36 protein-coding genes and 1 pseudogene (1 of these 37 only partly in view) are annotated in these 51,463 nt (G+C 72.4%); 18 read left to right on the top strand and 19 right to left on the bottom strand.

Features of this window, described 5'->3' with window-relative positions; all coding sequences use genetic code 11:
- Nucleotides 1–243: 243 nt before the first annotated feature.
- Nucleotides 244–1,110, top strand: coding sequence for a dihydrodipicolinate synthase family protein (locus tag Mam01_RS29440; RefSeq protein WP_204288457.1), 867 nt, complete (start codon nucleotides 244–246; stop codon nucleotides 1,108–1,110).
- Between the two features lie 196 nt (nucleotides 1,111–1,306).
- On the opposite strand, the gene Mam01_RS29435 is transcribed toward Mam01_RS29440, so the two are convergent.
- The 4 genes and pseudogenes from Mam01_RS29435 to Mam01_RS29425 form a co-directional block, all read right to left on the bottom strand.
- A complete protein-coding gene (locus Mam01_RS29435) occupies nucleotides 1,307–2,956 on the bottom strand; it encodes a hypothetical protein (RefSeq protein ID WP_204288456.1) in 1,650 nt (549 codons plus the stop codon).
- A 738-nt stretch (nucleotides 2,957–3,694) separates the two neighbouring features.
- Nucleotides 3,695–3,944 (bottom strand): annotated as a pseudogene (locus Mam01_RS36995) (IS701 family transposase); the annotation flags it as partial.
- 130 nt (nucleotides 3,945–4,074) lie between these two features.
- Nucleotides 4,075–5,328, bottom strand: coding sequence for a DUF6716 putative glycosyltransferase (locus Mam01_RS29430; protein WP_204288455.1), 1,254 nt, complete (start codon nucleotides 5,326–5,328; stop codon nucleotides 4,075–4,077).
- Entirely contained in the window at nucleotides 5,325–6,377 is a 1,053-nt protein-coding gene (locus Mam01_RS29425; protein WP_239101719.1) for a hypothetical protein, read from the bottom strand. The genes Mam01_RS29430 and Mam01_RS29425 overlap by 4 nt, the downstream gene beginning before the upstream one ends.
- Nucleotides 6,378–6,476: 99 nt before the next feature.
- Here Mam01_RS29425 and Mam01_RS29420 point away from each other — a divergent pair, with 99 nt between their 5' ends.
- The 7 genes from Mam01_RS29420 (at nucleotide 6,477) to Mam01_RS29390 (ending at nucleotide 15,207) form a co-directional block, all read left to right on the top strand.
- Complete coding sequence (locus tag Mam01_RS29420) at nucleotides 6,477–7,295, top strand: aldo/keto reductase (protein ID WP_204288454.1); 819 nt, start codon at nucleotides 6,477–6,479, stop codon at nucleotides 7,293–7,295.
- 373 nt (nucleotides 7,296–7,668) lie between these two features.
- Complete coding sequence (locus Mam01_RS29415) at nucleotides 7,669–9,120, top strand: sulfatase family protein (protein WP_239101718.1); 1,452 nt, start codon at nucleotides 7,669–7,671, stop codon at nucleotides 9,118–9,120.
- Nucleotides 9,121–9,424: 304 nt separating this feature from the next.
- Nucleotides 9,425–10,777, top strand: coding sequence for an ABC transporter substrate-binding protein (locus tag Mam01_RS29410; RefSeq protein WP_204288452.1), 1,353 nt, complete (start codon nucleotides 9,425–9,427; stop codon nucleotides 10,775–10,777).
- Between the two features lie 84 nt (nucleotides 10,778–10,861).
- Nucleotides 10,862–11,836 carry a carbohydrate ABC transporter permease gene (locus Mam01_RS29405; RefSeq protein ID WP_204288451.1) on the top strand — a complete coding sequence of 325 codons (975 nt, stop codon included), beginning with the start codon at nucleotides 10,862–10,864 and terminating at the stop codon, nucleotides 11,834–11,836.
- Nucleotides 11,833–12,726, top strand: a complete 894-nt coding sequence (locus tag Mam01_RS29400) for a carbohydrate ABC transporter permease (RefSeq protein ID WP_239101717.1) — start codon at nucleotides 11,833–11,835, stop codon at nucleotides 12,724–12,726. The genes Mam01_RS29405 and Mam01_RS29400 overlap by 4 nt, the downstream gene beginning before the upstream one ends.
- A 41-nt stretch (nucleotides 12,727–12,767) precedes the next feature.
- Nucleotides 12,768–14,159 carry a GH1 family beta-glucosidase gene (locus Mam01_RS29395; RefSeq protein ID WP_204288467.1) on the top strand — a complete coding sequence of 464 codons (1,392 nt, stop codon included), beginning with the start codon at nucleotides 12,768–12,770 and terminating at the stop codon, nucleotides 14,157–14,159.
- Nucleotides 14,160–14,187: 28 nt separating this feature from the next.
- Nucleotides 14,188–15,207 carry a LacI family DNA-binding transcriptional regulator gene (locus Mam01_RS29390; protein ID WP_150934899.1) on the top strand — a complete coding sequence of 340 codons (1,020 nt, stop codon included), beginning with the start codon at nucleotides 14,188–14,190 and terminating at the stop codon, nucleotides 15,205–15,207.
- Nucleotides 15,208–15,304: 97 nt separating this feature from the next.
- Here Mam01_RS29390 and Mam01_RS29385 read toward each other — a convergent pair whose 3' ends face one another.
- Genes Mam01_RS29385 through Mam01_RS29345 form a run of 9 tightly spaced genes read right to left on the bottom strand, consistent with a single transcriptional unit; the run spans nucleotide 15,305 to nucleotide 33,719 of the window.
- Nucleotides 15,305–18,547, bottom strand: coding sequence for a non-ribosomal peptide synthetase (locus tag Mam01_RS29385; RefSeq protein WP_204288450.1), 3,243 nt, complete (start codon nucleotides 18,545–18,547; stop codon nucleotides 15,305–15,307).
- Nucleotides 18,544–20,556, bottom strand: coding sequence for a non-ribosomal peptide synthetase (locus Mam01_RS29380; RefSeq protein ID WP_204288449.1), 2,013 nt, complete (start codon nucleotides 20,554–20,556; stop codon nucleotides 18,544–18,546). Before Mam01_RS29380 ends, Mam01_RS29385 begins: the two co-directional genes overlap by 4 nt.
- A 13-nt stretch (nucleotides 20,557–20,569) precedes the next feature.
- Nucleotides 20,570–22,072, bottom strand: coding sequence for a condensation domain-containing protein (locus Mam01_RS29375; RefSeq protein ID WP_204288448.1), 1,503 nt, complete (start codon nucleotides 22,070–22,072; stop codon nucleotides 20,570–20,572).
- An 8-nt stretch (nucleotides 22,073–22,080) separates the two neighbouring features.
- Nucleotides 22,081–22,263, bottom strand: a complete 183-nt coding sequence (locus Mam01_RS29370; RefSeq protein ID WP_150934895.1) for an MbtH family protein — start codon at nucleotides 22,261–22,263, stop codon at nucleotides 22,081–22,083.
- Between the two features lies 1 nt (nucleotide 22,264).
- Nucleotides 22,265–24,265, bottom strand: coding sequence for a condensation domain-containing protein (locus tag Mam01_RS29365; protein WP_204288447.1), 2,001 nt, complete (start codon nucleotides 24,263–24,265; stop codon nucleotides 22,265–22,267).
- A complete protein-coding gene (locus tag Mam01_RS29360; protein WP_204288446.1) occupies nucleotides 24,262–24,549 on the bottom strand; it encodes a phosphopantetheine-binding protein in 288 nt (95 codons plus the stop codon). Before Mam01_RS29360 ends, Mam01_RS29365 begins: the two co-directional genes overlap by 4 nt.
- Complete coding sequence (locus tag Mam01_RS29355; RefSeq protein ID WP_204288445.1) at nucleotides 24,543–26,117, bottom strand: condensation domain-containing protein; 1,575 nt, start codon at nucleotides 26,115–26,117, stop codon at nucleotides 24,543–24,545. The genes Mam01_RS29360 and Mam01_RS29355 overlap by 7 nt, the downstream gene beginning before the upstream one ends.
- A gap of 1 nt (nucleotide 26,118) precedes the next feature.
- The gene (locus tag Mam01_RS29350) at nucleotides 26,119–27,741 is read right to left on the bottom strand and encodes a class I adenylate-forming enzyme family protein (RefSeq protein ID WP_239101716.1); all 1,623 of its coding nucleotides are present in this window, start codon (nucleotides 27,739–27,741) and stop codon (nucleotides 26,119–26,121) included.
- Complete coding sequence (locus Mam01_RS29345) at nucleotides 27,738–33,719, bottom strand: non-ribosomal peptide synthetase/MFS transporter (protein ID WP_239101715.1); 5,982 nt, start codon at nucleotides 33,717–33,719, stop codon at nucleotides 27,738–27,740. Before Mam01_RS29345 ends, Mam01_RS29350 begins: the two co-directional genes overlap by 4 nt.
- 517 nt (nucleotides 33,720–34,236) lie before the next feature.
- Between Mam01_RS29345 and Mam01_RS29340 the strand changes: the two genes are divergently transcribed.
- The 6 genes from Mam01_RS29340 to Mam01_RS29315 all read left to right on the top strand — a co-directional run bounded on the left by Mam01_RS29340 (nucleotide 34,237) and on the right by Mam01_RS29315 (nucleotide 41,190).
- Complete coding sequence (locus Mam01_RS29340) at nucleotides 34,237–35,190, top strand: thiamine pyrophosphate-dependent dehydrogenase E1 component subunit alpha (RefSeq protein WP_204288443.1); 954 nt, start codon at nucleotides 34,237–34,239, stop codon at nucleotides 35,188–35,190.
- Nucleotides 35,187–36,164: an alpha-ketoacid dehydrogenase subunit beta gene (locus Mam01_RS29335; protein WP_204288442.1), complete on the top strand. Its 978-nt coding sequence runs from the start codon at nucleotides 35,187–35,189 to the stop codon at nucleotides 36,162–36,164. The genes Mam01_RS29340 and Mam01_RS29335 overlap by 4 nt, the downstream gene beginning before the upstream one ends.
- The gene (locus tag Mam01_RS29330; RefSeq protein ID WP_204288441.1) at nucleotides 36,161–37,585 is read left to right on the top strand and encodes a 2-oxo acid dehydrogenase subunit E2; all 1,425 of its coding nucleotides are present in this window, start codon (nucleotides 36,161–36,163) and stop codon (nucleotides 37,583–37,585) included. The genes Mam01_RS29335 and Mam01_RS29330 overlap by 4 nt, the downstream gene beginning before the upstream one ends.
- A 5-nt stretch (nucleotides 37,586–37,590) precedes the next feature.
- Entirely contained in the window at nucleotides 37,591–38,913 is a 1,323-nt protein-coding gene (locus tag Mam01_RS29325) for a GH1 family beta-glucosidase (protein ID WP_204288440.1), read from the top strand.
- Between the two features lie 371 nt (nucleotides 38,914–39,284).
- Entirely contained in the window at nucleotides 39,285–40,175 is an 891-nt protein-coding gene (locus Mam01_RS29320; protein WP_204288439.1) for an aldose 1-epimerase family protein, read from the top strand.
- A 1-nt stretch (nucleotide 40,176) separates the two neighbouring features.
- Nucleotides 40,177–41,190, top strand: coding sequence for a phosphotransferase family protein (locus tag Mam01_RS29315; RefSeq protein WP_204288438.1), 1,014 nt, complete (start codon nucleotides 40,177–40,179; stop codon nucleotides 41,188–41,190).
- A 92-nt stretch (nucleotides 41,191–41,282) separates the two neighbouring features.
- On the opposite strand, the gene Mam01_RS29310 is transcribed toward Mam01_RS29315, so the two are convergent.
- Nucleotides 41,283–41,450 carry a hypothetical protein gene (locus Mam01_RS29310; protein WP_191910203.1) on the bottom strand — a complete coding sequence of 56 codons (168 nt, stop codon included), beginning with the start codon at nucleotides 41,448–41,450 and terminating at the stop codon, nucleotides 41,283–41,285.
- A 170-nt stretch (nucleotides 41,451–41,620) separates the two neighbouring features.
- Here Mam01_RS29310 and Mam01_RS29305 point away from each other — a divergent pair, with 170 nt between their 5' ends.
- Together Mam01_RS29305 and Mam01_RS29300 are read left to right on the top strand one after the other, a co-directional pair.
- On the top strand, nucleotides 41,621–42,871 hold the full coding sequence (locus Mam01_RS29305) for an FAD-dependent oxidoreductase (RefSeq protein WP_204288437.1): 1,251 nt from the start codon (nucleotides 41,621–41,623) through the stop codon (nucleotides 42,869–42,871).
- 11 nt (nucleotides 42,872–42,882) lie between these two features.
- Nucleotides 42,883–44,217, top strand: a complete 1,335-nt coding sequence (locus Mam01_RS29300; protein ID WP_373868731.1) for a class II 3-deoxy-7-phosphoheptulonate synthase — start codon at nucleotides 42,883–42,885, stop codon at nucleotides 44,215–44,217.
- Between the two features lie 130 nt (nucleotides 44,218–44,347).
- Here Mam01_RS29300 and trxA read toward each other — a convergent pair whose 3' ends face one another.
- On the bottom strand, nucleotides 44,348–44,713 hold the full coding sequence (trxA, locus tag Mam01_RS29295; RefSeq protein ID WP_111701033.1) for a thioredoxin: 366 nt from the start codon (nucleotides 44,711–44,713) through the stop codon (nucleotides 44,348–44,350).
- 127 nt (nucleotides 44,714–44,840) lie between these two features.
- Between trxA and ctaD the strand changes: the two genes are divergently transcribed.
- Nucleotides 44,841–46,526 carry an aa3-type cytochrome oxidase subunit I gene (ctaD, locus tag Mam01_RS29290; RefSeq protein WP_204288435.1) on the top strand — a complete coding sequence of 562 codons (1,686 nt, stop codon included), beginning with the start codon at nucleotides 44,841–44,843 and terminating at the stop codon, nucleotides 46,524–46,526.
- Between the two features lie 3 nt (nucleotides 46,527–46,529).
- Here the strand turns inward: ctaD and Mam01_RS29285 are convergent, their stop codons facing one another.
- From Mam01_RS29285 to Mam01_RS29275, 3 genes are all read right to left on the bottom strand, one after another.
- Nucleotides 46,530–48,338: an ExeM/NucH family extracellular endonuclease gene (locus tag Mam01_RS29285; protein ID WP_204288434.1), complete on the bottom strand. Its 1,809-nt coding sequence runs from the start codon at nucleotides 48,336–48,338 to the stop codon at nucleotides 46,530–46,532.
- A gap of 235 nt (nucleotides 48,339–48,573) precedes the next feature.
- Nucleotides 48,574–49,470, bottom strand: a complete 897-nt coding sequence (locus Mam01_RS29280) for a universal stress protein (RefSeq protein WP_204288433.1) — start codon at nucleotides 49,468–49,470, stop codon at nucleotides 48,574–48,576.
- A gap of 92 nt (nucleotides 49,471–49,562) precedes the next feature.
- Nucleotides 49,563–50,033 (bottom strand): universal stress protein, encoded by a 471-nt coding sequence (locus Mam01_RS29275; RefSeq protein WP_150934880.1) that lies wholly within the window; start codon nucleotides 50,031–50,033, stop codon nucleotides 49,563–49,565.
- A gap of 435 nt (nucleotides 50,034–50,468) precedes the next feature.
- On the opposite strand from Mam01_RS29275, the gene Mam01_RS29270 reads away from it, so the two are divergent.
- Nucleotides 50,469–51,212, top strand: coding sequence for a permease prefix domain 1-containing protein (locus Mam01_RS29270; protein WP_204288432.1), 744 nt, complete (start codon nucleotides 50,469–50,471; stop codon nucleotides 51,210–51,212).
- Here the strand turns inward: Mam01_RS29270 and Mam01_RS29265 are convergent.
- A protein-coding gene (locus tag Mam01_RS29265; RefSeq protein WP_150934878.1) for a PadR family transcriptional regulator crosses the window boundary here: on the bottom strand, nucleotides 51,172–51,463 show its 3' portion. 32 nt of this gene lie beyond the right edge of the window; only the last 292 of its 324 coding nucleotides appear in the window; its start codon lies off the right edge, out of view; its stop codon occupies nucleotides 51,172–51,174. The two genes, Mam01_RS29270 and Mam01_RS29265, sit on opposite strands and share 41 nt — an antisense overlap.

The raw sequence follows: 51,463 nt of genomic DNA, 5'->3' as shown, positions 1-51,463 counted from the left end.
AGCACACTACCGTTTGGCCCCTGCCACCTCGATGGGAACCGAACCCTGACGTCCGGACAGAAAACCCAAGTCAGGGAAGCGATTCCTCCCAGGCGTAAACGCCCGGGGTTCCTCGCTAGATGAGGCTGAACGGCCGGCACGCGAGAACCGGCGGGACAGAGCCGACGGTGGATTAGAATTACTAATTCCTGAATTCAGGACATTTTAATTGTCCTTATAAACTGCGTGCCGGACGCTACCGGCATGACACCGACCGGTTTGTACGTCCCACTGATCACGCCCTTCGACGCCGAGGGCGCCGTCGCCCTGACAGCGCTGGAGGCCCTGGCGCACGACGTACTGGACGCCGGCGCGACGGGCGTCGTCGCGCTGGGCACCACGGCGGAGCCGGCCTCGCTGACGGACGGCGAGCGACGCGCCGTCGTCGACGTGGTCGCCGGGGTGTGCCGGGCCCGCTCGGCGGAGCTTCTGGTCGGCGCCAACACGGCGGAGGCGCTGACGGCGCTGCGCCGCCGTCCCGAGGTGACCGCGGCCCTCACGCTCGTGCCGCCGTTCGTACGGCCCGGCGAGGCCGGGGTGGTCGCGCACTTCGCCGCGCTCACCGCGGCGAGTCCGGTGCCGCTGGTCGTGTACCACGTGCCGTACCGGACGGGCCAGCACCTGTCCGCCGACGCCATCCGGCGGCTGGCCGGGCTGCCCGGCGTGGCCGGGGTGAAGTACGCCGCCGGAGGGATCGACGCGGAGACCGTCGAGCTTCTGGCGGACCCTCCGGCGGGCTTCGCGGTGCTGGGTGGTGACGACGTCGTCATCTCGCCCCTGCTGGCGCTCGGCGCGCACGGCGGGATCCTCGCCTCGGCGCATCTCGGCACCGCGCGGTTCGCCGAACTGATCACCTTGTGGCGGTCGGGCGAGGCCGCCGGGGCCCGGGCGCTCGGCCACCGCCTGGCGGCCCTGTCGGCGGCCCTGTTCGCCGAGCCCAACCCCGCCGTCGTCAAGGCCGTCCTGCACGCGCGGGGCCGCATCCCGTCCCCCGGCGTACGGCTGCCGCTGCTGCCGGCCGGCCGCGAGGCGCTGCGACGGGCGCTCCGGCTCGCGGACGCGGTCGTCTAGCACTCCAGTGACACTTCGGGATCTTGAGGGGTCGAGGTCACATGGCGACGGCCACCGCGTGATCACTCCAAAAGATCGTGCGGTGGCCGCGAGCGTGGACCCTGATGGCTCCTGGAACACGTCGGCGGGGCCTGGTGAGTCACCACCGGATGCCGACGACCGGTGCCCGGCCCGGCGCCGGGCACCGGTCGTCGGGTCACTTGACGATGATCTGATGGGTGGCCTGGGCCGGTCCGGTCCCGCCATCCCCCGCATAGCTCGCGAGGTAGCTGTACCTGCCGGCGTTGGCGGGCGTGTCGGTGAACGTGTACGTTCCGTCGGCGTTCACCCTCACCGGCGGGAGCTTGACGGTCTTACCGCTGGTGCCCTTGACGTACAGGGTGCGCTGCACGGTGAGCGTGGACCCCGGAGAGGGCGGCCTGTCGCCCGCCGTCAGGACGCCGCTCAGCTCCACGGCCGTGCCGGCGACGACGGACTGCGGCCCTGTCAGGGTGAGCGTGGCTTCGCGCTTGACCGTCACGGTGACGGAGGCGCTGCTGCGGCGGTGGCCGTCGTCGCCGTCCCAGAACACCCAGTAGATCACCTCGCCGATGTACGGCGGCAGCTCGAAGACGGGCGTGTCCTGGAAGGTGAACGTGCCGTCCTGCCGCGTCGTCACGCCGGTGATCGGCAGTTTCGTCCAGCCGGGCAGGTACTGGATCACCGTGAGCGGCTTGAGCCCGAGCGCCTCGCCGTCGGCGCGGGTGAGCCGCCCCTCGACGGTGATCGGCGAGCCGGCGTACGCGTCCGCGGGGGCCGTCACCGTGAGCTTGGTGGCCGGTAGCGCGACGCCCGTCACCCGCCACAGCAGCAGCCGGTCCGTGGAGCTGCGCAGCAGTGCGAAGACGTCCGTGCCGGAGAACGCGACGCCGTCCGGGAGCAGTTCGGCGTCCGGCTGGTCGGCCGCGAACAGCTCCGCGCCCGTCGCCGCGTCGTAGAGGGTGAGGTCGGTGCTGCCCCACTGGCGTCCGGCCGCGAAGTACGCGCCGTCCGAGCCGAGCGCCACGGCGGACGGGTACCCGTCCCAGCCGTCGCCGTAGGTGCCGGTCGCCGCCAGGGTCCTGGTGTCGTATCTGGTGAAGTGACCGGGGGTGTCGGCCGCGCTGAACAGGGTGCCGCCGTCGGAGCTCAGGGTGAGGTCGCGCAGGTTGTCGAGGCGCCACTCCTCGCCGTCGATCGTGCCGCGCAGCGCGGGGGCGCCGTCGCCGAGGTCGTAGACCAGTATGTCGGCGTGGTGCAGGGCGGTCTGGCCGACCACGAGCGTGTCGCCGGCGGCCGCGATCACGGGAGGCCACAGGTACTCGCCCTCGACCGCCACGGGCGCCGGGGCGCTCGCGCTGAGATCCAGGCCGACGAGGCCGCCGGGGCCGTTGTCGCATCCGTGCCCCACCCACAGCCGCTCGCCCGACAATGCCAGGGTGGACGGGCAAGGGTGGGCCGACAGGTCGATCCGGCGGGTGACGGCGAGGCTCGCGGTGTCGATCTCGGCGACCTCGTTCGAGCCGGCGAGAGCCGCGTACAGGCGGGTGCCGTCCGCGTTCACGGCCAGCTCTTGGACGCCGGGCAGGCCGGTGAGGACGTCTCCGGTGAGGTTTCCGTCAGTGCCGGCCACGATGATGCGGTCGCCGGCGGCAACGAACACCCGGCCGCCGCCGACGGCAAGGTCGGCGGTGTAGGAGCCGGTGACCCCGAGGTCGGTGGTGGCGCCGGCCGCCGAGGCGGCGGGGGCCGTGACGGTGAGCAGGCCGGTGATCAGGCCGGCGGCGCCGCAGTAAGCGGCTAATCGGCGAACCAGGTATGGGGACACGAGAGCCTCCTGCCGGGATGGGAACGTATGTTCTAATAACGTCTCATGGGTGCTCCCGCGTCAAGATCATTCGGTCGCGCGACACCAAACCGTGATCAAGCACCCTCCGGGGTTCGAGACCGGGACGATTGTCGGTGCCCGCCGACATAGTCGTCGCCATGACGATTCCCCTCACGTGAGTCCGCGCCGTCCGCGGCCACGAGCCGGCGCTGGACGGGATGACCCTGCGCTGCAGGAAGACCGGCGGCCAGATGCCGGCGTCCGGGCCCAGGGCCGTGCGGTCCAGCCCGGTCGGTGAGCAGTTCGCGGCGCTGCTTGAGCACCTGGACGGGCACGAAAAGGAATGCCGCGCCACCGTGGAGTCATGGATGCCGAACGGGCTGCCGGTGCCTGCCGGGCTCCTCGCCGGGTGTGGCCCGCCCCCTGGTGGCGGGCCTGCCTGCGGCACCTGGTGGTTCCGCGTGGAGGGGCGGGCCGGGCTGCTGGAGGAGGTGTCCGAGGACGGGCGGGTGAGCGTCAGGACGGCAGACGGTCGGCGGTTCAGGGGCACCAGGCCCTCGGCCCCGGCGAGCGGCGGGTCGGCCCGGACGGCCACAGGTTCCACGACGGCCGGGACTTCTGGTGGCACACCGGCACAACGACTGGGAGCCGCAGGGGCACCGCGTCGACCTGGCGACGGGGGAGCTCGCCGAGGAAGGGCTGCCGGAGTTCTTCGACCCGTCTCTGCTGGGCCAGGGCCGCCAGGAAGACCCTGACCTGGCAGTTCTCGAACCGGCCGCACGTCCTCGCACACGGCGTCGGCGTCCCACCGGGCGGTACGCAGCAACCGCTGCGGCCCGGCCAGCCCGGCATGCTCGGCCAGGGTCCAGCAGTTCTTACGGTCGAGGTCGGCCAGCAGACCGCGCACGTACGCGGTCGCGGCCCGGCGGGGCTCGACGCGGCCGAACCGGCCCCCGATCCGGGTCATCAGCTCGTTGAAGGCGACCATCCAGCCATCAGGATCTACGCTGTGGCTCGCGGCCACCGCACATTTTGTTGTCTTCACCATCCACGAGTGATCACGCGGTGGCCGTCGCCATGTGACCTCGACCCCTCAAGATCCCGAAGTGTCTGGAGTACTAGAGGGCCTTGAGGTAGCGGCGCATGCGGCGCTTGGCGCGGTAGCCGTACCGGAGGACCTTGGGCGGCACCTCCAGGCGCAGCCGGGCGCGGCGGCGGGCGGCGGCGTGCTCGGGGCCGTCGAGGAGCGAGCGGGCCGGCTCCAGCGTGCCGGCGCGGGCCGCGGCGACCAGCGCCGTCACCCGGCCCGCCCAGTCGGTGGCCGAGGCGTCGTGGAAGTAGTTGGCCCGGCACCACTCCGCGTCGGGGGTGCGGAAGTCGGCCTTCGCCAGGTCGTCGAGCGTGCCGAGGCAGCCGCTACCCTCGAACACCAGGTTGATCATCTCGGCGCTCACTCCGAAGTCCGACAGCACGAGCAGCGGCACATGCCCGGCGATCGCCTCCAGCGCGGCCGTCGAGCTGACCGTGACGAACCCGGCGGCGCGCGACAGGTGCTCGTGCATCGGCCCGGCGGCGAAGCGCACCAGGTCGCGGTTGACCCGGCCCTCGTCCGCCAGCGCGTTCCACAGCCGCTCGTAGTGGTGGCGTTCGTTGTGCGTCTGCCGCTCGTCGTCGCGGGCCCGCAGCTTGACCACCACGTCGAGGTCCGGCCGGGCCCGCGCGAGCGCGGCCAGGGCGAGCAGGACGTCCTCGCGCTCCTCGCGGCGGCGGGGCACCTTCGCCTGCGTGGCGAACACCACCCGGTCGCGGACGCCCCCGCCGGCCCCCGTGCTGGTCCCTGTGCCGGCCCCCGTGCCGAGGCCCGCGCCGAGGTCCAGGTAGGGCAGCCGGGCGAGCGCCACCGCCCCTCCCCCGCCCAGCTCACGGCCGATGGCCGAGAACTCGGCGACCTCCCGGCCGCTGTGCACCACGAACAGATCGCAGCCGCTGCGGAACAGCCAGGCCTTCTCCGTCGCGGGCACGGAGATGCCGGGCAGCCCCGACACCAGCACAGGGCGGGGCCGCAGCCCGGCCAGCGTCTCCGCCGCCAGCGCGTCCACCACGGGCCCGGTGCAGGCCAGCAGCACGACATCGGGCCGGAACCGCTCGGCGGTCCGCCGCAACTGCCGCGCCGACAGCACCGCGGGCAGTTCCCGCCCCGCGGCGCCGGCCCGGGTGCCGCTCACCGCGGCCGCGATCTGCGCCGCCGAGGGCGTGATGGGGGTACGGACGACGACCAGGTCCGTGGTCCAGTCCTCCGGAAGCGCGTCGAGCAGGCCCGCGGCCCACTTGAGGTACGAATCGGAGTCGGCCACGGCGAGCAGACGGGTCAAGGAGCGACCTTTCCTTCACTTGTTCGGGGAGAGTCCGGCGGCGCCCCGCTCGTCTGCTGGGGCTGGTGCGCGAACAACTGGAGATGGGAACGGAGCGACGGGGCGGCCGAGGAGGTCCACCAGTCGTCCGGCACGTCCACGGCCTCCACCGGCACGCCCCGGGCCGACAGCAGCACGCGCAGCGAGGTCACGGCGGTGGACGGCAGGCTCAGCACCCGCTGGCCCGGCCGCAGGTCGCGCAGCGTCATCTCGGCCGGGGCTCCGGCGTCGTACACGGTCAGGCCGGCGATGCGGCGCACCCGGTCGAGATCGCGGGGGTCCTCCCGCCGGTGGGGGAAGTACGCGACGGGCTCCTCGATCCGCTCCAGCCAGCGCAGGTAGCGGTCGCGGTGGATGAGCCCGTTGCGTACGAGCGAGGTGCCGAGCACGACCGTGCGCTCCGGCGGCGGCCGGTCGGCGGGCTGGGCGCGCAGCCAGGCGAAGTCGTGCCGGACCAGCCGGACCCCCGCGCCCTCCACCTCCTCGGCGAGGCCGGCGGGCACGGGGAGCGCGGTGAAGACCGACGGCCGGCGCGTGCGCAGGCGGAGCCCCGCCGCCGCGCCCAGGACCTTGCGGCCCAGGCTCGCCGTCGCACGGGCGCGCAGCAGGGGGCGCCGCGCGACCAGTAACTCCAGGAGACGGATCGTGGCGAGCCCGTCGTCCACGAGCACCGTGTGCCCGGGAACGGCCGTCACGAGGGCGAGCTGGACCCGCCCGGAAAAGGCGTCGCCCACCGCCCAGGTGCGGCTCGGCCGGGGAATCCGCTCGGACGGCTCGGCGAACTCCAGCCCCTCGGGCAGCCCGAGCCGCCCCAGCTCACGCCGGGTGAGCCGGAGCGCGGGCAGCCCTGCCCGCGGCACCACACGGGTGGTGCGGCCGAGGAGCCCCGCATGGTGCGCCTCGACGACGCACAGAAGCTGCAGGGGGGACTCCACCCATGCGACGGCCTGCCCCTGCCCGGCGGCGTGGCGCCGTCCCTCGTCATCCACGCCGCGTGAGGATTCGTTCACGACGCGCTCACCCTAGCCACCCCATGCGACATACGCGGGAACTCGGGGTGAACGGACCCCGAAGGGATCATGCCGGGGCGTTCGGGCAGCATGGGGGCCATGGAAGTCATCGACTTGAACAACGGCGTTCCCATGCCCCGGCTCGGCTTCGGCGTCTGGCAGGTGGCCGACGACGAGGCGGAGAGGGCCGTGACGACGGCGCTCGAATGCGGATACCGGAGCATCGACACGGCCAGGCTCTACCAGAACGAGGAGGGCGTCGGCCGGGCCCTGCGCTCCTCCGGCATCCCCCGCGAGGAGCTGTTCGTCACCACGAAGCTGTGGAACGACCAGCAGGGTTACGACGAGGCGCTGCGCGCCTTCGACGACAGCACGCGGCGGCTCGGCCTGGAGACCGTCGACCTCTATCTGATCCACTGGCCGTCCCCGAAGCAGGACCGGTACGTCGAGACGTGGCAGGCCCTGGAGAAGCTGTACGCCGACGGCCGGGTCCGGGCGATCGGGGTGTCCAACTTCACGGTGGAGACGCTGGAGCGGCTGCTCGCCGAGACCGGCGTGGTCCCCGTGCTCAACCAGATCGAGCTGCACCCGCAGCTCGCCCAGCGGGAGCTGCGCGAGTTCCACGCGCGGCACGACGTCGCCACCGAGGCGTGGAGCCCGCTCGGGCAGGGCCGGGGCCTGCTCGACCTGCCGGTCCTCGCCGAGATCGGCGCCAGGCACGGCAAGACCGCCGCGCAGGTGGTGCTGCGCTGGCACCTCCAGCTCGGCAACGTGGTGATCCCGAAGTCGGTGACGCCCTCCCGCATCAGGGAGAACATCGAGGTCTTCGACTTCGAGCTGAGCGCGGACGACATGGCCGCGATCGACGCCCTCGACGCCGGCCGCCGCCTCGGGCCCGACCCCGCCACCTTCGGATAGGAACCGGCCCGCCGACAGGAACGCCGGCTTTCCTATAGATAAGGGCACGCGTCCTGCAGACCCGGACCCTGGAGAACGGCGCCCTATAGAAGCGCGCCCTATAGAAGACGGTCACTCCGCCCTCCCCGTGGCCCGCCCGCCGCGCGGAGGGCGGAAGGCGCGGGGCGGGCACAGGCCCGGCGTGAGGGTGCAAGCCCGGCGTGAGGGTGCAAGCCCGGCGCAGGGCAGGCTGGAGCGAGCGCGATGAGAGCGGACAGGCACGGCCGGGCCCAAGGCGCATGTCGCGGCGAAGCTCCCCGAACCGGACGCGGCGCGTCCGCACGGTCACCCTCCGTGCGTTTCCCCAGGCGGGCGGAGGGATATGGTTGCTGCCGTGCCGCAACCGCGACGATCGACGAAACTGTGGGCAGGGCTCGCCGCGGCGCTCCTGCTGGCTCTCGGACTCACCGGCGCCGCCCGGGTCGAGCCCGCTCCGGCGGAGCACCGGCCCAACATCGTGCTGATCCTGACCGACGACCTCGACGCGGCGGATCTCAGCCGGTTCCCCAACATCTCCAATCTGCTGGTGAGCCAGGGCACCACCCTGTCGCGGTTCTTCGTCACCAATCCCTGGTGCTGTCCCTCCCGCTCCTCGATCCTCCGGTCGCAGTACATGCACAGCCATCAGGTCGAGAGCAACCGGGCGCCGACCGGCGGGTTCACGAGATTCAGGCCGCTGGAGACGTCCACGCTCGGGACGTGGATGCACGACGCGGGCTACCGGACCGCGCTCTTCGGCAAGTATCTCAACAACTACCCCCAGGGCGCGCCACGCACGTACGTCCCGCCCGGCTGGGACGAGTGGGCCGTGCCGGTCACCCGCCTCTACCAGGAGTACGGCTACGCGCTCAACGACAACGGCGTGATCCGGCACCACGGCAACGCGCCGGAGGACTACCTGGAGGACGTGCTGAGCGCCAAGGCGGCTACGTTCGCCTCGTCGGGAGGCGCGCCGTTCTTCCTCTACCTCGCCCCCGTCGCGCCGCACCTGCCCGCGCACCACGCGGCGCGCCACGCGGACGCCTTCGCGGACGAGCAGGCGCCGCGGACCGCGTCGTTCGACCAGGCCGACCTGTCCGCCGAGCCCGGCTGGCTCCAGGAGCGGACGCCGCTGTCGGCCGCCGACGTGCGCAGGATCGACCGGGTCCACCGCGACCGGCTGCGCGCCATGCTCGGCGTGGACGACATGGTGGGCGCTCTCGTCGACGCGCTGACCCGGGCGGGCCGGCTCGACGACACCTATATCTTCTTCACCTCCGACAACGGCTTCCATCTCGGGCAGCACCGGCTGCGGCCGGGCAAGACGACGCCCTTCGAGGAGGACATCCGGGTGCCGATGGTGGTGCGCGGGCCCGGCGTGCCGGCCGGGGGCGTGATCGACAGGCTCGCCTCGACCGTCGACCTCGCGCCGACGTTCGCCGAGCTGGGCGGAGCCTCCGTGCCGCTCTCCGCCGAGGGGCGATCACTTGTCCCGCTGCTGCGCGGTCTTGACGTGCCCTGGCGCGACGCCGTCCTGGTCGAGTTCTACCACCCCTCCTATTCACCGCAGTCGCCGCCGAGCTACGCCGTGCTGCGCACCGGCCGGTACGCGTACGTGGAGTACGAGACCGGAGAGAGGCAGCTCTACGATCTGCAGGAGGACCCGGCGGAGCTGCGCAACATCGCGGGCACGGCGGAGCCCGGCGTCGTCGCCGTGCTGTCGGCCCGGCTGGCGCTGCTGCGGGCCTGCGCCGGCATGACCTGCGCGCTGACGGACGCCGCCGGTCTCGGCGACGGCACGGCATAACGGCGACCCCGGTCGCAGGTTTTGGGGCATCCGGTATTCATTTCTGCCCATATGGTGATGGGAGCGCTCCCATGCGTAGTATGTCCCGTAACATCCCTTTTGAAGTGCCTAACCCCCCGTGGAGTAACAGTTAGGTTTCGGCATATTGACGCCCGCGTTGCTCATAGAGGACCCTTCGTGGGAGCGCTCCCAACAGAGCTCGCTCATACAAGCACAACCATTGATCGCGGGCCGTGACGTCGGGGACCGGCCTGGGATGAACCTCCCAAGAGATTCGGGTACCACCTGAGAGGGGTCCGGAAGAATGTTCAACAACTCGCGCCGCGGCAGGCTGCTCGCGGTCGCCGCGGTGGCGGCGCTGGCGCTCGGCGTCACCACCGCCTGCGGCTCGGACGACAAGCCCGCCGACAACGCGGCGGGCGGCGGCTCCACCGCGGCGGCGGGTCCCGTGACCATCACGCTCCAGACGTTCGGCGGCGGCAAGAACTTTGGTTACAAGGAGGCCGTCGACAAGTGGAACGCCGAGCACAAGGACATCACGATCAAGTATGACAACCTGACCGACCAGTTCGAGCAGGTCTACTGGCCGCAGATGATCCAGTGGCTGCAGTCCGGCGCGGGCGCCGGCGACGTCGTCGGCATCGACGAGGGCGGCATGGGCCTCGCCAAGGCGCACCCCGAGTGGTGGGCCGACCTCGGCGAGTTCGGCCTGCAGAACCGCAAGGCCGACTTCGCGGACTGGAAGTGGGAGAACGGCGTCACCGCCGACGGCAAGCTGTTCGGCCTCGGCACCGACGTCGGCGGCATGAGCCTCTGCTACCGCCGTGACCTGTTCGAGAAGGCGGGCCTGCCGGCCGACCGCGACGAGGTCAGCAAGCTCTGGCCGACGTGGGACGACTTCGTCAAGGTCGCCCACAAGTTCCAGGACAAGATCAAGGACACCAAGTTCGTCGACGGCACCAACACGCTCTACAACGTGGTCCTGGTGCAGGAGGCCGCCAAGAACGGCAACGTCTCCTACTTCGACAAGGACAACAACCTGATCGTCGACAAGAACCCGGCGGTCAAGTCGGCGTACGACTTCGCCCAGAAGATCAGCCAGGAGGGCCTCACGGCCAAGCTGCGCAACTTCACGCCCGAGTGGAACACCGGCATGAAGAAGTCGCAGTTCGCCACCCTCGGCTGCCCGTCCTGGATGCTCGGCGCGGTCAGCGGTGACGGCGGCGCCGGACCGGACTTCAAGGGCAAGTGGGACGTCGCGGCGGTGCCCGGCGGCGGCGGCAACTGGGGCGGCTCCTGGCTCGCGGTGCCGAAGCAGTCCAAGCACCCCAAGGAGGCCGCGCAGGTCCTCGACTACCTGACCGGTAAGGACGCCGAGGTCAGCGTCTTCAACTTCGCCGGCAACATGCCGAGCAACGTGCAGGCGCAGCAGGACCCGGCCGTCCAGGGCGCGAAGAACGAGTACTTCAACGACGCCCCGGTCGGCGACATCTTCGCCAAGTCCGCCTCCGCGCTCCAGCCGGTCTTCCTCGGCGTGAAGCACGCCCAGGTCAAGAACGCGGTCGAGTCGGTCGTCTCCGCCATCGACGACGGCTCGGTGCCGTACGCGAACGGCTGGAAGAAGCTTGTCGACGACGCAGTGAAGGCCGCGGGCTGATCCTGCCCGCCAGGTGAGCACCGGCCCGCCGCAGCGGCACCCCGCCGGCGGGCCGGTCGCCTGCTTTCACCCGAAAGGTAACTTATGAGCCTGCACGTCGACGCCGGGCGACCCACCCGCGCACCGATGCCGCCCGGCCGGAGGCACGTCCGGCCGAGATCGGGCCGGTCCTTCCTGACCTGGCTGGACCTCAAGGCCGCTCCGTACCTCCTGGTCTCTCCCTACTACCTGCTCTTCCTGATCTTCGGGCTCTTCCCGCTCGGGTTCACCCTGTACTACTCGTTCTTCGACTACGACCTCACCGGCACGGTCGAGTGGACGGGCCTCGGCAACTACACCGCCATGCTCGGCGACGCCGACTTCTGGAAGGCCGTCGTCAACACGCTCGCGATGTTCGTCATCGCGACGGTCCCCCAGATTCTGCTGGCCCTGCTGCTGGCCAACGCGCTGAACAAGCGAATCAAGTTCCAGCTGTTCGTCCGGCTGGGCGTCCTGCTTCCCCTCGTCACCTCGGTCGTCGCGGTGGCGGTCGTCTTCACCCAGCTGTACGGCCGCGACTGGGGCGTGGTCAACTGGATTCTCAGCTGGTTCGGGGCCGACCCCATCGACTGGAAGGCCCAGCGTCTCCCCTCCTGGATCGCCATCGCCACGATGATCGACTGGCGCTGGACCGGCTACAACGCGATCATCTTCCTGGCCGGCATGCAGACGATCCCCAAGGACCTCTACGAGGCGGCCTCGATCGACGGCGCGTCCCGGCGGCGCCAGTTCTGGCAGATCACGATCCCGATGCTCCGGCCCACGATGATCTTCGTGGTGCTGAACTCCACCATCGGCGGTCTCACTCTGTTCTCCGAGCCGACGACGTTCTACAACGGCAACGTCCACGGCGGCAGCGACAGCCAGTTCCAGACCGTCTCGATGTTCATCTTCGAGCAGGGCTTCCGCGAGTTCGACTACGGCTACGCGTCCGCGGCCGCCTGGCTGCTGTTCCTGCTCATCCTCGTCGGGTCGGCCATCAACTTCCTGCTCATCCGCCGGATCGGGGGCAACAAGTGACCACGCTCTCCGCGCCCGCCACCACGCGGCGGCGCCGCGCCAAGGCGCCGGGAGGGGCCTCCGGCCTCTGGAGCGCCACGCCGATGACGAGGCTCATCCTCGCGGTCACGATCATCATCTCGGCGTTCCCGCTCTACTACATGATCGTCATCGCCTCGCGCACCAACACCGAGGCGACCGACATGCCGCCGCCGTTCCTGCCGGGCGGCAACCTCGGGGAGAACGTCCACCGGGTGCTCACCAACCCCGACGCGCACTACCTGGCCGGCCTCACCAACTCGCTGATCATCGCCGCCACGGTGACGGTCTCGGTGGTGCTGATCTCGACGTTCGCCGGCTTCGCGTTCGCCCGGCTGAACTTCCGGGGCGGCAAGATCCTGCTGCTGCTGGTCCTGCTGACCATGATGGTCCCGCTGCAGCAGATGGGCATCGTCCCCCTCTACCGCCTCATGGTGAGCCTCGAATGGGTCGGCTCGATCAAGGCGGTGATCCTGCCCTACCTGCTCAACGGCTTCGGCGTCTTCCTCATGACGCAGTACACCCAGCAGGCCGTGCCCAACGAACTGGTCGAGGCCGCCCGGGTCGACGGCGCGTCCACCCTGCGGATCTGGTTCAACGTCGTCCTGCCGGCCGTACGGCCGGGGATGGCGGTGCTGGGCATCAACACGTTCATGCTGATCTGGAACGACTTCATGTGGCCGCTGATCGTCCTGACCCCGGACAACCCGACGGTCCAGGTCGCGATCAACTCGCTCAACGCGAAGTACGGAACGGACTACGTGCTGATCTTCAGCGGCACGCTCATGTCGATTCTCCCGCTCATCGTCGTCTTCATCCTGTTCGGCCGACAGATCATCGGCGGACTCATGGAAGGTGCGGTCAAGGCGTGACAACGCAAGACACACGACCAGAGGCGGAGGCGGCCGGCCTGATGTTCCCCACAGGGTTCGTCTGGGGCGCCGCGACCTCCGCATACCAGATCGAGGGTGGGCTCTCCGCGGACGGGCGGGGCACCTCGATCTGGGACAGTTTCTGCCGTCAGGAGGGCCGGATCGTCGGCGGCGACCACGCCGAGATCGCGATCGACCACTACAACCGGTACCGCGACGACGTGAAGCTGATGGCCGACCTCGGCCTGACGGCCTACCGGTTCTCGGTCTCCTGGCCGCGGATCCAGCCCGAGGGCTTGGGCGCATACAACGCCAAGGGCCTCGACTTCTACAAGAGGCTCGTCGACGAGCTGCTCAGCTACGGCATCGACCCGTGGCTGACGCTCTACCACTGGGACCTTCCGCAGGCCCTGGAAGACGCGGGAGGGTGGCCCGCGCGGGACACGTCGAAGCGCTTCGCCGACTTCGCCGCGACCGTCCACGCCGAGCTCTCCGACCGGGTCAGGAACTGGAGCACGGTCAACGAGCCCTGGTGCTCGGCGTTCCTGGGGTACGCCTCGGGCGAGCACGCGCCGGGCAGGCGTGAGCCGGCCGCCGCGCTGCGCGCCGCGCACCACCTCAACCTCGCGCACGGGCTGGCCGTGCAGGCGATGCGGGCGCAGAACGCCGACTCGCAGATCGGCGGGTGCGTGAACCTCTACCCGGTCACGCCGGCCACCGCCAGCGAGGCCGACCAGGACGCCGCCCGCCGCATCGACGGGCTGCAGAACCGGTTCTTCCTGGACGCCCTGCTCAAGGGCGCGTACCCGGAGGACGTGCTGGCCGACCTGAGCCACATCTCCGACATGTCCTTCATCCAGGACGGCGACCTGGCCGCGATCGGCGCTCCGCTCGACATGCTGCTGGTCAACTACTACAGCCGCTTCACCGTGTCGGGCGCCCCCGGCGGCGCCGTGTCGGCCGCGGCCGCCCCGACCGACTCCGGCTCGCCGTGGATCGGCAGCGAGCACGTCGGGTTCGTCAACGCCGGCCGCCCGGTCACCGCGATGGGCTGGGAGGTCGACGACAGCGGACTGTACGAGACGCTGCGGCGCCTCGCCGACGAGTACCCGCGCGTCCCCCTCTACATCTCCGAGAACGGCGCGGCGTACGACGACGTGTTCGGCGAGGACGGGACCGTGCACGACCCCGATCGCGTCGCCTACATCGAGGCGCACCTGCGCACCTGCCACGCCGCCATCGAGTCCGGCGTCCCGCTCCAGGGCTACTTCGCCTGGTCCCTGATGGACAACTTCGAGTGGGCCTGGGGATACGGTAAGCGCTTCGGCCTCGTCTACGTGGACTACGAGACCCAGGCGAGGACGCTGAAATCGAGCGCGTTGTGGTATGCCGACACCATCAGGCACGGCGGCCTGCTGGGTCGGGCACAATAAGCGCAGACGCGATAAGGGGGCAGTATAGATGAACGGGGACCGCCGTTCCGGAGGTCGGCCGACTCTGGAAGCGGTCGCCGCGCGTGCCGGTGTCGGCCGCGGCACCGTGTCGCGGGTCATCAACGGCTCACCCAAGGTGAGCGACCGTGCCCGCGACGCGGTGTTACTGGCGATCCAGGAGCTCGGCTACGTGCCCAATCGGGCGGCGCGTACCCTCGTGACCAACCGGACCGACACCATCGCCCTGGTGGTGTCGGAATCGGAGCAGCGCGTCTTCGACGAACCGTACTTCGCCGGGCTGATCCGCGGGATCGGCTCGGCGCTGGGTGAGACCGGCCTCCAGCTGATCCTCACGATGGCGCAGAACCGCACCGAGCACGACCGTCTGGAGCACTACCTGACCGGGCAGCACGTCGACGGCGTCCTGCTCACCTCGGTGCACGGCGCCGACCCCCTGCCGGGACGGCTGGAGGATCTGGGCGTGCCCACAGTGCTCGGTGGCCGGCCCGTCGGGCTGAACCCCTACAGCTTCGTCGACATGGACAACCGCGCGGGCGCGCGGCAGGCGGTCAAGTATCTGGTCTCCAAGGGCCGGAGCCGGATCGCCACCATCGCCGGTCCCCAGGACATGGGCGTGGGTGTCGACCGTCTGGCCGGGTACCGCGACGCGCTGCTCGCCACCGGGATGAGCGAACGCGTCTCGTACGGCGACTTCTCCGAGGAGAGCGGCTCGGCGGCCATGCGTGAGCTGCTGGCCCGCCATCCCGATCTCGACGCGGTGTTCACGGCGTCCGACCCCATGGCGGTCGGGGCGCTGCGCGTGCTCAAGGAGAACGGCATGGTGGTGCCGGACGACGTCGCGCTGATCGGCTTCGAGGACTCGAAGGTCGCCCTGCACACCGATCCTCCGCTGACCAGCGTGCACCAGCCGACGGAGGCGATGGGCCGGCAGATGGTGCAGCTCCTGATCGCCCGCATCAACGGCGAGCCGCTGGAGCAGCCGGTCGTCATACTCGACACGCACCTGGTGATCCGCGCCTCCGCCTGAGGCGGCCACGAACGACGAGACCGCCGCACATCCCCGATGTGTGCGGCGGTCTCGTTGTCGTCGGCCACGCCTTCGAGAGGGCTGCCTTCGAGAGGGCTCAGCCCTCGGCGGACGAGAGCAGGCGCTCGGCCTCCTCCTCCGACATGCCCTCCAGCTCGGCGACCAGCAGGTCCTCCAGCGCGGCCGCCAGGTCGGCCACGGTGCGCCGCTCGAAGATCGTCCGGACCGGCACCTCCACCCCGGTCGTACGGCGTAGCCGGGCCGCGATCCGCGTCGCGAGCAGCGAGTGCCCGCCGAGGGCGAAGAAGTCGTCGTCCGCGCCGACGGAGGCGACGCCGAGCAGCTCGGCCCAGACCTCGGCCACCAGCAGCTCCGCGTCCGTGCTCGGCGGGACGTGCCGGGCCGACGGCCCCCGGACCGGCGCGGGCAGCGCCGCGCGGTCCACCTTGCCGCGGCTGGTGAGCGGCAGCGCGTCGAGACCGACCCAGGCGGTCGGGACGAGATGCCGGGGCAGGGTCCGCGCGAGGTGCGCGGCGAGCTCCTCCCCCGTCGCGGTCCCCGTCACGTACGCCACGAGCTCCTCGGCGTGGACCGTCACGAAGGCCTGGCCGACGCCCGGATGGTCGAGCAGCCGCGCCTCGACCTCCCCCGGCTCGATCCGGAAGCCGCGCACCTTGAGCTGCCCGTCGAGGCGGCCCAGGAACTCCAGCTCGCCGTCCTGGTTCCAGCGGGCCCGGTCCCCGGTGCGGTACCGCCGCGCTCCCGGCGGCCCGGCGGGGTCGGGGACGAAGGCGGCGGCCGTGAGCGCGGGGCGGCGCAGGTAACCGCGGGCCACTCCGGCTCCCCCGATGACCAGTTCGCCGATCGCGCCTTTCGGGACCGGGGCTCCGGCGGCGTCGAGCAGGTGGACCGTCGTCGCGCCGACGGGCCGGCCGATCGGCGGCCTGCCGTGCGGCCTCACGCCATGGTCCGCCGCGAGGCCGGACCCCAGGCCGGACCCGGGACCAGCCCCAGGACCGGCGCCGAGGTCGGCCCAGGTCGCGATGACCGCGGCCTCGGTCGGGCCGTAGGTGTTCAGCAGCCGGACGCCGTCGCCGAACCGGCGCCGCCAGCGCGTCACCGCGCCGCCGGACGCCTGCTCGCCGCCGATGATCACCAGGCGGAGCGCGGGCGGCCAGGCGATCTGGTCGATCTCCTCGACCAGGTGGTGCCAGTAGGCGGTGGGCAGGTCGAGCACCGTGATCCGCTCCCCGCCCGGCGCGGCCAGCAGGTCGGGCAGCGTCGCCGCCCCGCCCGGGAGGAGCACCAGGGTCGCTCCCGCGGCCAGCGCGGGGAACACCTCTTCGAGGTGGGTGTCGAAGCTCAGCGACGCGAACTGGACGACGCGGTCGCCGGGCGTCAGGCCGTACGCGTCGCGCATCCACCGGATCCGGGCCGCGATGGCGCGGTGCTCGACCGCGACGCCCTTGGGGCGGCCGGTGGAGCCGGAGGTGGAGATCACGTAGGCGACGTCTCCCGGCCCTGTCCCACCCGGCCCCTCCTCGCCCTGCTGCCCGGTGGGCCGCTGCTCGGTGGGCCACTGCTCGCCCTGCTCGCCGGGCCACCGTGCGTCCTCTCCCCCGCCGGGGATCGGGTCGACGGCGGTGAGCCCAGGAGGCGGCGTACGGGTCGTGATCACATGCGTCGCCCCGGCGTCCGCCAGGGAGAAGGTCATCCGCTCGTCCGGTTCGTCCGGCTCGAACGGCAGGTAGGCCGCGCCGGCCCGCCAGACGGCGAGCAGCGCGACGATCGCCTCGGCCGACCGGGGCAGGCGGACGCCGACGACGTCGCCGGGGCGGACGCCGGACGCGCGCAGCGACGCGGCGAGCCGGGCCGCCCGCAGGTCCAGTTCGCCGTACGTGACCTCGGTGTCCCCGCAGACCACCGCGACGGCGCCGGGCGTGCGGCGGACGGTCTCGGCGATCATCTCGGGGACCGTCGGCCCGGGAACGTCCGCGCCGTCGCCGGCCATGGTGTGGATGTCGGCCTCGTCGTCCTCGGTCCAGACGCGCAGCTCGGAGATCCGGCGGTGCGGCTCGGCCGCGGCCGAGGCGAGCAGGAGCAGGAAGCGCTCGGCGAGCCGCCGGACGGCCTCCGCCTCGTGCGGGGACCCGCTGGACCCGTCGTGACCGAACGACACGGTGATCCCGCCGCCGTCCCGCCACGCCTCGGTGTAGAGGCCGAGCTTCACCTGCCGGAAGCCGTCGGGGAAGAAGCCGACGGACAGGTCCCCGAAGGGCCGGGTGGGCCCCACGTCCTGGGTGTGCAGGATGAACACGGTCGGCATCAGCGCCTGGGCGGGGTGCCCGATCCGCTCGAACGGCACCGACGTCCTGCTCATCGCCGTCAGCGCCTCGCGCCCGGTGCTCCGCAGCAGGTCGGCGAACGCGGGGTCGCCGCCGAGGTCGCCGCGCAGCACGACGGTCTGGGTGAGATAGCCGATCAGCGGCTCCAGCTCGACCCGGTCGCGCCCGGCGACGACCGTCCCGACGAGGACGTCGTCGTGGCCGGAGTGGCGGTGCAGGAGCACCTGGTAGGCCGCCATGAGCACGGTGAACAGCGTGGTCCGGTGCTCGCGGGCGAGCCGGTCCAGCCGGTCCGCGACCTCCGGGCCGACCCGGACGATCTGGAACCCGCCCTGCCCGTGGCCCGCGCCGCCCTCCGCACCGCCGTCGTCCCCGCCGCCGATGCCCCCGATGCCGAACGGCAGGTCGGGCGGCGGCGGATCGGCCAGCCGCTCCTGCCAGTACGGCACCGCGCGATCGGCGCGGCGGCGCTGCCAGCGGGCGTAGTCGGACGGGTGGACCGGCAGCGGCGCCAGTTCCGGCGCGCGGCCGCGCAGCCGCGCGGTGTAGCACTCCGCGAGGTCGTCGAGCAGGATCCCCAGCGACCAGCCGTCGCCGATGATGTGGTGCATCGTGACGCACAGGACGTGGTCCAGCGGCCCGATCCCGATCACCGCCACGCGCAGCGGGACGCCGTCCGCGAGGTCGAACGGCGCGTTGACCCGCTCGGCGACGAGCCGCCCGGCGTGCTCCTCGTCCGTCGCGGCCGGCCAGGCCACCGGCGGCGGGGATCCGGCCGGCTCCGCGACCGCCCAGGGGACGCCGTCCTCCTCCTCGAACCGGGTGCGCAGGCTCTCGTGCCGGGCCACCACGTCGGCGACCGCCCCTTCGAGGGCGTCCCGGTCGAGGGGGCCGCGCAGCCGGCGGACGAGATACATGCCGAAGGAGGCGTCGCGCGGGTCCAGCTTCTGCAGGAGCCAGAGCCGCTCCTGGTCCGGAGACAGCGGCGCCCTCATCGGTCCGACATCCCGTCGAGCACCGCCGCGAGGTCCTCGGCGCTGAGGCCGTCGAGTTCGTCGCGGAGCGCGGCGATCTCGGCGAGATCGAGGTCGTCGTCGTCGAGCCGGTCCATCGCCGCCGCCAGCCCGGCCACCGTGGGGTTCTCGAACAGCTCCACGATCGGCACACTGATCGCGAACCGCGCCTGGATCCTGGCGATGATCTGGGTGGCGGTCAGCGAGTGGCCGCCCAGCTCGAAGAAGTCGTCGTCGACGCCGACCGGCTCCGCGATGCCCAGCACCTCTCCCCACAGCGCCGCGAGGTCCTCCTCCAGCGGCGTGGACGGCGGCCGGTACGGCCGGCTCCCGGCGCGGGTCCACTCGGGCGCGGGCAGCGCGGCGCGGTCGAGCTTCCCGTTGGGGGTGAGCGGCAGGGCGTCCAACACCACGAGACGCGCCGGCACCATGTATTCGGGGACGCTGAGGCGCAGCCGGTCGCGCAGGGAGGCCCACAGGCCCGACTCGTCGATGTCCGAGCCGGTTCCCCGGAAGGTCCCCCCGGCCGCCGTTTCCCCTGCGGCCTCTTCGGCGACGTGCTCCCCCGTGGTGTGCTCTGTGGTGGCGCGCACGACGTAGGCGACCAGGCGCGCGAGCCCGTCGGGGCCGGCGTGGACGCCGACCGCGGCGCCGGCCACCTCCGGCGCGGCCCGCAGCACGGTCTCGATCTCGCCGAGCTCGATCCGGAAGCCGCGCACCTTCACCTGCTGGTCGGCCCGGCCGAGATAGCGCAGCCTGCCGTTCTCCAGCGCGGCCAGGTCGCCCGTGGCGTACAGGCGGGCCCCGGGCGTCGCGGAGAAGGGGTCGGGCCGGAACCGGTCCGCCGTCTGGCCCGGCATTCCGCGGTATCCCCTGGCCAGGCCGGCTCCGCCGATGTGCAGCTCCCCGGCCTCGCCGGGCGGCACCGGACGCCCGTCGGGCCCGAGGATGTGCACGGTCGTGTTGCCGATGGGCTCGCCGAGGTCCACGGGAGCAGGAGACGGGGCGACCCGCCCGGCCGTCGACCAGACCGTCGTCTCGGTGGGGCCGTACACGTTCCAGAGGCGGGCGCCGTCGGCGAGGAGGGCGTCGGCGAGGTCGCGGGGCAGCGCCTCTCCCCCGCACAGCCGGGTCGCGATGTTCGCGGGGACTCCGCCGGACTCGATCAGGATGCGCCAGCTCGCCGGGGTCGCCTGCATGATCGAGACGGCGTCGGTCACGGCGCGCGACCGCAGGGCCCGGCCGTCCGTCGTCTCGTGCGCGGACGCGACCACGACGCGGGCGCCGCAGGTCAGCGGCAGGAGCAGCTCCAGCACGGAGATGTCGAACGACAGCGTGGTGACAGCGAGCCAGGCGTCGCGCGGGGTGAGCTCCAGCAGGGAGGCGAAGGACTCCAGCAGGTTGACCACCGCGCCGTGCGGGACCGCGACCCCCTTGGGCCGGCCCGTGGAGCCGGAGGTGTACATGAGGTAGGCGAGATCCCCCACCGGTCCCTCGCCGTCGCCGTATCCATCGCCGTCGCCGTCCTGCCCCTCGCCCGAGAGCGGCACGCCGTCCCACGCCAGCTCGACGACGTCCGGGACTCCGTCGAGCAGCGCGGAGCCGACGCCCTTCCCGGCAAGCACGAGCCGGATGCCGGCGTCCTCCCGCATGTGGCGGAGCCGGTCCTCGGGGAACGCCGGGTCGAGCGGCACGTACGCGCCGCCGGCCCGCCACACGGCGAGCAGCGCGACGACCATGCCGGGGCACCGCTCCAGGCACAGGCCCACCGGCACCTCCGGCCCGACGCCGTGGGCGCGCAGCAGCGCCGCCAGCCGGTCGGCCCGGTCGAGCAGCTCCCGGTATGTCAGCACGCCGCCGTCGCCGCTCACGGCGACCGCGTCGGGGCTCTCGTCACGCCACCGGCGGATCAGCGCGAGCGCCGTCGCGGCGTCCGTTCCCGGCCGCCCGGCACCCGAGGCCGCCGGCCCGCCGCTCACCGCGTCACTCACTGTCATGCACCTTTCAATCAGAGAACGCGCCGCTCAGCGCGGACAGACGGGTCTCCGGGTCGGCCCCGGCCCGCCGTACGACCTCGGCGAAACCGCGGACGAGGCGGCGCGCGGTCGCGGGCGTGAACAGGTCGGCGCTGTAGTCGAAGACGCCGCCCAGCCCCTCCGGTCCGCGCCACAGGTCGAGCGAGACCTCGGACTTGGTGTGGCTGGGCGGGATCGTGTGGACCTCGGCGTCGAGGTCGGCGAACCGGGTCCCCAGCAGATCGTCCTTGGGCAGGTCGCTGTGCAGGTTGAACATGGCCTGGCACAGCGGCGGCCGGCCGACGTCGCGCGGGACGCGCAGCGCGGCCAGGATGTGCTCGAACGGCACGTCCGCGTGCCGCATCCCGGCCAGGGTCGCCTCCCGCACGCGGTCCAGCAGCTCGTGAAACGCCGGGTCGCCGGACAGGTCGGCCCGCAGCACCAGCGTGTTGCCGAAGTAGCCGATCAGCGGGGCGAGCTCGCTGCGGGTCCGGCGGGACACCGGGACGCCGACGCAGAAGTCGGTCTGGCCGGACGCCAGGGCCAATGTCGCCTCGTAGGCGGCGACCAGGGCCATGAAGGACGTGCAGCGCCGTTTCCTGGCCACCCGCTCCAGCGGCGTGACCTCCTCCGGCGGCAGCAGCAGCTCCTCGCGCCCGCCGCGCCCCGACCACCGGGACGGCCGGGGATGGTCGAGCGGCAGGTCGAGTGAGGGGGCGCCGGCCAGCCGGCCCGCCCAGTGCTCCACGCCCGCCGTGTGGTCCCGCTGTCTCTCCTGCACGGCGAAGGAGGCGTACTGCATGGGCAGCTCCGCCAGGATGGGCTCACGTCCCTCGCGCGTCGCCGCGTAACACTCGGCAAGCTCGCGCATGAGCACGTCGAGCGACCAGCCGTCCACCACGATGTGGTGCAGGACGATGCACAGCACCACCTCGTCCTCACCCAGCCGGGCCACGCCGACCCGCAGGGGAGGTTCGTTCTCCAGGTCGAACGGGCGCTCGGCGAACTCCCGCAACGCCTCGTCGGCGCCCGCCCCGTCCGGACCAGCCCCGTCCGGACCAGCCCCGTCCAGACCAGCTCCGTCGCGGCCCGCCTCCCCGGAGGTCACGAGGTCCTCCACCGGCGTCGGCGCGGGCGGCAGCACCACCTGCACGGGGGCGTCCCCGCGCAGCCGGAAGCGGGTCCGCAGCACCTCGTGCCGCTCGGTGACCCGGGTGAACGCCGCGGCCAGCGCGGCCCTGTCGAGCGGCCCGCGCAGCCGTACGGACCAGGGCGTGTTGTAGCTGGTGTCGGCGGGGTCGAAGCGGCTGAGGAACCACAGGCGCTCCTGCCCCGGCGACAGCGGCCACTCCTGCCCGCCGGGGTCCGCCGCCGCGCCCCCGAGGGAGCGCAGCAGCGCCGCCCGGCGCTCGGGGGGCAGCCCGGCCAGCTTCTCGATCAGCGCCGCACGGCGCTCCGCGCCGCTCGCCCGCCCGGTCGTCGGCCCAGTCATCGGCCCGGTCATCCGCCGCGTACGCTCAGCGGGCGCATGTCGGTCCACACCGTCTCGATGTGGTCCAGGCATTCCTGCCGGCTGCCGGTGAAGCCGGTGGGCCGCCACCCGGCGGGCGGCTCGCGGTCGCTCCACCACACCGAATACTGCTCCTCGTCGTTGACGACCACGAGCATCGAGGATTCGGTCATTTCACCTTCCCAAGGCAGTCATTACGGAAGAGGGGACCCGGCCGCCGCCCTCGATCAGACGGGGGCAGTCCGGCCAGCCGGAGGGGCCGGCCGGCGGCGCCGGGCACAGCACGTAGTGCCGGGGGGCGAGCACGTCGGTGCGACCGGCCGCGGCCCGCATCACGGCGGCGTGGACGGAGTCGGGCGTGTCCAGCCCGGGACGCGCCACCAGATAGCCGGTCAGCCGGTCCGCCCCGTCGTCGCCGGGCTCCAGCACGACCGCGGCCGGACCCCCGCAGACCCGGCGCAGCAGCGCCTCGGTCTCCGGCAGGCTCACCCAGTCGGGGCCGACCCGCGTCCATCCGGCCGGCCGCCGCACCGGGTCGAGGCCGGCGATCTCGGCGATCCGGTCCAGCGGCACGTCGGCCGAGACCGCCCGGACCAGCAGCTCCTCCAGGCCGCCGAGCATCCGCTCGGCGACCCGCCCGGGCAGGAACGCCGTGTCCACCAGCACGAAGAACTCGCAGGTGGAGGGCGCCGGACCGGTCGCGAAGAAGATCTTCGCCTTGACCTTCGAGTAGGCGCCGACGAAGAACGTCCTGGTCCGGCCCCGCAGGGCGGCCAGCGCCCCGGCGTCACCGGGGTCGACGTCCGGGAGGCCCGACCAGCGGCCGCCCTGCCGGACGTCGTTGAAGAACGCGTCCAGGTCGATGTCGGCGCCGCGGTGCCACGCCTCCGCGTCCCGGGCGGCGAGCACGAGCGAGGGGTCGTAGTGCCCGTTCCGGTAGGTCGCCAGGGTCCTGCGGTGTCCCGGCCCCAGCGCCTCGGCGAAGGTGAAGGCCCCCTGATCACCGGTCCCCTGATCGCCGAGCCTCTGATCACCGAGCCTCTGATCACCGGCGCCGAGGTCGATGACGCAGAGGCCGTCCTGCGCAGCCGGCCCGGCCATCGCCCCCGTACGGAGGTGGTGCCGGTTCGACACGATGAGCTGCAGCGCGGCGGTGGAGTGCCCGGTGACGGCGGCCAGCAGGGCGGCGCTCGCGACCGTGAGCACGCTGGAGGTCGTCACTCCGTGCCGGGCGGCCAGCGCCTCGGCGGCGACGGCCGCGGCCGGGGAGTCCATCCCGTAGCGGACGAAGCGCGGCTCCTCCGGCTCCCGCTCGGGAAAGTCGAACATCGAGCGTGGCGCGGACGCCAGACCGCTCCGCCAGTGGCGCAGCGCCTGCGCGCCGGGCGGCGGGTCCGACCGCTCGAAGGCGGCCTGGTCGAGCGGCTGCCACTCGGGGGCGGGCAGGTCCTCCCCGGCGACGAGCCGCGGCCACTCCGCGGCCACCATGTTCAGCGACCAGCCGTCGAGCGCGAGGTGGGACAGCGCGAGGGCCAGCGCGCGCGGCCGGCCCCTCAGGCAGACCACCGCGCACCGGACCGGCAACTCGGCCGCGTAGTCGAATCCGGTCGCGGCCAGTTCGGCGGCCAGCGCCTTGGCCGCGGTCATCGGCTTCGCCGCCGCCTCGTACACGCCCACGGTGAGCCGGCCTTCCCGCCTCACCCGCTGGACGGTCCCCTCCCCGGCACCCGTCTCCGTGTTCTCCCCGGCGACCACCTCGGTGCTCTCTCCGGCACCCGCCCCAGTGCTCGCCTCAGTGCTCGCCTCAGTGCTCGCCTCAGTGCTCGCCTCTGTGCCCTCGGTGACCGCCTCCACGCGGGTCCCCGCGCCCGCCCGAGTGCCGGTCCCGGGGCGTGCGTCCTCCCGGACGTACGCCGTGCGCAGCGTCTCGTGCCGCTCAAGGAGGCGTCCGACGGCGCGCAGCACGGCGTCGAGGTCGGCGGCGCCGGTCACCGGCAGGGTCCAGGCCAGGTTGAAGTAGGGATCGCCGTCGTCCAGCCACTGGGTGGAGCGCCAGATGCCCTGCTGCCCCCAGGTCAGCGCGGCCTGCCCGCCCCGCGCGCCGCGGAACTCCACGGTGCGGGGCGGCAGCGCGGTGAGGCCGGGCGCCTGCGGCGCGGGCGGGCTGCCGGTCACCTCCGCTGCCCGCCGGAGTGCTCGTCGTCGTGCCCGCCGCGGTCGCCGCCGGCGCCGGTGTGCGCGGCGACGTGCCCGGCCAGGCCGTCGAGTGTGTCGAGGTAGCCGCCGTCCAGGTCGACGTCGCAGCCGAACTCGGTCTCCACCATGTCGATCAGCCGGAGGTAGGCGAGCGAGTTGAGGCCGAGCGCGGGCAGGCTGCAGTCGGCCGCCAGCACGTCGGCGGCGGCCAGGTCGCCGCCGCTCGCCTTGGACACCAGCTCTGCGAGGCGTTCCCTCAGCATGCCTCCTCCCGGAGGAGGGCGACCTCCGCGGCGACCCCCGCGATCGTCGGCTCGTCGAAGAACAGGTCGAAGGACAGCTCCACGTCCATCCGCTCGCGCACCTTCGCGATGATCTCGACGATCGTCAGCGAGTGCCCGCCGAGGTCGAACAGGTCCTCGTCCGGCCCGATGTCGGGCCGTTTGAACACCTCGCTCCAGATCTCCGCGACCTCCGTCAGGTAGGGCGTGGCGTCCGCCTCACCGGTGCGTGGCGCCGCGGCCGGGTCCGTTCCGCTCCGCCCCGCCTCCGTCGGTACGGACGAGGACTCGACCGGAGCCGGCAGCGGCAGGTGGGAGAGGTCGGTGTCGGGGGCGGTGGCCACCGCCTCCAGGAGGGCGAGCAGGTGCCCGACGAGGGACTCGCAGCCGGAGCGGCTCAGGATCGCCAGGTTGAACTGCAGGCGGCCCGTGATGCCGTCGGGCGCGTCGACCACCTGCAGGTGCAGCGTGCCGCGCACCTGGTGGTTGAACGACATCCAGTCGACCGTCGCCGCCACCCCGGGAAACTCCGGCGCGCTCCCGTCGCGCCCGCGGTAGCTGACCGAGACCGGCGTCAGCGCGGTGCGCGGGCTCACGCCGCCGACCGCGCGGGCGAGCGGCACCTGCCGGAACCGGTAGACGGCCCGCAGCTCGCCACGCACCGACCGGGCGAAGTCGGCGAACGTCCCGCTCGGGGCTCCGGCCCGCACCGGCAGCTCGTTCACGAAGAGGCCGATGTGGCCCCGCGTCTCCTCGGTCCTGGTCGACAGGTCCACCGACACCGCCGCGTCCTCGTTGCCGTACGCGGCGAGCAGGGTGTGGACGGCGGTGAGCACCAGCTCGAACCGGGTGACGCCCATCTTGTCGGCGGCGACGGCGAGCCCGGCGGGAAGGGCGAAGTCGACGGCCTCGCCCGCGGCGGCCCGCGTCGAGACCCCCGTCAGCCCGGGAAGCCGCAGGTCCTGCCGGTCCTGCCAGCGGTCCCGCCAGAACGCGGCGGCCTCGTCGAGCAGCTCGGCCACCCGGGTGTTCTCCCGATCGACGGCCTCGCCGTACGTCAGGGGAAGGACCGGCAGCGGCAGCCCGGCGTAGGCGTCGGCCAGGCCGCGCACCAGGAGATCCTTCGACATGCCGTCGAAGACCGCGTGGTGGGCGACGACGACCAGGAGGTGCCGCTCCGGCGCGAGCCGGAAGAGCCTGAACCGGGCCGTCGGGCCGGTCCCCAGGTCCAGGTCGAGGGACGCCTCACGGTCGACCAGCTCGCCCGCCTCACGCCCGGTGGCGTCCTCGAACCCGATCGGCGGCGGCACGGCGGCCAGGGCGGGGCGCAGCACGGCGTCCCGCTCCGCCAGGGCCGTGGCCAGCTGGGGATGCGCGCGGACCACGTCGTGGCAGGCGGCCAGCAGCCGGTCCGCGTCGAGAGGGCCGTCGAAGTGGATGGCGAGCGGCATGTGGTACACCTGACCGCCGCAGCCCATCCGCTCCGTTACCCACATGCCGTGCTGCGCGAGGGACGCCTGCTCCCCCTCGCCCGTGAGCGTCGGTGACATCTCACTCGCCTTCTTTGCTGATCATGGAGTCGCCCAGCAACGTGAGCAGTTCCTTCTTGATGACCTTTCCTGACTGGTTCCTGGGCAGGTCGTCGACCACGAGGATGCGTTCGGGCAGCTCGTGCCAGGCCAGCCGGTCCATCAGGAAGGCGCGTACCTCGCTCGCCGACAACCCCTGCCCCGGCCCCGGAACCCGCCCCGAAACCGACACCGAGCCCGGCCCGGCGACCGACGCGGGGCCCGATCTGGCCACGACCGCGGCGCCCAGCACGGAGCCGAGCACCGGGTGCGGGAGGCCGAAGACGGCCGCCTCGGCGATCTCCGGGTGCTCGTACAGCGCCGCCTCGACCTGCAGCGTGGACACCTTGTACGCGCCGGTCTTGACCACGTCGCTCTCCCGGTCGACGAGGTAGAGGTAGCCGTCGGCGTCCACGTATCCGACGTCGCCCATCCGCACCCAGCCGTCGCGGAACGCGCGGGCGCTGGCCTCCTCGTCGCCGTAGTAGGACCTGCTGGCGGCGGGCGACCGCATCCACACCTCGCCGGTCTCCCCGGGCGGGAGCGGGTTGCCCTCCTCGTCGGCGATGCGCAGCGACCCGTCGAACGCGGGCCGCCCCAGCGCGGCCGGGCGGGCCCGGTCGTAGATCATGATGGTCTGGGCGGGGGCGGCCTCGGTGGACGTGTAGTAGTTCGTCACCGTCGCGTTTGGGAACGCCGCCGCCAGCCGCTCCGCCAGGGCGGGGGGCAGCGCCGCCGCCGCCGAGCCCAGCAGCACCACGCCGGACATGTCGTGCCGCTCGTGCAGCCCCGCGTCGAGGAGTTCGACCGCCATGGAGGGCACCAGGAACACGGTGCCGGGGCGGTAGGTCTCGATGAGCCGGGCGAACCTGCCGGGGGTGAACCGCGCGGGGGTCAGCACGGTGGGCCGGGCGTCCAGCGCGTTGATCAGCATCGTCTGGCCGGCGTTGGTGCCGATCGGAAAGGCGTGCAGCAGGTGCCGCGAGTGGGCGAACCTGCGGTGCCGGGGCTGTGTCACGCACCCGTAGGCCAGGTTGGCGTGGCTCGCGCCGACTCCCTTGGGCCGCCCGGTCGTGCCCGAGGTGTAGAGGATCTGCGCCAGGTCGCCGGGCCGCACCGGCGGCGCGGCCGGGCGCGAGCCGGGCGCGGCGACGGATTCGAGCTCCGCCGGGGTCGCGGTCCACGGCTCCGGCGCCGCCGGAGCTTGCGACTCGTCCGTACGGGCCGGCGGGAGAGCGAGGTCCCGGCCGAGCAGCACCGCCGCCGCCGAGCAGTGCCCGACCATGTAGCGGATCTCGGCCGGCGCCAGCCGGTCAGACATCGGCACGGCCACCGCGCCCGCTTCGAGCACCCCGCAGAACGCCACGGCGAAGTCGATCCAGTCACGGCTGCCGAAGTGCAGCGCCACCCTGTCGCCCGGGGCGACGCCCTTCTCCGCCAGCCCGGCGGCGAGCGCCGCCGACCTGCGCTCCCACTCCGCGAAGGTGAGCGTCCCCTGCCCCTCGACGATCATCGCGACGCCGTCCGGTTCCTGCTGGGCGCGCAGCCGCAGCAACTCCGGCACGGTGAGCGCGGGCATCCGCCGCGTCCTCGTCGTGCGCGTCATACCTGCTCCTTCTCGGGTGCCCGGCCGGACGTGGAGGCGGGTACGGAGGCGGGCTCGCGCGCCGGCTCAGGGGCCGGCCCGACTGGGGCGACCGCGCCGAGCACCTGTCCCGGGGCGGGCGGGCCGTCTCCCGCACCGTCCGTCCCGTCGGCCGCCCGGACCGACGCGATCCGCTGGGTGAGGGCCTGGTAGCCGACGACGTCGTCCGGCAGGGCGTCGGGCACCTCGTCGTCGAACCGGCGCAGCACCCCGATCCGCATGCCGACCAGCGCCACGGCGGCGATCGCCAGGGCGAAGCAGGCGTACATGAAGCCGATCCCGCGCCCGGGCCCGGTGCCGAGCACCGCGCCCACCGTCCCGGCGAGCGGCCCGCCGGGGGCGAGCAGCGGCTCGAAGACCTGCGCGCCGTACGGCGCGACCAGGCCGAACCCGATGGGCAGGGTGGACCAGGCGACCAGCGTGTTCAGCGCGATGACCCGGCCGTGGAACCGCTGCGGCACCTTGACCTGGATGATCGTGGCGTAGACGCCGTTCAGCAGGGTGAGGCACAGCGACATGCCGAACGCGCCAGCGGCGATCGGGAACAGGTCCGGGCGCAGCCCGGTCAGCAGGCAGAACACCGACAGGGCGAGCGTGGACACCAGCACGCCGTGCAGCCTCCGGCGGCGCGGCCCGCCCCAGGCGGCCATGGCGAGGCCGCCGAGGAAGGCGCCCAGACCGCCCGCGAACGACACCCGGCCGACCTCCGCCAGCGACGCGAACGACAGCACCAGCGGCGAGATCATCAGGAACAGCGGGGACAGGAAGACGTTCAGCACCGCGAAGTAGAACAGCATCGCGCGGAAGCCCCGGTTGCCCCAGGAGTGGCGGATGCCGCCCATCATCTCCGCGAGCACGCTCTCCCGCCGCTTCCACGCCATCGTCGCCGGGAAGCGGACCAGCAGGAGGGTGAGGGTGGCGACGACGTAGCTCGCCACGTCGATGACGAGGATGCCCTCCAGCCCGATCGCCGCCATCAGCCCGACGGCGATCAGCGGCACGATGAGCTGCGCGGTGCCGGCGGCCATCTGGACGACGCCGTTGGCGTGCCCGAGGAAGCGTTTCGGCACGAGCTGCGGGATCGCGGAGCCGTACGCGAGCCGCTGGAAGGTCAGCGCGACCGACAGGCAGACCAGCAGCGGATAGATGTGCCAGACCTGCAGGTTGCCGGTCCACAGCAGGACTCCCAGCGCGAGCTGGGTGCCGCCGGCCGCCACGTCGCCGGCGAGCATGACCCTGCGCCGGTCGAACCGGTCGACGATGGCGCCGGCCAGGGGCGCGACGAGCATGCCGGGCAGCAGGCCGAGCACGGAGAACAGCGCGAACCTGGCCAGCGACCCCGTCGTGAGATAGATCCACAGCGGGATGGCGAACTCGGTCAGCGCGGAGCCGGTGATCGAGACGAGCTGGCCCGCCGCGACGACGAGGAAGCGGCGCATGCTGGGCGGCGGGCCGACCCGTGGCGGTGCCTCCGCCGAACCGGCCGGCGCCTCGCGCCCGTTCTGCCCGGCATGCCCGGCCTGCCCGTTCCGCGTCGTGCCTGCGAAGCCGTCCTGACCGGCGGCTTCCGGACCGTCGGGGCCGGGGCCTTCCGCGCCGTTCCGCGCGGCGACCGTCAGGCCGTCATAACCGACGCCTTCCGTGTCGTTCCGCACGGCGACGGTCGGGCCGTCCTGGAGAACGGCGTCCGCGCCGTTCGATCCTGCGCCTGCCGCAAGCCCGGCGGGCTGGCGCGAGACGCCCTGCAGCCACCAGGTGCGGCTCTCGTCCCGTGCCATCCCCTCGGTACGCCCGGAGGCGAGGGCGGCGTGGGCGCCGGTGACGATGTCGGCCAGCTCGGTGTTCCGGTATCGGAGGAAGAAGTGCCCGGCCTCGTCGAGCACGACGCACGCCGTCTCATCTGACAGGCAGTGCCACTCCTTGTAACGTTCCTGGTAGAACTCGGCCGCCGGATCGCGTTCGCCGACCACGGCGATCACCGGCGCGCGCAGCGCCGGGCCGCCGCCCTCCTCGAAAATGCGGGTGAAGTACCGCTCGGCGGCGCGGGTGCCCTCGCGGCGGTTGCGCACGATGAGCTTGACCTGGTCCCGGCCGAGGTCCTCCACGTCGAGCCCGGCGGCGGTGAGGGCGTTCACCCGCTGCTGGTCGCTGGTGAGGCGGTCGAAGAACGTCCCGAGCCAGTTCAGGCCGCGGCCCGGCCGGGCGAAGGGGAACACGCCGCCGAGATACAGCGCGTCGACGGCGTGGCCCTCGGCTTCGAGCTTCCGGGTGATCTCGGCGGACAGCATGACGCCGAGGCCGCAGTGGCCGTACAGCACGAGCGAGCCGCCGTTGCGGTCCATGATCTCGGCGATCTCGGCCACGCAGCCGAGGACGACCTCCTCGAACGGCCGGGACTCCTCGCCCAGTTCGTGGCCCGGCACGGCGACCGAGTAGAGCGCCCAGTCGGCGGGCAGCGCGTCGGCGAGCGGCTGGTAGACGACCGCGCTGCCCCCGCCGTACGGCACGCAGACCAGGGTGGTGGTGACGGTCCGGGCGGGGGTGAGCCGGTGCAGCAGGGAGCGCGGCACGTCCCCCTCGGCGGTGAGCAGCCGCGCCAGCTCGCGCACGGTGCGGTGCTTGAACACGTCGAGCACGGTGACCGGCCGGTCCGGGTACGCCCGGCGCAGCCGGGCGATGACCCGCATCGCGAGCAGCGAGTGGCCGCCCAGCGCGAAGAAGTCGTCGTGGGCGCCCACCCGCTCGACCTCCAGCACCTCCGCCCAGACGCCCGCCACGTCCTCCTCGGGGCCGGGCTCCGGGGCGACGTACTCGGCCGCCGGGACGTCGGCCTCCGGCTCGGGCAGGCGCGACCGGTCCACCTTGCCGTGCGACTTGAGCGGCAGCTCGTCCAGCCAGGCGTAGCGGGAGGGGATCATGTAGGCGGGCAGCCGGTCGGCCAGCCAGGCGCGCACGGCCGCGGCGCCGGGCCGTTCCGCGGGCCCGTCCGGCGTGCTCCCGGCGTCGGGTCCGGTCGTGCTTCCCGCGGCGGGGACGAGGTAGGCGACGAGCTGTTCCCCGCGCGGCTCGACGACGGCCTGAGCGACGTCCGGGTGGTCGGTCAGCACCGACTCGATCTCGCCGAGCTCGACGCGGTAGCCGCGGATCTTCACCTGCAGGTCGCGGCGGCCCAGGAACTCCAGGTCGCCGGAGTCGGTCCACCGGCCGAGGTCCCCGGTGCGGTACATGCGCGCGCCGGGCGGGCCGTACGGGTCGGGGACGAACCGGTCGGCGGTGAGGCCCGGACGGTTCAGGTAGCCGCGCGCCAGCCTGTCGCCGCCGAGGTAGACCTCGCCCGGCACCCCGGCGGGGACCGGCCGCAGCCGCTCGTCCAGCACGTACGCCCGCGCCCCGGGCAGCGGCGAGCCGATCGGCAGGCTCACGCTCGCCTCGGCCGGGCCGTCGGGAGCCGGGAGCCGGGCGACGTCGTAGGTGGTGACGCCGACGGTGGCCTCGGTGGGCCCGTAGTGGTTGACGACCCGGCAGCGGCCCGTCGCCTCCAGCTCGGCGGCCCAGCCGCGCGGAGCCGCCTCGCCGCCCAGCAGCAGCAGCTTCCTGGGCAGCAGGTCGGCCGATCCGCCGTCGGCGAGCCGGCCGGACGCGGGCTCGGTGGCATCGCTCGCGGACGCGAGCAAGGTGGCGAGGTGCGACGGCGTGATCTTGAGGTAGTCGATCCCGGTCCGGCGGAAGATCTCCGCCAGCTCCGGGCCCGCGGTGCGCGAGGGCACCAGGTGCAACGTGCCGCCGGTCATCAGGCAGAGGTAGAAGACCGTGACGCCGAAGTCGAACGCGAGGGACTGGAGCAGGGCGAAGGACGAGGCGGGCTCCACGCCCAGCCTCTCGCGCACCCCGGCGAGGTAGACCAGCACCTCGTGGTGCTGCACGGCGACGCCCTTGGGCCGCCCGGTGGTGCCGGAGGTGTAGATCACGTACGCGAGGTCGCCCGGCGTCCCGGTCTCCTCGTCGTCGGCGGCGGGGGGCTCCGGCGCGTGGTCGTCGTCGAGGTACACCGGGGTGACGTCGTCCGGGAGACGATCCAGCAGGTCGGCACTGGTGATGACGAGCCTGGCCCCGGCGTCGGCCAGCACGTAGCCGAGCCGGCTCGCCGGGTGTTCCGGGTCGAGCGGCAGGTAGGCCGCGCCGGACTTCAGCACGCCGAGCACCGCGACCGCGAGCCCGGTGGACTGCTCCAGGCAGATCGCCACCCGGTCGTCGCGTCGCGCGCCGAGCGCGCGCAGCCGTCCGGCGAGCCGGTCGGCCGCCGCGTCCAGCTCGGCGTACGTGAGAGCGTCGCCGCCGCACACGACGGCGGTCGCGGACGGAGTGCGGGCCGCCTGCGCCGCGATCACCTCGTGCAGGCGCACGGCATCCCACTCGTGTAGCCGCGCGGTAGTCGGCTCGGGCTGACGCGCCGGGGCCGGCTCGGGCGAGGCCGGGGATGCGCCAGATGCGCCGACGGCGGGCAGGTCCGCCGGCGCGCCGGCGAAGCCGAGCACGCGGCGCCGTTCCGCCTCCGGGAGCAGCTCCAGGTCCGATACCCGGGTGTCCGGGGCGGCGACGATCGACCGCAGCAGGTTCTCGAAGCACTCCGCCAGGCGTGCGACGGTGGCGGGGCGGAACAGCTCGGTGCGGTAGGTGAGGTTGCCGTGCAGGCCGTCGCCCAGATCCATCAGGTACAGCCCGAGGTCGAACCGGCTCGCGGTCACCTCGAACGGGTACGCCGACAGGGTCAGCCCCTGCCCGCGCAGCGGGGCCGACCGGTAGTTCTGCAGCGCGAACATCACCTGGAACACCGGTGACCTGCTCACGTCGCGCTCGACCCCGAGCTCGCCGACGAGCCGGTCGAAGGGCAGCTCCTGGTGGGCGTAGGCGTCGAGCGCCGTCTCGCGCACCCGGCCGAGCAGCTCGGTGAAGGCCGGGTCGCCGGACAGGTCGGCCCGCATCGGCAGCGAGTTGATGAAGAGGCCGACCACCCGCTCCAGCTCCGGGAGTTCGCGCCCGGACACCGGGGATCCCACCGCGAAGTCGTCCTGGCCGGAATACCGCGCGAGCAGCACCTCGAACGCGGCGAGCAGCGTCATGTACAGCGTCGCGCCGTTCGCCCGGCCCAGCTCGGTCAGCGCGTCCGCGAGCGCGCGGTCGAGCACGAAGCGGTGGGCGGCGCCCGCGGCGCCCTGCTCCGGCGGGCGCGGCAGGTCGGTCGGCAGCTCCAGCGGCGGCAGCCCGGCCAGCCGCTCCCGCCAGTAACGGATGTCGTCGTCGTGGGTCCGCCCGCGTTCCCACACGGCGTAGTCGCCGTACTGCACCGGCGGGGCGGCGAGATCGGCCTCGGTCCCGGTCCGGTACGCCTCGTGCAGGGCGAGCAGTTCCTCCATCACGATGTCGCAGGACCAGCCGTCGGTCACGGCGTGGTGCATGGTCAGGAGCAGCACGTGCTCCCGGGCGGCGAGCCGGACCAGGAGCACCCGCACCAGCGGGCCGTTCGCGAGGTCGAACGGCCGCTCCAGCTCCTCCTGCACGATCTCGTGCGCGGCGGCGGCGTCGCCGGACACCCGGAACCCGACCCGCGGATCGTCGTCCAGCACGATCTCCGGCGTACCGTCGTCGGTGGTGACGAACCGGGTGCGCAGGCTCTCGTGGCGCCGCGCGACCTCGGCGAGGGCGCGCTCCAGGGCCGCCTCGTCTATCTCGCCGCCCTCCAGCCGTACGGCGAAGGCGACGGTGTACGCGGTGGTGCCCGGCGCGTACTGCTCCAGGAACCACAGGCGCTCCTGGGCGTGCGAGAGCGGCGGGTGCGTGCCGGCCGGCCGCGGCGGCACGGTGACCCTCGCGGCTTTCCCGGCCTTGAGCCGCTGCGCCAGCAGAGCCTGCTTGGCAGGTGAGAGACCGGTTCGGGTCACGTCGCCGGCACCTCGGGTGAGACCTGCGTAATGAACATGGTGATTCCTCTGTGCGCTTCGCACCCCGGCACGCCGGCGGGCCGGTGCGGATACGCGGGCGGCCGACGATCCGGCGGCGACCGAATCACCGCCGGCGGGCCTCCCGCCTGATGCCGGCGCGCGCGGCGCGGAATTCGCCGCTGTTCGCGCCGGTAAACCCCCTTCAAACAAGACGCATAAGTGGGAACGCTCCCACGGCAACGGAGGCTATGGACGGGACCTTTCGTTCGTCAAGAGTCATGGAAGTTTCTGTCCGTTATTAGACCCAGGAGGGGGAATGTGAGGATATTGCCGCAGATCACGGACAATATGGGCTACAACCAGCCAAATCACCCTCAACGCCGAGGATTGACAGCACCCCCTGCCCCACCTACGCTCCGTGGGAGCGCTCCCAGAATGGGTGCTTCAGTCCCTGACGCCGGGAACCCGGTGCCGAGCGCGCCCCTCCCGTCAGTGACGCACCAGGAGCGGACCACCTTTGACCGTCACCGCCGCCGCGCCCCCTCGGAGCCCACGGCCCGCCGTGGCCGACCGGGATCTCCGCTCGCTGCTTCTCATCCGGCACTTCGAGCGAGCCCTGCTGCGCCTGTTCGAGCGGGGTGTGCTGAGCGGCACCACCCACACCTGCCTCGGGCAGGAGTACGTCCCGGTCGCCCTGTCGGCGCTGCTCCGGGACGACGACTTCGTGTTCAGCAACCACCGCGGGCACGGCCACTTCCTCGCCCGCCATCCGGACCCGCACGGCCTGCTCGCCGAGATCATGGGACGGGAGGGCGCCCTGTGCGGAGGCGTCGGCGGCAGCCAGCACATCTACCACCAGCGCTTCCTGTCCACGGGCGTGCAGGGCGAGAGCCTTCCGGTGGCGACCGGGGTGGCCCTGAAACTGGCCGGCACGGGCGCGCTGGCCTGCGCGTACATCGGGGACGGCACCTGGGGTGAGGGCGCCGTCTACGAGGCGCTCAACATGGCGTCACTGTGGCGGGTGCCGCTGCTGGTCGTGGTCGAGCACAACGGCATCGCCCAGTCGACCCCCACGTCCGTCCAGATGGCCGGCACGATCGCCGCCCGGGCGGCGGCCTTCGGCGTCCGCCACCACCACGTCGCGTCCGCCGACGTCGAAGAGATCAGGGCGGGCCTCGCCCCGCTGCTGGACGCCGTACGGACTGAGCCGTCCCCGCTGGTCGTGGAGTTCGCCACGCACCGTCTCGGACCGCACAGCAAGGGCGACGACACCCGCTCACCGGAGGAGATCCGCCGGGTCCGGGAGTCCGACTGGTACGACCGGTACGCCGAGGCCGATCCCGAGCGGTTCGCCCGGATCGACGCGGAGCAGCGAGATCTCGTCGAACGGGTGGTCGCCGAGGTCTCCGCCCGGCCCGCCGCCCAGGCCGCGTCCGCCCCCTCCGCTCCGTCACCGGAGGCGCGGCCGTGACCAGAGTCTCCGAGCACATCAACCAGGCGCTGCACGATCTCATGGAGTCCGACCCCTCGGTCCACCTGCTCGGCGAGGACGTCTGCGACCCGTACGGCGGCGCGTTCAAGGTGACCCGGGGGCTGTCCAGCCGGTTCGGTTCCCGGGTGCGGTCCACTCCGCTGAGCGAGGGCGCCATCGCGGGGGTCGGCGCCGGGCTGGCCCTGGCCGGCGACAAGGCCATCGTCGAGATCATGTTCGCCGACTTCGTTGCCCTGGCGTTCGACCAGATCACGAACTTCGCCGCCAAGTCCACCGCGATGTACGGCAGGCCCGTGCCGGTGCCGCTCGTGGTCCGCTGCCCCACGGGCGGCAACCGCGGCTACGGCCCCACCCACAGCCAGAACCCGCAGAAGCACTTCATCGGGGTGCCAGGGCTGTCCCTGTTCGAGATGACGCCGTTCCACGACGCCGGCGACCTGCTCACCCGGATGTTCGACCTGGGCCGTCCCTGCCTGTTCTTCGAGGACAAGGTCCTCTACACCCGGCAGATGCACGACACCGGCGACCTGTTCCGGTTCGAGGTGGCCGGCGACGTGGCGCGGGTGTACGTCGACGGCGCGGGCCCGCCCGACTGCACGCTGGTCACCCACGGCGGGCTCGTCCACCGGACGCTCGACGCCATGCGGGCGCTGCTGCTGGAGGACGAACTGGTCTGCGAACTGCTCGTGCCGGCCCAGCTCTATCCGGTGCCCCACCTGCCCAGGCTGGAGGACGCGCCGCACGTCTGCGTGGTGGACGACGGCACCGAGGGCGGCACCTGGGCGGCCGAGGTGGCCACGGCCCTCTACCCGCGCCTGTGGGGCCGCCTGCGCCGCCCGATCACCCTGGTCAACTCGGCGGACAGTGTGATCCCCGCCGCCCCCCATCTCGAACGCGAGGTGCTCGTGCAGGCCGTCCGCATCCGGGCCGCGGTGAGGGAGGCCCTGTCGTGACCGGCTTCCCCGTGCCCAAGCTGAACAACAACGACACGACGTACGTCCTGGTGGAGTGGCTGGCCGAGGACGGCCAGGCGGTGCGCGACGGTGATCCGGTCGTGCTGCTGGAGACGTCGAAGGCGACCGAGGAGGTCGTCGCCCCGCACGACGGCGTCCTGCGGCGGCTGCTCGCCGAGGGGGCCGAATGCGAGCCGGGGCAGGTGATCGCCCACCTGCTCGGGCCCGGTGACGAGACGGCCCCGGAAGGCCCGGCCGGCACCGTGGCCGGCGCCGCGACCACGGATAGCACGGGAGGCGACGGACGCGGGCCGGGCCTCCCGGCTGAGCCCGGCGACTCCGTTTCCAGCGGTCCGGGCCTCCCGGCCGGGCCAGGCGCTTCCGGGCCGGGCGGTCCCGGCGGCGCGGGTGCGGGCGACGGCTCCGGCGTCGTCGTCACCATGCCCGCCCGCGAGCTGATCGAGGCGCACGGCATCGCCATGGAGCGGGTGTACGCCCTCGGCCGCAAGATCATCAGGCGGGCCGACGTCGAGGAACTGCTCGGCGGTCCCTCTTCCGCCACGCCCCAAACCACCTCCACAGCCGGAGCCACCACCACGAACGGAGACGCCTCCGGGAGCGCCCTGCCGTCGACGGCGGGCCAGGCGAACGGCCTGCTGGCCCCGGCTCAGTCGGCAGTTCACTCGGCCACCGACTCGGCCCTGAACGGCGCGGAGCCGGACGACGACGCGCAGTGGATCACGCTGTCCCGGGCGCAGCAGCGGACGGCCGAGGTCGTCGAGCGGTCCCGGCGCGAGATCCCCGCGGCGTTCACGGTGATGACCGTCGACGTGACCGAGGTGCTGTCGCTCGCCCGCGACCTCACCCGGCGGCTGCGCGCCCTGGTCGGCCTGCCCGAGATGGTGGTGAAGGCGACGGGCGGGCTGCTCGACCGGTTCCCCGTCTTCTTCGCCGAGCCCGGCCCCGGCCCGCGCCCGCGCCTGCGGCGGGCCGCCACCGCCGACGTGGGCGTGACCGTCGACGTCGGCCGGGGACTGTTCATCCCGGTCGTCCGCGACGTGGGCGACCGGCCGCTCTCCGAGATCGCCGGCGACCTGGCCGGTTTCCGCAAGACGGCCCTCACCGGGTCGTTCCGGGAAAGCGACCTCCAAGGAGGCAATATCACGCTGACCCTGCACACCCACGACGGCATCGTGCACGCCGTCCCGATCGTCTTCCCCGGCCAGACGTGCGCGCTGTCGCTGACCGCGCCCCGCCCGGAGGTCGTCCCCGACGGCGCGGGCTTCGCCGTACGGAAGACCGCCGCGATCGGCCTCGCGTACGACCACCGTTTCGTCAACGGTCGCGATGCCGCGGAGTTCCTCGGCGAACTCCGGTCGGCGCTCGAATCACCCGCGCGTTTCCTCACTGAGAATGGATGAATCCCATGAACTCACCCGCACGGTTTCCGACCGACTTCGTCTGGGGTGCGTCGACCGCGGCGTACCAGGTCGAAGGCGCGACCACGGAGGACGGCCGCGGGCCCTCGGTGTGGGACACGTTCTGCGCGGTCCCGGGGAACGTGCTCGACGGCGACAACGGTGACCAGGCCGCCGACCACTACCATCGCTACAACGACGACCTGGACCTGATCGCCGATCTCGGCCTGGGCAGCTACCGCTTCTCGATCGCGTGGCCGCGGATCCAGCCGACCGGCTCGGGGAAGGCCAACCAGAAGGGCCTCGACTTCTACCGCAGGCTCGTCGACGGGCTCGTCGAACGCGGCATCCAGCCGATGGCCACGCTCTTCCACTGGGACCTGCCGCAGGCGCTGCAGGACCGAGGGGGCTGGGAGAACAGGGACACGGCCGAGCGCTTCGCCGAGTACGCCGAGATCTGCTTCGACGCCCTGGAGATCCGTGACTGGCTGACGATCAACGAGCCCAAGACGGTCGTCGACTGCGGCTACCGGGAGGGTCAGCACGCGCCGGGCTTCAAGGACGACGCGCGCGCGTTCGTCGCCTGCCACCACCTGCTGCTCGCCCACGGCCTCGCCTCGCGGGTGCTGCACGAGCGGCACGCGGGACGCCGGATCGGGCCGGCGCTCAACCTCCACCCGACGTACCCGGCCGACGACACCCCCGAGGCGCTCGAGGCGGCCCGCCACCAGGACGGCCTGGAGAACCGGCTCTACCTCGACCCCATCTTCAAGGGCTCCTACCCCGAGGACACGCTGCGCTGGATCTCCGAGCGCGGCCCGATGGCCGACCACATACTGGACGGCGACCTCGCCGTCATCAACGAGCCCATCGACATGCTCGGCGTGCAGTACTACACGCCGATCTTCGTGGACGCCAAGGGCGAGCGGGTCTTCCTGCACGAGCGGACCCAGGCCGAATGGCTGGAGGTCTACCCCGAGGGCTTCCACGACATCCTGATGCGGGTGCAGCGCGACTACCCCGGCGTGCCGATGATCATCACGGAGAACGGCCTGCCCACGGAGGACGTGCCCGGCCCCGACGGCCGCGTCCGCGACGAGCGGCGCATCACGTTCCTGCGCGACCACCTGGCCGCCATGCACCGCGCCATGGAGGAGGGTGCGCGGGTCGAGGGCTACCACGTGTGGTCGCTGCTCGACAACTTCGAGTGGGCGCAGGGCTACAGCCAGCGGTTCGGCATCGTGTACGTGGACTACTCGACCCAGAAGCGCACTCCCAAGGACAGCGCGCTCTGGTACCGCGACGTCGTGAAGAGCGGCGAACTGCGCTGACGCGCCCGCGCGGGAACCCGCGCATCCGCATTCGGGGTGTCACGCCACCCGCCCGCCGCCCCTCGCCCGGCGAGAGGGCGGCGACGCGTGCCTTGAGCGGCTGAAACTTTCAGCGTTGTCAGGTGGGCGATTTCCCATGCACGTGCAGCGGAACGCGCCGAACGGCAAATTCAAAGCCGTTATACCGATCTACGCCACAATCCCGGAATAAGTTGACGCGTTCGTCGGAAAGACTTAGCTTTACCTCCGGTGGGAGCGCTCCCACTTATTGCCCACCCCGCTTGGATCAAGGGCGATGAGCTGGGATAAAGTCCCTGCACACCGGCAGATGACCTATTTCTTGACCTCGCGTCAGCGAAAGGACTCCCCCCGTGCCTGACTACACGATCACCGGCGGCGGCTACCAGGCCACGATCAGCGAGCGGGGCGGCGCGCTCCGGGTGCTGCGGCACGGAGACCGCGACCTGGTGACGAGCTGGCCGGAGGGCGGGCCGGTCCCCTACTACAGCGGCACGATGCTCGCTCCCTGGCCGAACCGGGTGGTCGGGGCCGAGTACGCCTTCGACGGGCGGCGTCACCGCCTGCCGGTGAACGAGCCCGACCGCGGTCACGCCCTGCACGGCCTGGTCTCCGACCGCGACTGGGAGTGCGCGGAGCTGCTCGTGGTGGAGGACCACCACGGCCACGTGCGGCTGACGTACATCGTGGAGCCGGTCGAGGGCTATCCCCACAGGATCGCCCTGGAGGTGCGGCACTCGATCTCCGGGGAGGGCCTGTCCACCACGCTGACCGCGCAGAACGTCGGCGAGAGCGCCGCGCCGTACGGCTGTGGGCCGCACCCCTGGCTGCTGGCCGGGCCTGACGTGACCGCCTACGAGCTGGAGCTTCCGGCCGGCCGGGTGCTGCTCACCGACGACCTGCTCGCCCCCACCGACCTGGTGGACGTGGCGGGCACGCCGTACGACTTCCGGGCGCCGCGCGTCATCGGGGAGACGGCGGTCGACCACGCCTTCACCGGCGTGGCGGAGGGACGGGTGCGCGTGCGCGGCCCGGAAGGCGTGGTGGACCTGACCTGGGACCCGGAGGTCATGCCGTGGGTCCAGATCTGCACCGGTACGGGGCTCGGCCACCGGGGGCTGGCCGTGGAGCCCATGACCTGCCCGCCCGACGCGTTCAACTCGGGCACCGATCTGGTCGTTCTGCAGCCGGGGGACAAGCACGAGGCCACGTGGACCATCGCGGCCGCCACCGAGGAAGACTGAATTGGACAGCAGGACCAAGAGACGACTGTCCCCCGCTCAGCTCGGCGAGATCGCCCGTGACGCCCTGGGTCGCGCACTGACCTCTTCGGAGGAGCTCACCGACGGCTTCGCCAACGCCGCGTGGCGGCTCGGGCTCGACGACGGGCGCCAGGTGGTGCTCAAGCTGGGGCCGCCGCCGGACCTCCGGATGCTGACGTACGAACGGCACCTGCTGCGCACCGAGGCGATGGTCTACCACCTGGCCAAGCCCGCCGGGGTGCCGATGCCCGACCTGCTGCACGCCTCGTTCGACGATTCGGCGCTCGGCGGCGACTATCTCATCCTGTCCGCCCTCGACGGCGCCGCGTGGAGCGCGACCTCTCTCGGCCCGGCGGAGGAGAGCGCGATCCGGTTCGAGCTGGGCCGCCACCTCGCCCGGCTGCACGCGATCCCGGGCACCGGCGTCTTCGGCTACCCGTACGCCGGGCTCACCGGGCGCACGTGGCGGGACGCGTTCCTCGTCATGATGGGCGCGATGCTCGACGACGCCGTCCACTACAACACCCGGCTTCCCGCGACGATCGTGGAGATCGCCGGGCTCGTCCACCGGAACGCGCACGTCCTCGACGAGGTGGTCACTCCGGCTCTGGTCCACTTCGACGTGTGGCCCGGCAACGTGTTCCTCGACGGCGACCGGCGCGTCCAGGCGATCATCGACTTCGAGAGGGCCTTCTGGGGCGATCCGCTGGCCGATTTCATCACTCCCACCCTGTTCGGCGAGCTGCGCGAGGACGACCCCCTGCTCACCGGCTACCGGAGTGAGGGCGGCAGAGCGGACCTCGGCGAGGGCGCCTGGACCCGGCTCGCCCTCTACCGGGTCTACCTCTACCTGATCATGCTTGTGGAGGACGGCCCGCGGCAGTACCCGGAGGAGTCCTACGCCCGCATCCGCGACCTGTCCACCCGATCACTCGCGAGCTGCCTCGACACCCTGAGGGCCGGCCTGCGGCAGCACGGGCCACACGCCCGCGTCTGAACCGGGCTCCGGCCCGGCCCCGTCCCACCGTCCGACGGGCACGCCACACCCCCGTGACCACCCAGGGTCACGGGGGTGTGGTCCGTTCCGGATCAGGCGTCCAGCACGAGCGACTGCGAGCCGCAGCCGGTGCCGGTGTGCGGTTCGGCGTCTCCGGTCGCCGCGACGGCCGCGGGGGCGCCGACGGTCACCGAGGCCACGAGGGCCAGGACCATCGCTCCGGCCGCGACGCGCGGCGCGCGGGGGACACGAGCAATCACGACGACTCCTCACAGCCGATATTCATTGATCACAAAATAGCGTGCCCGCGGCCGCTCCGGTAGGCCCGCTTCGCCCCGCTCCCCCGGCCCGCGGCGGGTCACCATGTGCTCCCCCTCCGGGTATGGAGTCACCGAGCCGCTCGTGCGACAATTTCAGCGGGTGATGAATTATGGACACGACATGCGTGATCGCGGGCGGCGGGCCCGCGGGGGCCGTGCTCGGGCTGCTGCTGGCCCGTGCGGGCGTCGACGTCACACTCCTGGAGAAACATGCGGACTTCCTGCGCGACTTCCGCGGTGACACGATCCATCCCTCCACCCTTCAGGTGCTGGACGAGATCGGGCTGGCCGAGGCGTTCCACCGGCTGCCGCACTTCGAAGCGCACACCATGTCCGTGGAGACCGACGAGGGCCGGGTGCCGATCGCCGACCTGCGGAGGCTTCCCGGCAAGTACCGGTACATCGCCTTCGTCCCGCAGTGGGACTTCCTCGACCTCGTCACGGGAGAGGCGCGCCGTCACCCCAACTTCCGCCTGCTGATGAACGCCACGGTCACCGACCTCGTACGGGACGACGGCGTCGTCCGGGGGGTGCGCTACCGGGACGAACGCGGCGCGGAGCACGAGATCCGGGCCACGCTGACGGTCGCGGCCGACGGCCGGACCTCCGTACTGCGGCAGGCGGCCGGCCTCGCGCCCCGGCGGTTCGGCGCGCCGATGGACGTCGTCTGGTTCCGGCTGCCGCGCGAGGACGGCGATCCGGGGCAGCCGTTCCTGCGGGCGTCGGCCGGGGAGCTCATGGTCGCCATCGTGCGGGAGACGCACTGGCAGCTCGCCTACGTCATCCCCAAGGGCGGCTTCGAGGCGCTGCGGGCACAGGGCGTCGGGGAGCTGCGCGACCGGGTGCGGCTGCTGCTGCCCTTCCTCGGCGGCCGGGTGGACGATCTGCGCTCCTTCGACGAGACCGGCGTGCTGCGGGTCGAGGTGAACCGGATCTCCCGGTGGCATCTCCCCGGCCTGCTGCTGATCGGCGACGCGGCGCACGCGATGTCGCCGGTCTTCGGCGTCGGGATCAACCTGGCGGTGCAGGACGCCGTCGCGACGGCCAACATCGTCGGGCCGGCCCTGCTGCGCGGCCGGGCGCCCTCGGCGCTGCTGGCGAAGGTGCAGCGCCGCCGCCGGATTCCCACGGTCGTCGTCCAGACCGCGCAGCGGCTGGTGCAGGACCGGTTCATCCGGCCCACCCTCGCCTCCCGTTCCGTACGGACGATTCCCGATCTCACCCGCGTGCCGGTGGTCCGCTCACTGCTGCCCAGATTCGTCGGCCTCGGCGTGCTTCCCGAGCACGTCCGTCTTCCGCCACGAGTGAAAGGATCTCAGCAGATGGACAAGGAGGAGGCCACAGGGGACGCGGTGCAATAACCTTGGTGTCCGTGAGCGCATCGAACCTGGACTCCTGGCGTGACCTGGCCGCGGCCCAGCAGCCCGACTGGCCCGACCGCGGTGAGCTCGACAAGGTCGTCGCGGAGCTGGCGAGCCTGCCTCCGCTGGTCTTCGCGGGCGAGTGCGACCAGCTCAAGGACAGCATGGCCGCGGTCGCCCGCGGCGAGGCGTTCGTCCTGCAGGGCGGCGACTGCGCCGAGACCTTCGCGGGCGCCACGGCCGAGAACGTGCGCAACAAGCTCAAGACGCTGTTGCAGATGGCGATCGTGCTGACCTACGCCGGCCGCGTCCCGGTCGTCAAGATCGGCCGGCTGGCGGGCCAGTTCGCCAAGCCGCGCTCCAAGCCCACCGAGGTCCGCGACGGCGTCGAGCTGCCCGCCTACCGGGGCGACATGGTCAACGGGTTCGACTTCACCCCCGAGTCCCGCCGTCCCGACCCGAACCGGCTGCTGCGCGCCTACCACTCCTCGGCCGTCACGCTGAACCTCGCGCGGGCCTTCACCAAGGGCGGCTACGCCGACCTCCGCCAGGTCCACGCGTGGAACCAGGACTTCGTCGCCGAGTCCCCGGCCGGGCGGCGCTACGAGCAGCTCGCGCGGGAGATCGACCAGGCGCTCGCGTTCATGCGGGCCTGCGGGGCCGACCCCGAGGAGTTCCACACCGTCGAGTTCTACTCCTCGCACGAGTCCCTGATCCTCGACTACGACCGGGCGCTCACCCGGATCGACTCGCGTACGGGCCTGCCGTACGACGTGTCGGCGCACATGGTCTGGATCGGCGAGCGCACCCGGCAGCTCGACGGGGCGCACGTGGAGTTCTTCAGCCGCATCCGCAACCCGATCGGCGTGAAGCTCGGCCCGACGACCACGCCCGAAGAGGCCATCAGCCTGATCGACAAGCTCAACCCCGACAACGAGCCGGGGCGGCTCACCTTCATCACCCGGATGGGCGCCGGGAAGGTCCGCGACGCGCTGCCGACGCTCGTCGAGAAGGTCAACGCGAGCGGCGCGACCGTGGCCTGGGTGTGCGACCCCATGCACGGCAACACGTTCGAGGCCCCGAGCGGCCACAAGACCCGCCGGCTCGACGACGTGCTCGACGAGGTCGCGGGCTTCTTCGAGGTCCACCACGCCCTCGGCACGCACCCCGGCGGCATCCACATCGAGTTCACCGGCGACGACGTGACCGAGTGCGTCGGCGGCGGGCACGCGATCGTGGAGGAGGACCTGGCGCTGCGGTACGAGACCGCCTGCGACCCCCGCCTCAACCGCGGTCAGTCGCTCGACCTCGCCTTCCGCGTCGCGGAGCTGTACCGAGCCAGCTGAGCGCGACGCCTCGCCCCCGACGCCGTCTCCCCCGGCCCGCGTGACTCCCGGCCCGGGGTGAGGGGCCGGAGGTGAAGGGTGGCCGGGGTGACGGGGGCCGGGCCGATCCGGCCCGGCGCGGCCCGGCGCCTCAGCCGTTCTTGGCCTCCGCCTCGATCTGGGCACGGATGGAGTCCATGTCCAGCGCGCGGAGCTGACTGATCAGGTCCTCAAGCGCCGGCTTGGGCAGCGCGCCCGGCTGCGCGAACACCACGATGCCGTCCCGGATCGCCATGATCGTGGGGATCGCCGTGATCTCGAACCCCTCCGACAGGCCCGGCTGCGCCTCCGTGTCGATCTTGCCGAACGTGATGTCCGCGTGCTCTTCGGACGCCTTTTCGAAGATCGGTGCGAACGATCGGCAGGGGCCACACCAGGACGCCCAGAAATCGAGCAGTACGATGCCGTTGTCGGCGATGTCGTTGAAGTTCTTCTCGGTCACCTCGACGGTTGCCATGGGCGACTCCTTTCAGTCGGTCTTCAGCGGGCATAACCAGCCGGACGATCCCAGCATTCCATTCGCGATGAGCCTCATGTCACCGGGCAGGAGACCCCCTTGAGCTGACTCTAGAAGGAGCAGGCGGATGACGACTCACGCCGTACGGCCGAGTGATCTGGTGCCCCAGCGGGGCCCCGGCGCCCGCATCACCTCGTGGCTGTCGACCACGGACCACAAGGTCATCGGCAACCTGTACATGGTCACCGCGTTCTGCTTCTTCCTTGTCGGCGGCCTGGAAGCGATGATCATCCGCGCGGAGCTCTTCGAGCCGGGAATGCAGTTCGTCACCCTGCAGCAGTACAACATGATGTTCACGCTGCACGGCAGCGTCATGCTGCTGCTGTTCGCGACCCCGTTGTTCGCGGGCTTCGCCAACGCGGTCATGCCGCTGCAGATCGGCGCTCCGGACGTGGCGTTCCCCCGGCTGAACATGGCGAGCTACTGGCTGTTCCTGTTCGGCGGGCTGATGGTGGTGGGGTCGTCGCTGGCGGGCGGGGCGCCGACCTTCGGGTGGACGGCCTACACGCCGCTGTCGACCGCGCCCTTCACCCCGCAGCTCGGCGGAGACCTGTGGATCATGGGGCTGGCGCTCTCCGGCCTCGGGACGATCCTCGGCTCGGTCAACTTCATCACCACGATCATGTGCATGCGCGCACCGGGCATGACCATGTTCCGGATGCCGATCTTCACCTGGAACGTGTTCTTCACCTCGATCCTCGTGCTGATCGCCTTCCCGGTGCTCGCCGCCGCGCTGCTGGCGCTGGAGATCGAGCGCAAGCTCGGGGCGCACATCTACGACCCGCAGACGGGGGGCCCGCTGCTCTGGCAGCACCTGTTCTGGTTCTTCGGCCACCCCGAGGTCTACATCATCGCGATCCCGTTCTTCGGCATCATCACCGAGGTCATCCCCGTCTTCAGCCGCAAGCCGATCTTCGGGTACATCGGCCTGGTCGGCGCGACGATCGCGATCACCGCGCTGTCGGTGACCGTCTGGGCCCACCACATGTTCGCCACCGGGCGCGTGCTGCTGCCGTTCTTCTCGCTGATGTCATTCCTCATCGCGGTGCCGACCGGGGTGAAGTTCTTCAACTGGACGGGCACGATGTGGCGGGGCCACATCACGTTCGAGACACCCATGCTGTGGGCGGTGGGCTTCCTCGTCACGTTCCTGCTCGGCGGGCTGACCGGGGTGATCCTCGCGTCGCCGCCGCTGGACTTCCACGTGACCGACACCTACTTCGTGGTCGCCCACTTCCACTACGTGGTCTTCGGCACCGTGGTGTTCGCGATGTTCGCGGGCTTCTACTTCTGGTGGCCCAAGTTCACCGGGCGGATGCTGAACGAACGCCTCGGGAAGATCCACTTCTGGATGCTGTTCGTCGGGTTCCACATGACGTTCCTCATCCAGCACCTGCTGGGCGCGCAGGGCATGCCGCGACGGTACGGCGACTACTCGCCCAACGACGGCTTCACCTGGATGCACCAGTTGTCGAGCGTGGGATCGTTCCTGCTCGGGCTGTCCACCCTGCCGTTCATCTACAACCTCTGGTGGACCTGGCGGCACGGGGAGAGGGTGACGGTGAACGACCCGTGGGGGCACGCCAACTCGCTGGAGTGGGCCACCTCCTGCCCGCCCCCGCGGCACAACTTCGTGTCGATCCCGCCGATCCGCTCCGAGCGGCCCGCCTTCGACCTGCGCTACCCCAGGGTCGGCGGTAAGCCGGGCGAGCCGCCGGAGACCAAGCGGGACCTGGTCGATCCCAACGCGTGAGCCTCAGCCCCCGCCGCCGGGCAGGTTCAGCCCGACGAGCAGCGGGTCGTGGTCGGAGGACCGGAACGCGTCGGGCCGGTACAGCCCCGGCGGGTTGAACTCGGTGGTGTAGTCGAGGATGCGGGACTCGTCGGAGTTGACGTGCCAGATCGTCGCCCCGGTTACCCGGCTCGCCAGTTCACCGCCGGCGAGGGCGTGGTCGAGCTCGCCCGACCGCCCGCCGAACAGGAAGCTGTAGCGCGAAGGTTCCGGGACGAACCGCTTGGTGAGGCTGACCAGCCCGCTTTGCTCCAGCGTGTGGATCGGGTCCTCCTCGCCGTACGCGTTGAGGTCGCCGATCACCAGCGGGTCGGGCAGGTCCATGCTCTCGATCAGCCCGAGCACCGCTCTTGCCTGCCGGACTCTCTCGTCGTTGTAGCAGCCCTGGCCGTGCTCCTGGTCTGGAGCGGGCGCGTCCGCGTCGCAGCCCTTCGACTTGAAGTGGTTCACGACCAGAGTGAACGGCGGACCGCCACCGGCCCGGCGGAACTCCTGGATGAGCGGCGGACGGCGGAAGACGGGGTCGGTGGACGACCGGGCGGCGCCGACCGGGGTGACCCTGGCCGGCTTGTAGATCGCCGCCACATGGATGGCGTCGCCGCCCGGATGAGGGTGGACCAGCGCCTCGTAGGTTCCCGCGCCGGCCTTGGCGTTGAGCGCGTCCACGAGGGCCTGGAGCGCGGTCAGGCCGTTGTTCTCGACCTCCATCAGGCCCACGACGTCGGCGTCGAGGCCCTGCAGCGTGGCGACGATCTTGGCGAGCTGGCGCCGCTGTTCGAGGGCCGTGGCGGCGCCCCGGGAGCCGAGCGTGGTGAACCAGTTGAGCGTGTTCAGGCTCGCCACCCGCACGGTGCCGCCGACCGGCAGGGGGGCGCTCAGCCGGGGGTTGGTGCGGGCGAAGCGGATCTCCTGGGTGGGCTCCAGGCGGTACGCGTCGAAGCCGTAGCTGAGGACTCCGGTGATCCCGGGGGCGGTGTCGCCCAGGCGGGGAACTGCTGGGGAGCCGGCGTACGGGATGGTGGCGGGGTTCCGCACGGTGGAGCCGTCGTCGACGAGCAGGGATCGGCGCGCGTCGAGCGCCGGGTCGACGCCCTCGCGGTCGGTCGGCTGGAAGAGCCGGCCTCCGGCCGCGATGGTCACCTCGCCGTACCGGCCGAGGTCGTAGTGGTCGGTGAGGGTCAGCGGGCCGGGGAACGTCACGAGCATGTTCTCCAGCGGCTCGAAGGTCGTGCCCGCGGCCCTCGGCAGGACGACGCGGGCGGGCCTGACGGTCCCGGTGCCGCAGACCTCGACGGCGGTGACCGGGGAGAGCTCGGTCAGCCCGTCGAACTCGGCCACCCGGCCGGTGACGAGCACCCGGTCACCGGCCCTGACGTCCGTGGCGGATTCCCGGGCGAGCGCGAACAGGCCGTCGGAGGTGGCGGGGTCGGCGTCCGGCGCCGGGTCCTGGAAGTAGAACCCGCCGAGCTGGTCGGGGCGCTGGAAGTCTCCGGTCACCACGCCTTCGACCCGGACCGTCTGCCCGACGAGCGGGGAGGCGGTCCCGCTGCCCTGCACCTCGGCGATCCGCCGGTCCGGCGGCACCGTGCAGGAGTCCCCGGCCGTCACGACGGTGCCCGTCTCGGCCGAGCCTGGCAGCGTCGAGACGGCCGTGGCGACGGCGGGCAGCAGGCCGGCCGCGACGAGCACGGCGGCGGCCCGGCCGCCGATACGGCGGCGGAGGCCGCGACCACCGGGGTGGTCAGCGGGGCTGACTCGGCGGAGAGCACGCATGCCCCGGACCTTAGGGGCACGCCTCCGCAACACCAGGACCAAGCGGTGGCTTTGGGAAAACGTTGGCCTTATTTGACGAGCTGTGTACGGCACGGCAGTGCGCGTGCCGCCGCCGCGCGGTGCTGTAGTCGCACGGTGCTGTAGTCGCGCGGTGCGGCCGGCGCCGGATCGGCCCACCGGACAGGCCCGGCCGCACCGGTTCGGGCGGGTCGAGGTGCGCGTGGTGGCGGGCGGGTCAGGGATGGACGACCGCCACCGGACAGGTGACGGCGTCGATCAGCGGCCGGGTGACCGACCCGAGCCTCGCGAGCACGCTCTTCTGCCGGGTCGCGCCGACGACCAGCATCGTCGCGCCGGAAGAGGTGTCGGCCAGCACGTCGAGCACCGGGCCTCCGACGGGCTGGAGCGCCGTCTCCACGTGCGGGTACCGCTCCCGCCAGGGCCGTACGGCGGCTTCCAGCAGCTCGACCGCCTCCCGCCCGGGGACGTCGGCCATCACCATGGGCGCCATGCCCGCGCTCCAGGCGGCGGCCGGGTGACGCATGGCATGCACCGCGATCACCGACAGTCCGCGCAGGGCGGCCTCACGGTAGGCGAAGGCGAGGACGTGGTCGTCGCCGCCCCCGACGCCCGCGACGATCGGGCCGGGATGGCGCGGATGCGGCAGCGATCCCACGCCGCGCACCACGATCACGGGACAGCGCGCGTGCGTCGCGACGTGCCCGGCGACCGAGCCCATCACACGGCGGGCCGGTCCGCTCAGGCCCCGGGACCCCACCACGACGAGACCGGCCGCATCCGACAGCTCCACGAGCCGCTCGGTGGCCGGGCCCTCGAACAGGTCCTCCCGCACGCGGACGCCGCTCGTGCACTGGCGCGCGCACTCGGCGCCGTGCCACAGAACGTGCTCGGCCGCGTGGTGCAGCGACTTGCGCGCCTCCTCGTCGCCCTGGGCGTACGGCGACTGCCAGGCGTGGCACACGGTGATGGGAGCCCGGCGGAACTCGGCCTCGTCCATCGCCCAGTCGAGCGCCTGCATGGCGTAGTCGGAGCCGTCGTAGCCGACGACGATCCCCCGGCCGATCTCCTCGCCGGTCTCCTGGCTGGTCCCCTGCTGCCTGTCAGCATCCATGTCCCCAGGCTGCCCCGGAGCCGTACGGCCGGGCAGGGCGGAAAGTCCCGAAAGGGGGAGGACGTCCGGCCCCGGGCCGGATCAGGAGCAGCTCAGGAGCGGCTGCCGGCGAGCATCCCGGGACGACGGTCGTGCTCCATGCCGGGCAGCACGACGACGACCGGGCACCTGGCCCGCAGCAGACAGGCGGAGACGACGGGGTTGAGCACGGGGTAGGGCTCGGACTCGGCCTCGTGGGCGCCCAGCACCAGCAGGTCGGCGCCGTCCGTCGCGCGGAGCAGGACCTGTGCCGGGGGGCCCTCCACGACGACGGGCTCGACGTGCCGCTCCCCAAGCTCGGCGACCGCCTGCCCGGCGATGTCCAGGGCGGCCCGGCGTTCCTCCTCCCGGGAGGTGCGGCCCGCGATCGGCGCGTAGTGCGCGTGCAACCCGCCCGTCCACTCCCAGGCGTACACCGCCTCCACCACCGCGCCGCGCAGCGAACCCTCGGCGGCGGCCCACCGAAGTGCGGCCTGCGACGCCATCGACCCGTTGATTCCCACCACGATCTTCGGCTGGTTCACGTCCCGCCTCGCTCTCCGCTCTCAGTCTCGCCCACCGGGGTTAACGGCATGTTGCCGCGGCGAAACGGTCAGAAGACAGGGGTCCACGAGCATCCTCGTACCCACAAAGCCCCTCTGCCCCTCGCGCCCCACGGGGAACAGGCCATGTTTTGGAACGCGGCCCGGTCTGAGGACAGGGTATCGGTGGACCGGAGTGGTGCCGTTCCGCCGTTTTGCTCAATCGCGAGCGCTTCTTTCCCGGTCGTTGCCACATCTCAAGAAGATCGTGGCGCGGCGGGCCGGCGGCAGTGCCGTACGGCTCGCGCGGGGGTGGCGCAGGTCCCCGCGCCCAGGGACCTTCGCCCAGGGCAGCCGGCGGATCGACGGGGTCAGGGATCGCCCTGATGCGCCCCGGCCGCCCGGACCGTACGCTGGCCCTGGCCGGGGAGGGAGTCCATGGCGGGGGCGGGTGTGATCGACGAGTACGTCGCGGCGCTGCGGTGTGCGCTGCGCGGGCCGTACGGCGCGCGGCGCGACCTGCTGGCCGAGGCGCGCGACGGCCTGCTGGACGCCGCCGAGGCGTACGAGGCCGGGGGCCTGCCCCGGGCCGAGGCCGAGCGGCGGGCGATCGCCGACTTCGGCACGGTGGACGAGATCGCGCCCGGTTTCCAGCGGGAGCTCGCGGTGAGCCAGGGCAGGCGCACGGCGGCGCTGCTGTTCCTGAGCGTGCCGCTGACCGCGTTCCTGTGGGCGGTGATCTGGCGCGTCTTCCCCGAGGCCGCGCGGATCGAGCAGGTCAAGCCGGACTGGTTCGGGTTCCTGGCCAAGGCGGTCGACCTGCTGCAGCTCGGCGTGGGAGTCGTGGGCGGGCTCACGCTGCTCGCGCTCGGCCGCGGCCTGCGGCGGATCCGCCGCCCCGCGCTGGTCACCCGGCGGCTGGGACTGTTCGTCTGGGTGCAGACGCCGCTGGTCGCGGCGATGGGCCTGACGCTCGCGGCGGCCGCCCGGGGCCCGGTGGGGTTCACGACCTACCCGCCGGGGGTGGCCGTGTCCGCCCTCAGTTATCTGCTCGCCGGATCCGCGCTGTTCAGCGCGGCCCGCTGCCTGCGCTGCACCACGGCGGTCGCCGCGCCCGGGGAGACGCCCGGGGAGACGAGGCCTAGCGGAGGGGATCGAGAACGCTTCCTATCGCGCTGGTGAACGACCGCCAGGCCGACCGCTCCCCCGCGAGCGCTCGGCGCCCCAGGTCGGTGAGCCGGTAGGTCCGCCGCCTGCGCCCGCCGTCGGCGGCCCACTCCCCGGCGAGCAGCCCGGCCCGCTCCAGGCGCCGCAGCGCGGGATAGACCGTCCCGGTGGGCACGTCGAGCGCGCCGCCGCTGCGCTCGCGCAGCGCCTCGATGATCGCGTAGCCGTGCAGCGGCTCGCGCTCCAGCACGGAGAGCAGCAGGGCG

Origin of the sequence: Microbispora amethystogenes (assembly GCF_016863015.1) — a bacterium.
GTDB classification, from domain to species: domain Bacteria; phylum Actinomycetota; class Actinomycetes; order Streptosporangiales; family Streptosporangiaceae; genus Microbispora; species Microbispora amethystogenes.
This window is presented reverse-complemented; position numbering and strand designations above follow the sequence as displayed.

Excerpts from the sequence above, each read along its gene's own strand:
- Mam01_RS29405 (WP_204288451.1), top strand. The coding sequence starts at position 10,862 with ATGAGCCTGCACGTCGACGCCGGGCGACCCACCCGCGCACCGATGCCG.
- Mam01_RS29360 (WP_204288446.1), bottom strand. The coding sequence starts at position 24,549 with ATGCTGAGGGAACGCCTCGCAGAGCTGGTGTCCAAGGCGAGCGGCGGC.
- Mam01_RS29375 (WP_204288448.1), bottom strand. The coding sequence starts at position 22,072 with ATGACTGGGCCGACGACCGGGCGGGCGAGCGGCGCGGAGCGCCGTGCG.
- Mam01_RS29440 (WP_204288457.1), top strand. The coding sequence starts at position 244 with ATGACACCGACCGGTTTGTACGTCCCACTGATCACGCCCTTCGACGCC.
- Mam01_RS29420 (WP_204288454.1), top strand. The coding sequence starts at position 6,477 with ATGGAAGTCATCGACTTGAACAACGGCGTTCCCATGCCCCGGCTCGGC.
- ctaD (WP_204288435.1), top strand. The coding sequence starts at position 44,841 with ATGACGACTCACGCCGTACGGCCGAGTGATCTGGTGCCCCAGCGGGGC.
- Mam01_RS29325 (WP_204288440.1), top strand. The coding sequence starts at position 37,591 with ATGAACTCACCCGCACGGTTTCCGACCGACTTCGTCTGGGGTGCGTCG.
- Mam01_RS29370 (WP_150934895.1), bottom strand. The coding sequence starts at position 22,263 with ATGACCGAATCCTCGATGCTCGTGGTCGTCAACGACGAGGAGCAGTAT.
- Mam01_RS29305 (WP_204288437.1), top strand. The coding sequence starts at position 41,621 with ATGGACACGACATGCGTGATCGCGGGCGGCGGGCCCGCGGGGGCCGTG.
- Mam01_RS29390 (WP_150934899.1), top strand. The coding sequence starts at position 14,188 with ATGAACGGGGACCGCCGTTCCGGAGGTCGGCCGACTCTGGAAGCGGTC.
- Mam01_RS29350 (WP_239101716.1), bottom strand. The coding sequence starts at position 27,741 with ATGACGCGCACGACGAGGACGCGGCGGATGCCCGCGCTCACCGTGCCG.
- Mam01_RS29395 (WP_204288467.1), top strand. The coding sequence starts at position 12,768 with ATGTTCCCCACAGGGTTCGTCTGGGGCGCCGCGACCTCCGCATACCAG.
- Mam01_RS29280 (WP_204288433.1), bottom strand. The coding sequence starts at position 49,470 with ATGGATGCTGACAGGCAGCAGGGGACCAGCCAGGAGACCGGCGAGGAG.
- Mam01_RS29410 (WP_204288452.1), top strand. The coding sequence starts at position 9,425 with ATGTTCAACAACTCGCGCCGCGGCAGGCTGCTCGCGGTCGCCGCGGTG.
- Mam01_RS29385 (WP_204288450.1), bottom strand. The coding sequence starts at position 18,547 with ATGAGGGCGCCGCTGTCTCCGGACCAGGAGCGGCTCTGGCTCCTGCAG.
- Mam01_RS29270 (WP_204288432.1), top strand. The coding sequence starts at position 50,469 with ATGGCGGGGGCGGGTGTGATCGACGAGTACGTCGCGGCGCTGCGGTGT.
- trxA (WP_111701033.1), bottom strand. The coding sequence starts at position 44,713 with ATGGCAACCGTCGAGGTGACCGAGAAGAACTTCAACGACATCGCCGAC.
- Mam01_RS29285 (WP_204288434.1), bottom strand. The coding sequence starts at position 48,338 with ATGCGTGCTCTCCGCCGAGTCAGCCCCGCTGACCACCCCGGTGGTCGC.
- Mam01_RS29355 (WP_204288445.1), bottom strand. The coding sequence starts at position 26,117 with ATGTCACCGACGCTCACGGGCGAGGGGGAGCAGGCGTCCCTCGCGCAG.